This window comes from Algoriphagus algorifonticola (assembly GCF_007655305.1).
GTDB classification, from domain to species: Bacteria; Bacteroidota; Bacteroidia; order Cytophagales; family Cyclobacteriaceae; genus Algoriphagus; species Algoriphagus algorifonticola.
In genome coordinates this window covers 5,432-63,102 of sequence record NZ_VLOG01000018.1, presented here as the reverse complement: position 1 = coordinate 63,102, position 57,671 = coordinate 5,432, and the positions used below count along the sequence as shown (strand labels likewise).

The 57,671-nt window shown below is 40.2% G+C and carries 56 protein-coding genes (1 of these 56 cut by a window edge); 19 read left to right on the top strand and 37 right to left on the bottom strand.

What is annotated here, in order from left to right; all coding sequences use genetic code 11:
* Both FL972_RS03675 and yjjX read left to right on the top strand, forming a co-directional pair.
* Positions 1-141, top strand: partial view of a YebC/PmpR family DNA-binding transcriptional regulator gene (locus tag FL972_RS03675; RefSeq protein WP_144603721.1) — the 3' portion only. The gene continues 567 nt to the left of window position 1, outside the view; 141 of the gene's 708 nt are visible here — the last part of the coding sequence; the start codon falls outside the window, past its left edge; the stop codon is at positions 139-141.
* A gap of 24 nt (positions 142-165) precedes the next feature.
* Positions 166-732, top strand: coding sequence for an inosine/xanthosine triphosphatase (gene yjjX / locus FL972_RS03670; protein ID WP_144603719.1), 567 nt, complete (start codon positions 166-168; stop codon positions 730-732).
* 206 nt (positions 733-938) lie between these two features.
* Here the strand turns inward: yjjX and FL972_RS03665 are convergent, their stop codons facing one another.
* Positions 939-1,925 carry an NTPase gene (locus FL972_RS03665; protein ID WP_144603717.1) on the bottom strand — a complete coding sequence of 329 codons (987 nt, stop codon included), beginning with the start codon at positions 1,923-1,925 and terminating at the stop codon, positions 939-941.
* Between the two features lie 66 nt (positions 1,926-1,991).
* Between FL972_RS03665 and FL972_RS03660 the strand changes: the two genes are divergently transcribed.
* Positions 1,992-2,918, top strand: a complete 927-nt coding sequence (locus FL972_RS03660; protein ID WP_144603715.1) for a M28 family peptidase — start codon at positions 1,992-1,994, stop codon at positions 2,916-2,918.
* A 113-nt stretch (positions 2,919-3,031) separates the two neighbouring features.
* Positions 3,032-4,759, top strand: coding sequence for a chloride channel protein (locus FL972_RS03655; protein WP_250161277.1), 1,728 nt, complete (start codon positions 3,032-3,034; stop codon positions 4,757-4,759).
* A gap of 542 nt (positions 4,760-5,301) precedes the next feature.
* Here the strand turns inward: FL972_RS03655 and mtgA are convergent.
* The 5 genes from mtgA to FL972_RS03630 form a co-directional block, all read right to left on the bottom strand.
* On the bottom strand, positions 5,302-5,997 hold the full coding sequence (gene mtgA, locus FL972_RS03650; RefSeq protein WP_144603710.1) for a monofunctional biosynthetic peptidoglycan transglycosylase: 696 nt from the start codon (positions 5,995-5,997) through the stop codon (positions 5,302-5,304).
* Positions 5,994-6,797 carry a class I SAM-dependent methyltransferase gene (locus tag FL972_RS03645; RefSeq protein ID WP_144603708.1) on the bottom strand — a complete coding sequence of 268 codons (804 nt, stop codon included), beginning with the start codon at positions 6,795-6,797 and terminating at the stop codon, positions 5,994-5,996. The genes mtgA and FL972_RS03645 overlap by 4 nt, the downstream gene beginning before the upstream one ends.
* Before the next feature lie 47 nt (positions 6,798-6,844).
* The gene (locus FL972_RS03640; protein WP_144603706.1) at positions 6,845-8,749 is read right to left on the bottom strand and encodes a DUF3857 domain-containing protein; all 1,905 of its coding nucleotides are present in this window, start codon (positions 8,747-8,749) and stop codon (positions 6,845-6,847) included.
* Positions 8,746-10,668 (bottom strand): DUF3857 domain-containing protein, encoded by a 1,923-nt coding sequence (locus FL972_RS03635; RefSeq protein ID WP_144603703.1) that lies wholly within the window; start codon positions 10,666-10,668, stop codon positions 8,746-8,748. The genes FL972_RS03640 and FL972_RS03635 overlap by 4 nt, the downstream gene beginning before the upstream one ends.
* A gap of 88 nt (positions 10,669-10,756) precedes the next feature.
* Positions 10,757-12,604, bottom strand: coding sequence for a DUF3857 domain-containing protein (locus FL972_RS03630; protein ID WP_144603700.1), 1,848 nt, complete (start codon positions 12,602-12,604; stop codon positions 10,757-10,759).
* Positions 12,605-12,804: 200 nt separating this feature from the next.
* On the opposite strand from FL972_RS03630, the gene FL972_RS03625 reads away from it, so the two are divergent.
* Positions 12,805-13,269 (top strand): MaoC family dehydratase, encoded by a 465-nt coding sequence (locus tag FL972_RS03625; RefSeq protein WP_144603698.1) that lies wholly within the window; start codon positions 12,805-12,807, stop codon positions 13,267-13,269.
* Here the strand turns inward: FL972_RS03625 and FL972_RS03620 are convergent.
* From FL972_RS03620 to FL972_RS03590, 7 genes are all read right to left on the bottom strand, one after another.
* Positions 13,266-13,991 carry a tRNA threonylcarbamoyladenosine dehydratase gene (locus tag FL972_RS03620; RefSeq protein ID WP_144603696.1) on the bottom strand — a complete coding sequence of 242 codons (726 nt, stop codon included), beginning with the start codon at positions 13,989-13,991 and terminating at the stop codon, positions 13,266-13,268. The genes FL972_RS03625 and FL972_RS03620 overlap by 4 nt on opposite strands.
* Complete coding sequence (locus FL972_RS03615; RefSeq protein ID WP_250161276.1) at positions 13,988-14,635, bottom strand: TatD family hydrolase; 648 nt, start codon at positions 14,633-14,635, stop codon at positions 13,988-13,990. Before FL972_RS03615 ends, FL972_RS03620 begins: the two co-directional genes overlap by 4 nt.
* Positions 14,636-14,677: 42 nt before the next feature.
* Positions 14,678-16,000 (bottom strand): serine hydrolase domain-containing protein, encoded by a 1,323-nt coding sequence (locus FL972_RS03610; RefSeq protein WP_250161275.1) that lies wholly within the window; start codon positions 15,998-16,000, stop codon positions 14,678-14,680.
* 168 nt (positions 16,001-16,168) lie between these two features.
* Positions 16,169-18,601 carry an outer membrane beta-barrel protein gene (locus FL972_RS03605; protein ID WP_144603691.1) on the bottom strand — a complete coding sequence of 811 codons (2,433 nt, stop codon included), beginning with the start codon at positions 18,599-18,601 and terminating at the stop codon, positions 16,169-16,171.
* A 204-nt stretch (positions 18,602-18,805) separates the two neighbouring features.
* On the bottom strand, positions 18,806-19,414 hold the full coding sequence (locus tag FL972_RS03600) for a superoxide dismutase (RefSeq protein WP_144603689.1): 609 nt from the start codon (positions 19,412-19,414) through the stop codon (positions 18,806-18,808).
* A 104-nt stretch (positions 19,415-19,518) separates the two neighbouring features.
* Entirely contained in the window at positions 19,519-19,962 is a 444-nt protein-coding gene (locus FL972_RS03595; RefSeq protein ID WP_144603686.1) for a nucleoside deaminase, read from the bottom strand.
* Positions 19,962-21,095, bottom strand: a complete 1,134-nt coding sequence (locus tag FL972_RS03590) for a hypothetical protein (protein ID WP_144603684.1) — start codon at positions 21,093-21,095, stop codon at positions 19,962-19,964. The genes FL972_RS03595 and FL972_RS03590 overlap by 1 nt, the downstream gene beginning before the upstream one ends.
* 239 nt (positions 21,096-21,334) lie before the next feature.
* Here FL972_RS03590 and FL972_RS03585 point away from each other — a divergent pair, with 239 nt between their 5' ends.
* The gene (locus FL972_RS03585; RefSeq protein ID WP_144603682.1) at positions 21,335-22,444 is read left to right on the top strand and encodes a Na/Pi symporter; all 1,110 of its coding nucleotides are present in this window, start codon (positions 21,335-21,337) and stop codon (positions 22,442-22,444) included.
* Here the strand turns inward: FL972_RS03585 and deoC are convergent, their stop codons facing one another.
* The gene (gene deoC / locus FL972_RS03580; RefSeq protein WP_144603680.1) at positions 22,445-23,110 is read right to left on the bottom strand and encodes a deoxyribose-phosphate aldolase; all 666 of its coding nucleotides are present in this window, start codon (positions 23,108-23,110) and stop codon (positions 22,445-22,447) included.
* Positions 23,103-24,311, bottom strand: a complete 1,209-nt coding sequence (locus FL972_RS03575) for an NAD(P)-dependent oxidoreductase (protein WP_144603678.1) — start codon at positions 24,309-24,311, stop codon at positions 23,103-23,105. Before FL972_RS03575 ends, deoC begins: the two co-directional genes overlap by 8 nt.
* Positions 24,312-24,343: 32 nt before the next feature.
* Between FL972_RS03575 and FL972_RS03570 the strand changes: the two genes are divergently transcribed.
* The gene (locus FL972_RS03570; RefSeq protein WP_144603676.1) at positions 24,344-24,922 is read left to right on the top strand and encodes a methyltransferase family protein; all 579 of its coding nucleotides are present in this window, start codon (positions 24,344-24,346) and stop codon (positions 24,920-24,922) included.
* Between the two features lie 21 nt (positions 24,923-24,943).
* Here FL972_RS03570 and FL972_RS03565 read toward each other — a convergent pair whose 3' ends face one another.
* The 4 genes from FL972_RS03565 to FL972_RS03550 are packed head-to-tail and all read right to left on the bottom strand — an operon-like array spanning position 24,944 to position 28,084.
* Positions 24,944-25,501, bottom strand: a complete 558-nt coding sequence (locus tag FL972_RS03565) for an FKBP-type peptidyl-prolyl cis-trans isomerase (protein ID WP_144603673.1) — start codon at positions 25,499-25,501, stop codon at positions 24,944-24,946.
* Positions 25,501-26,052, bottom strand: coding sequence for an FKBP-type peptidyl-prolyl cis-trans isomerase (locus FL972_RS03560; RefSeq protein ID WP_144603671.1), 552 nt, complete (start codon positions 26,050-26,052; stop codon positions 25,501-25,503). Before FL972_RS03560 ends, FL972_RS03565 begins: the two co-directional genes overlap by 1 nt.
* Positions 26,053-26,083: 31 nt before the next feature.
* Positions 26,084-27,010, bottom strand: coding sequence for an FKBP-type peptidyl-prolyl cis-trans isomerase (locus FL972_RS03555; protein ID WP_144603668.1), 927 nt, complete (start codon positions 27,008-27,010; stop codon positions 26,084-26,086).
* Between the two features lie 39 nt (positions 27,011-27,049).
* Complete coding sequence (locus FL972_RS03550) at positions 27,050-28,084, bottom strand: DHH family phosphoesterase (protein ID WP_144603665.1); 1,035 nt, start codon at positions 28,082-28,084, stop codon at positions 27,050-27,052.
* Positions 28,085-28,270: 186 nt separating this feature from the next.
* Here FL972_RS03550 and FL972_RS03545 point away from each other — a divergent pair, with 186 nt between their 5' ends.
* Positions 28,271-28,693, top strand: coding sequence for a nucleoside-diphosphate kinase (locus FL972_RS03545; protein WP_091651899.1), 423 nt, complete (start codon positions 28,271-28,273; stop codon positions 28,691-28,693).
* A 75-nt stretch (positions 28,694-28,768) separates the two neighbouring features.
* Here FL972_RS03545 and FL972_RS03540 read toward each other — a convergent pair whose 3' ends face one another.
* The 4 genes from FL972_RS03540 to FL972_RS03525 form a co-directional block, all read right to left on the bottom strand.
* The gene (locus tag FL972_RS03540; protein WP_144603662.1) at positions 28,769-29,584 is read right to left on the bottom strand and encodes a TPM domain-containing protein; all 816 of its coding nucleotides are present in this window, start codon (positions 29,582-29,584) and stop codon (positions 28,769-28,771) included.
* Entirely contained in the window at positions 29,562-29,999 is a 438-nt protein-coding gene (locus FL972_RS03535) for a TPM domain-containing protein (protein WP_144603659.1), read from the bottom strand. The genes FL972_RS03540 and FL972_RS03535 overlap by 23 nt, the downstream gene beginning before the upstream one ends.
* Positions 30,000-30,002: 3 nt before the next feature.
* Positions 30,003-30,593, bottom strand: coding sequence for a LemA family protein (locus FL972_RS03530; RefSeq protein WP_144603657.1), 591 nt, complete (start codon positions 30,591-30,593; stop codon positions 30,003-30,005).
* Between the two features lie 112 nt (positions 30,594-30,705).
* Positions 30,706-31,959: an aspartyl protease family protein gene (locus FL972_RS03525; protein WP_144603730.1), complete on the bottom strand. Its 1,254-nt coding sequence runs from the start codon at positions 31,957-31,959 to the stop codon at positions 30,706-30,708.
* A 203-nt stretch (positions 31,960-32,162) separates the two neighbouring features.
* Between FL972_RS03525 and FL972_RS03520 the strand changes: the two genes are divergently transcribed.
* Positions 32,163-32,633 (top strand): Fur family transcriptional regulator, encoded by a 471-nt coding sequence (locus FL972_RS03520; RefSeq protein WP_144603655.1) that lies wholly within the window; start codon positions 32,163-32,165, stop codon positions 32,631-32,633.
* Here the strand turns inward: FL972_RS03520 and FL972_RS03515 are convergent.
* Together FL972_RS03515 and FL972_RS03510 are read right to left on the bottom strand one after the other, a co-directional pair.
* Positions 32,630-33,070, bottom strand: a complete 441-nt coding sequence (locus FL972_RS03515) for an SRPBCC family protein (RefSeq protein ID WP_144603652.1) — start codon at positions 33,068-33,070, stop codon at positions 32,630-32,632. The genes FL972_RS03520 and FL972_RS03515 overlap by 4 nt on opposite strands.
* Before the next feature lie 10 nt (positions 33,071-33,080).
* Positions 33,081-33,695 carry a cytochrome c oxidase subunit 3 gene (locus FL972_RS03510; RefSeq protein WP_250161274.1) on the bottom strand — a complete coding sequence of 205 codons (615 nt, stop codon included), beginning with the start codon at positions 33,693-33,695 and terminating at the stop codon, positions 33,081-33,083.
* Between the two features lie 117 nt (positions 33,696-33,812).
* Here FL972_RS03510 and mfd point away from each other — a divergent pair, with 117 nt between their 5' ends.
* On the top strand, positions 33,813-37,166 hold the full coding sequence (gene mfd / locus FL972_RS03505) for a transcription-repair coupling factor (RefSeq protein ID WP_144603649.1): 3,354 nt from the start codon (positions 33,813-33,815) through the stop codon (positions 37,164-37,166).
* A gap of 179 nt (positions 37,167-37,345) precedes the next feature.
* Complete coding sequence (gene gldJ / locus FL972_RS03500) at positions 37,346-38,569, top strand: gliding motility lipoprotein GldJ (RefSeq protein ID WP_091651916.1); 1,224 nt, start codon at positions 37,346-37,348, stop codon at positions 38,567-38,569.
* A gap of 269 nt (positions 38,570-38,838) precedes the next feature.
* On the opposite strand, the gene FL972_RS03495 is transcribed toward gldJ, so the two are convergent.
* Positions 38,839-39,411: an outer membrane beta-barrel protein gene (locus FL972_RS03495; protein ID WP_144603647.1), complete on the bottom strand. Its 573-nt coding sequence runs from the start codon at positions 39,409-39,411 to the stop codon at positions 38,839-38,841.
* Between the two features lie 189 nt (positions 39,412-39,600).
* Here FL972_RS03495 and FL972_RS03490 point away from each other — a divergent pair, with 189 nt between their 5' ends.
* Positions 39,601-42,036, top strand: coding sequence for a prolyl oligopeptidase family serine peptidase (locus FL972_RS03490; RefSeq protein WP_144603644.1), 2,436 nt, complete (start codon positions 39,601-39,603; stop codon positions 42,034-42,036).
* A gap of 57 nt (positions 42,037-42,093) precedes the next feature.
* On the opposite strand, the gene FL972_RS03485 is transcribed toward FL972_RS03490, so the two are convergent.
* The 5 genes from FL972_RS03485 to FL972_RS03465 all read right to left on the bottom strand — a co-directional run bounded on the left by FL972_RS03485 (position 42,094) and on the right by FL972_RS03465 (position 47,589).
* On the bottom strand, positions 42,094-42,465 hold the full coding sequence (locus FL972_RS03485) for a hypothetical protein (protein WP_144603642.1): 372 nt from the start codon (positions 42,463-42,465) through the stop codon (positions 42,094-42,096).
* Positions 42,440-42,934, bottom strand: a complete 495-nt coding sequence (locus tag FL972_RS03480) for a hypothetical protein (protein ID WP_144603640.1) — start codon at positions 42,932-42,934, stop codon at positions 42,440-42,442. Before FL972_RS03480 ends, FL972_RS03485 begins: the two co-directional genes overlap by 26 nt.
* Positions 42,927-43,268 carry a hypothetical protein gene (locus FL972_RS03475; RefSeq protein WP_144603637.1) on the bottom strand — a complete coding sequence of 114 codons (342 nt, stop codon included), beginning with the start codon at positions 43,266-43,268 and terminating at the stop codon, positions 42,927-42,929. Before FL972_RS03475 ends, FL972_RS03480 begins: the two co-directional genes overlap by 8 nt.
* A 95-nt stretch (positions 43,269-43,363) precedes the next feature.
* Complete coding sequence (locus tag FL972_RS03470) at positions 43,364-46,006, bottom strand: DEAD/DEAH box helicase (RefSeq protein ID WP_144603635.1); 2,643 nt, start codon at positions 46,004-46,006, stop codon at positions 43,364-43,366.
* 2 nt (positions 46,007-46,008) lie between these two features.
* Positions 46,009-47,589, bottom strand: coding sequence for a site-specific DNA-methyltransferase (locus FL972_RS03465; RefSeq protein ID WP_144603633.1), 1,581 nt, complete (start codon positions 47,587-47,589; stop codon positions 46,009-46,011).
* A gap of 79 nt (positions 47,590-47,668) precedes the next feature.
* On the opposite strand from FL972_RS03465, the gene FL972_RS03460 reads away from it, so the two are divergent.
* Positions 47,669-48,142, top strand: a complete 474-nt coding sequence (locus tag FL972_RS03460; RefSeq protein ID WP_144603630.1) for a hypothetical protein — start codon at positions 47,669-47,671, stop codon at positions 48,140-48,142.
* 3 nt (positions 48,143-48,145) lie between these two features.
* On the opposite strand, the gene FL972_RS03455 is transcribed toward FL972_RS03460, so the two are convergent.
* Together FL972_RS03455 and FL972_RS03450 are read right to left on the bottom strand one after the other, a co-directional pair.
* The gene (locus FL972_RS03455) at positions 48,146-48,367 is read right to left on the bottom strand and encodes a hypothetical protein (protein ID WP_144603628.1); all 222 of its coding nucleotides are present in this window, start codon (positions 48,365-48,367) and stop codon (positions 48,146-48,148) included.
* A 318-nt stretch (positions 48,368-48,685) separates the two neighbouring features.
* Complete coding sequence (locus FL972_RS03450) at positions 48,686-49,468, bottom strand: undecaprenyl-diphosphate phosphatase (RefSeq protein WP_144603626.1); 783 nt, start codon at positions 49,466-49,468, stop codon at positions 48,686-48,688.
* A gap of 119 nt (positions 49,469-49,587) precedes the next feature.
* Between FL972_RS03450 and FL972_RS03445 the strand changes: the two genes are divergently transcribed.
* Both FL972_RS03445 and FL972_RS03440 read left to right on the top strand, forming a co-directional pair.
* A complete protein-coding gene (locus FL972_RS03445) occupies positions 49,588-51,474 on the top strand; it encodes a mucoidy inhibitor MuiA family protein (protein WP_144603624.1) in 1,887 nt (628 codons plus the stop codon).
* Between the two features lie 4 nt (positions 51,475-51,478).
* Positions 51,479-52,183: a DUF4328 domain-containing protein gene (locus tag FL972_RS03440; RefSeq protein ID WP_144603621.1), complete on the top strand. Its 705-nt coding sequence runs from the start codon at positions 51,479-51,481 to the stop codon at positions 52,181-52,183.
* Between the two features lie 151 nt (positions 52,184-52,334).
* Here FL972_RS03440 and FL972_RS03435 read toward each other — a convergent pair whose 3' ends face one another.
* The 3 genes from FL972_RS03435 to FL972_RS03425 are packed head-to-tail and all read right to left on the bottom strand — an operon-like array spanning position 52,335 to position 53,748.
* Positions 52,335-52,856, bottom strand: coding sequence for a hypothetical protein (locus FL972_RS03435; protein WP_144603619.1), 522 nt, complete (start codon positions 52,854-52,856; stop codon positions 52,335-52,337).
* A 42-nt stretch (positions 52,857-52,898) separates the two neighbouring features.
* Complete coding sequence (locus FL972_RS03430) at positions 52,899-53,186, bottom strand: winged helix-turn-helix domain-containing protein (protein WP_219957496.1); 288 nt, start codon at positions 53,184-53,186, stop codon at positions 52,899-52,901.
* On the bottom strand, positions 53,173-53,748 hold the full coding sequence (locus FL972_RS03425; RefSeq protein ID WP_144603617.1) for a hypothetical protein: 576 nt from the start codon (positions 53,746-53,748) through the stop codon (positions 53,173-53,175). Before FL972_RS03425 ends, FL972_RS03430 begins: the two co-directional genes overlap by 14 nt.
* Before the next feature lie 250 nt (positions 53,749-53,998).
* On the opposite strand from FL972_RS03425, the gene FL972_RS03420 reads away from it, so the two are divergent.
* The 4 genes from FL972_RS03420 (at position 53,999) to FL972_RS03405 (ending at position 56,597) form a co-directional block, all read left to right on the top strand.
* On the top strand, positions 53,999-54,451 hold the full coding sequence (locus tag FL972_RS03420; protein WP_144603614.1) for a DUF1569 domain-containing protein: 453 nt from the start codon (positions 53,999-54,001) through the stop codon (positions 54,449-54,451).
* 138 nt (positions 54,452-54,589) lie between these two features.
* Positions 54,590-55,225, top strand: a complete 636-nt coding sequence (locus FL972_RS03415; protein WP_144603611.1) for an energy transducer TonB — start codon at positions 54,590-54,592, stop codon at positions 55,223-55,225.
* Between the two features lie 175 nt (positions 55,226-55,400).
* Positions 55,401-56,006, top strand: coding sequence for a hypothetical protein (locus FL972_RS03410; RefSeq protein ID WP_144603609.1), 606 nt, complete (start codon positions 55,401-55,403; stop codon positions 56,004-56,006).
* A gap of 102 nt (positions 56,007-56,108) precedes the next feature.
* A complete protein-coding gene (locus tag FL972_RS03405; RefSeq protein WP_144603607.1) occupies positions 56,109-56,597 on the top strand; it encodes a copper resistance protein NlpE in 489 nt (162 codons plus the stop codon).
* Here FL972_RS03405 and FL972_RS03400 read toward each other — a convergent pair whose 3' ends face one another.
* Positions 56,598-57,530, bottom strand: a complete 933-nt coding sequence (locus FL972_RS03400; protein WP_144603605.1) for a hydrogen peroxide-inducible genes activator — start codon at positions 57,528-57,530, stop codon at positions 56,598-56,600.
* Between the last annotated feature and the right edge of the window lie 141 nt (positions 57,531-57,671).

The following is a 57,671-nucleotide window of genomic DNA, read 5'->3' as shown; positions in this document are numbered from 1 at the left end:
GAAGTGATTTCCGCAGATTTCCAATGGTTCCCTACCACCCTGACTGAATTAACTGAAGAGCAGGAAGAGGTCATCAATAAGATGATCGAAAAGATGGAGGAGGACGATGATGTAAACAACGTATACACTAATATGGCCTAAGCGAAAGCTTGGGCTCTTTTTTTTATGAATTTTCCAAGAAGACAGAATTTACAACAGCAAGAGAAACCACTTATTATCGTAGGAAGCAAAAATCCGGTGAAAATTAACAGTGCGGAAGACGCATTTTCACTGGCTTTTTCCAAGGGATTTCACATCAATGGAATCACTACATCTTCAGGCGTACCTGATCAGCCCTATGGCGATGAAGAAACTTGGCTGGGAGCAAAAAACAGAGCTTTGAATTCTAAAAAGAATTTTCCGGAAGGAAATTATTGGGTAGGTATTGAAGGTGGATTGGACCAAGATAAACATGGCATGTTTGCTTTTGCCTGGATCTATATTTTAGATGATAATGGGCAAGTGGGTCAAGCCAAAACCGGCACCTTTTATCTACCCGAGGGTATAGTCAGTTTGATCAAAAGCGGAATGGAACTGGGTGATGCAGATGATCAGTTTTTTTCAAGAACAAATTCCAAGCAAGAAGGCGGGTCAGTTGGTATTTTAACAGATGGAAAGCTTACTAGGAGAGATTACTATTCTCAGGCAATTTTACTTGCTTTGATCCCTTTTTTGAACAAAAATTACTATTAGATGCGATTTTTCGAATAAAATTTTAAATAAAAGTCAGTTTTTTTTAAAAAATCTTTGAAAGTATTGGATAATAAAAAAAAAAGTAACTTCTTTAGTTTTATACTATTTCATAGTATCATATTTGTAACACATATATAAAGAAAAGTAAAAGTTGCTGTAATCACCCCTAAGTTTATTAGCGACAAAACCTCCCCTCTTGGGGAGGTTTATTTTTTTAGATTCCTGATGAAATTTCTAAGAGCAACTCTCCAATCTGAATCAGCATCCCATTCAGGTCCTATATATAATTCATCTCTTACCAATAGCTTGATATAGTATTTTACCACGGTTTGATTTTCTATTTCAGGATCGGAATTTAGCCCCATACTTTTTTTAAGGTCCGCTTCTCTCCCTTCAACTTTCACCAATAGAAACTGAATTCTGTCCCTGATCAATTCCTGATTGGTTTTCGCCTCAGTTAGCCAAGCAACTTCGTAAGGATATTCTGCTTTGAGAATTCCTTCTATCTCTGCTTTTTGGGCTGCTTGTTCTGCCAATATCCTTTCGGCTGACTTACCATATAGATCATATCTGAAATATGTCAAAGAACCAGTCTCAGCACTTGATCCTTCCAATGGAACACCCAGTTTAAATACTTCCAGGTTTAGAGGATTTCTTGCAAAAAATTTACTGGAGGAAGCTTGCTGGGCAGCTTCGCCTTGAGTAATACCGGGAAACTCAGGAATATCGATCACCAAGAGGTTTTTGGTTCTGACATTTTCTCCCAAAGCTCCAAACTGATCCGCTACTTCTTCAATTTTGGGGGCGCTCAGACCAAATAGAGCAGTTGATGTGATGACTTTCCCATCTCCACTGAACTTTCCTACATGGATACTCGCATTGTTTCTCTGACGGGTGACTAATATGATATTTTTAATCAGGCGCTGCTCAAAGGCTTTGGCGTAGCTACTTTGTACTTCCTCCGATAAGGAAACCTGCTCAAGCTCGTAATAAGCGACTGGGTCACCTCCAGCTTTTACTAAAGCAGAATGAACCGAATCGGCAACAGCCTTCCAATCCATTACCGGTCTGGCAGCTGGATCAGCAGAGATCAAAACCACAGACTTTCCATCAAAAAAAGTCTCCGGTAAATTCCCTTGACTCCTGACTGGATGGGACAAGATGAGTATTGCCAGAAAAATTAAATATTTCATAGAGAAATGGAAGGAAAGAAACTTAAATTAAATTCGGACTTTAAATAACGAAATTTTAACCATCTCATGTACCAAAGACCAAAACTTCTCCTCTTTTTCATCATCTGCTTGGCTCATTTTTCTGTTTCTGCACAATCCTTACGGGAAAAAACTCTTATCAAACACATGGTTTACCTTTCTTCCGATGAGTTGAAAGGGAGAAAAACAGGAACCCCTGAAAACCTCAAAGCGAGAGAGTACATAGTATCCGAATTCGAAAAATCAGGATTAAATTCTCAATACCCAGATTATTTACAGGAATTTCAGTTTTACAATCGAAGAGAAGGAAAAACCCTCACTGGAAAAAATGTAGTAGGATTTGTAGCGGGGACAGAGAGCAAAAAAATAATTGTGATCACAGCTCATTACGATCATGTGGGAGTAGGGAAAAAGAACGCTGAAGGCGACTCTATATATAATGGAGCTGACGACAATGCCTCTGGCACGGCTGCTTTGATTGAAATGGCAGATTATTTTGCGAAAAACCCGGCCAAGCATAGCCTGATGTTTGCAGCTTTGGATGGAGAAGAAATGGGACTTCAAGGTGCAAAAGCACTGGTGGCTGATTTTCCCTTCGAATTGGAAGTGATCGCACTGAATGTCAATATGGACATGATATCCAGAAATGAAAAAGGGGAGTTATATGTTTCTGGAACTCACTACCATCCACAATTCAAACCGGCATTGGAGTCTGCCGCTACTGATTCCGACATTCAATTAATGTTTGGCCATGATATCCCAGGTACAGGGGCTGATGACTGGACTAAATCATCAGATCACGGTGCTTTTTTCGAAAAAAAGGTTCCTCATTTATACTTTGGAGTTGAAGACCATCAAGATTATCATCAGGTTACCGATGAATTTAAAAATATTGATCCAGAATTTTATGTGAAGGCCAGCCGACTCATTTTGAACTGCATTTTGGCTTTAGACGAAGATTTGGCAAAAGAATAGGAGATATTTTTCCTTTGTTCCATAGGTTACTTACTTTGTATGGAATTGATTAAAAGTAGATTTTGGCAAAAAATGATTTCATAACCAGACTCCTGATTTGGAGATTAAGGCATATGAGTAATCAAAATTTTATTTTGATTCTCAGTGGCATCATTGGTGTGATTTCTGGTCTGGCCGCAGTGATTCTCAAGCAAGGAGTACATGCTATCCAAAACTTTCTGACTGAAGGTTTTTATGTAGAATATGCCAATTTCATGTACATCATCTATCCAATTATAGGTATCGCTGCTGCCTTTCTTATTGGAAAGTTTCTTTTCAAAGATGTTGGTGGTCACGGAATTCCGGATGTACTGTTTACAATTTCCAAAAAGCAGAGTTTAATACCCAGGGTAAAGACCTACAGCAGAGTTATTACTTCAGCCTTGACTGTCGGTTTTGGAGGCTCCGTCGGATTAGAAGCACCCATGCTGGTAACAGGATCAGCCATTGGTTCCAATATTGGAGTTTTGGTACATCTCAACTCCAAAAAGAGAACACTTTTAATAGGTTGTGGTGCAGCTGGAGCGATTTCGGCCATATTTGGAGCACCGATTGGTGCAGTGATATTTGCGATAGAGGTAATCTTGATGGAAATCAGCACTGCAAGTTTTATCCCTCTTTTGATTGCCTCTGTGATGGGATCCCTGACCTCTATGCTACTGATTGGAGAGGACTCCGTATTCAATTTTAACCTTCAGGAAGAATTTAGAGCTGCACACATGCCCTACTATCTCCTCTTAGGGATTTTTTGCGGGATAGTCTCTTTGTATTTTAGTAAGGCGGTAGTACGCACAGAAAAAATCATGGAGGGACTAGAGAGCCAAACCATTAGAATTCTGTACGGTGGCGCTATGTTAGGTTTCATGCTGTTTTTCTTTCCTCCTATTTATGGCGAGGGATACGATACGCTGAACCTGCTTATTGATGGCAACTCGAACCAGTTATTGGAAAAAAGTCCATTTTTCTCAGCCATTGATAACCCTTACATGATTTTGATTTTTTTGGCTTTAATTATTTTAATCAAACCTATTGCCTCTGCTTTGACATTGAGTGCAGGAGGATCTGGCGGAATATTTGCCCCTTCCCTATATGTTGGGGGACTGGTAGGTTTCCTATTCGCTTTCGGGAAGAACATGCTCGGAATCCATATCCCATTGCCCCTTGCTCACTTTACTTTAGTTGCCATGTGCGGGGTCATGGCTGGAGTTCAGCACGCTCCACTGTCGGCTATTTTCCTCATAGCTGAAATCACAGGAGGATACGAACTCTTTGTACCGCTCATGTTTGTCTCAGCCATCTCCTACATCACTACCACTTACTATCAAAAGGACAGCCTCTATATTCAACAACTCAAGGAAAAAGGCAGACAATTACCTGAGACAAAAGATCAGGAATTACTGGACATGATTGATATTTCTCATGTCATAGAACGGGACTTATTACCTATACACCCGGAATCTAAGCTGAAAGATTTAATTGATTTGGTAAAAATTTCCAAGAGAAATATTTTCCCTGTTGTGGACGAAAATAAAATACTCCGTGGAATCATCACCCTGGATGACATCAGGGATATCATGTTTGACTTAGAGAAGCAAGAAAACACTCAAATCAGGAGTTTAATGCATAGTCCTCCAGAAATCCTATTAGCTACTGAAAATATGCAAAAAGCCATGGATAAATTTGAAAAGTCAGGAGCATGGAACTTGCCTGTGGTAGAGGATGGACGCTATTTGGGCTTTGTTTCCAAGTCCAGAATCTTCAATTCTTACCGAAAAAGATTGATCCGACAGAGGCAAGATTAAGGCCGATTTAAAAGAATATTTGGATTTTGAGATTATCCACTTTTTAACATTCATTTTAACAGCCCTTTTTTCAGTTAGCTTCGATTATCCACAAATTTAGCCATTATTGACAGGCCTTAAAATACTGATTATCAGTGTATTATTATCCATTTGTTGAAAAGTGTGGATAAATAATTGAAAATGTGGATAAAAATTTCTTGCATTTTTTAATCCTCAAAATTAGCCTGTATGAAGCATTTTTTAACTTGGAATTAATATTCCCTTAATGCAAAAAATTAAGCATTGAATTTTTTTTAAAACAAATTTTATTTGGATTCGTTGTCGTACAATACACTTTTTGAATCCTGAAAAACAATTTTATTGTACTGAAAAAAAATTCAAGCTTTGAATATTACAATTTTGGTTCAGAAAGATCAATTTTAAGTCTTTAGCTATTAGCCTTGAGATCAAAGCGCCTAACTATTGAACAGCAATAAATTTCAATATTGGGTGAGAGTCTCGTAAAGGCTTTTTTGAAAAATAAAAGTCCCGATTTCAAAGCCCTAGTTTCCCCAGCCTAGGGGCTCCAGATTATTCATTTGCCTCAATATCCAACCTTGTCTTCCGGAGATGTAATTGGTGGGTCTCCTAGGACTCCATCTTATTGGGTTCGGTAAAACTGCCGCAATCATGGCTGCTTCTCCACGGGTGAGCTTTTTTGCAGATTTACCATAAAAAGTTTGTGCTGCCGCCTCTATCCCATAGATTCCGGGGCCCATTTCTATGACATTTAAGTAAACCTCCATAATCCTTTCTTTGGGCCAAAGTAGCTCCACCAATACGGTAAAATAAGCCTCCAGCCCCTTTCTCACATAATTTCTACCCGGCCAGAGAAATACATTTTTGACTGTCTGCTGGGTAATGGTACTGGCACCCTTTATTCTTTTGCCTTTCTTATTCCCTTCCCAAGCCTTTTTCATGGCTTCCATATCAAAACCTGAATGCTGCAAAAACTTTTGATCTTCTGAGGCATATACCGCCTGAGAAGCATGCCTGGAGATCTCCTCCATTGGCACCCAATCTTTATATAGCCTTAGTTCTTTTTTTTCATCTATTGACTGCTCTACCAAACGAATCACCATTAATGGAGTAAGGGGAACTGGCACAAAGCGATAAATGATTACCAAACCAATGGACACAATGAAAAACCAAATAATGATTTTAAGGATAAATCTGCTAAACCAACGGATTATTTTCATGCTTTGCGCTTTGCTTTTGCCTGTACAAATTGATAAAAAAATACGGAATCTGAAGCTTTAGCAATTACTTCCAGGTCTGACTCCATCTCCCAGATATCCTGCTTACTGATTATACCAGAGTCCAACATAAGTTTAGCAGCACTTTTCATCAGTTCTCTCCAATAAGCCAACATACGCTTTAATTCTTCCGGCCTAGATTGGTCCAAATGGAAGCCTCCCCTTTGTAATTCTATTTCCTCGAAACCTACTTCATGCAGCAAACTCCCCATCTTGACCCCAATATCAGGATCTCCTCCACTTTGAATCTGATGGGCGTTGTAAGCATTATAATATCGCTCCAATCCTGGCAATTTGGGCAAAAAATAAAAACTTGAATTGAAGACCTCTGTTAAATAGATAACCCCCTCAGGGTGCAAGTGCTCATAAACCGACCTCAAAAGCTTCTTAGGTTCTTCTACATGCTCCAGAACCCAACAGATAAAACCAGCGTCAAACCTTTCCTCTAAATTTAGTTCCGCTGCATCTTGATTGACAAAATTGATTTTTCTGTCTGAAAATCCGGATAAATTGATTTGGGCTTTTTCAATTTGAGACTTCTCAATTTCCACACAGGTCAAGTCCAAGTCAGGATAAAGGCTCAATATTACCTGTGATTGTGCCCCAACCCCAGAACCTATTTCCAATACATTCTTTCGATTTTTTAAATCAATGAAAGGATAAATTAAAGGAGTCAGAATACCCGCCTGGGTCATCAGCCGCTCCTGCTCCTCTGTCAGATATCCATGAATGTATTTTCCCATAATCTTCCGAAAATTACCGAAAATTCGCAGTTTTTATACTCCAGAAGCTAGTTAGCTTTCTTTTTTAATATTACCGGAAACTGTACACTTTCGGATACTTTTTCTGCGAAGGATTTCAACTCAGGGTAAGCGCGAGGTGAGTAATTTTTAACATGAATATCCAATTTGCTGACTATACGAATATGACCTTCTTCAATTTTTGACTCCAACAAATAGGTTAATTCCTTGTTTGGAGTGAAATGAGACACAGATGGAGGGATTTCATCTACTTCATACCCTTCCGGAATTTCCATGTCGAGCTCAAAATTCTGATAAAAGGGATAATCAAAATCAATTGGATAAGTTCTCCTAACTTCCAAAAATGGATTTTCATAGAAAATGGATTCTTTAAAAGGGCTTAAAATCACAATTTCTTCACCATCATTAAAGGCCGGCTTCTTGGCCTTTGAGAATAGATATCCTTCTTCTTGAAACTTATCATCAACTGTAATGTCATAGTAGGAATCGTCGAGGTCTTCAGGTTCAGGATTTGGACCTAATAGCTGATCTCTCAATGAAAGCACATTCAGTCCTTCTAGTTTGAAATTGATAGAATAAGCCCAATTTCCTATAGAGTCTTTTTCAAGAGTAATCATCTGGTTGGATCCGGACTTGTGCTTTAAGTCAATGGGAATCAGTTTTGATTCATCACCCCGAATTAAAAATCCTTGAGGCACCAATTTTTTGGGAGGAATTAATCCAAAAGATAGATAAGGATCCGTAGCGTCCAACCAAAAAACTGAATCTCTGATCTCTAGTCTCACCAAAGAATTTGAAAACTGATTAAGAAAAGGACTGGGGATTAAATCTGTCCTGTTCTCGCCTTTTTGATTAATCAACACTAAATCCGCAGTTATTCCATGGTCTTGAAGCAGGTTAAGCAGAGTCAGGTGAATATCTAAATGGTTCCCTTCTCCTTTTTTGAGCAAAGACCTTGCGACTTGGGTAGGTAACGGATAAATACTTGGCTGTACTTTAAACCTGTCTTTGACAAAGCGGTAAATTTTTTCTGCCGTTTCAAGATCATTAGTACCATATAGTACATCTTTTATACCCAACTTTTTCACTGAGTTCCCCTTGAAATAAGATTCAAATGCTGGAATTGACTGGATACGTGTTCCCAACTCCTCCCAAGTAGAATAGACTATTGGCTGAAACTGGGTTCCATCCTGAAATAAAAAGCCCTCGACCCGAAACACATAATCCATTGGATTACTCAGGTAAGGCTCAAGACGAAATGAAGGTATATTTTCAAGATTCCAGTAAAACCTATCTCTTGAAGGAGAAACTTGAAGCATTTCCCGGACGGGAATACCCTGGGTGACGAGTTGGTATCGAAGATAGTCCGGTACTTGAAAAGTGTATTCAGATCTGAGCTTTGGGTAAGTGCCCTGAAACTCCCATCCTTCCAATAAATAGTACTCACGATCAACCTTCACGTACTTCCACTCCAGAATGGAGCCTTTTTTTACTTGAGGGAAAACAATCCTATAATCGGACCAACCATTTTCATTATCTGACCTAAAAATGTGTTCATCTCCCAGTCTAATACTTTTTCTTTCATCTCCATCCAAATAGCTTACAGTGGCCCTTAATTCGATAATTTGCTCAATCTTTAAATCACCTGCGGTGAAAAAAGGGATGGTGATATTGCCAAAATTATCCGGGTTGTCTCCAAGAATTTTGTATCTAAAATGGTATTCTGTGACAAGGCCTATCACCCAGCCTTCCCCCTCTTTGATTAAGGGATAAGTGACTCCTCCCTCGTAAAGAGAGACAACCTTTGCCTCTTTTTCGAAGAAAACTGAATCCAGCTCTTTTTCAAATTGGCTGTAAATCCCAAAGCTAACCTGCCCAAAACTTGGCCAAGAAAGGATAATAAATACCCATATTAGCCCAATTCGTGAACTCAAGGATTACTTACTTTTTTTAAGACCAAAGGAGCATTCATTTTAGTAGCCACAGTTTCCATAAAATATTTCAAATTGGCATACTGCCTGACATCAATCGTTGGTTTTTTGACTTCGAGCTTTGCTACAATCTGAACTTTATCTCCCATTAGCACTGGATTATAAGAAAATAACACCTCCCCGTTTTTCATACTGATTGCTTCCTTGAGAGGATAATCGTCCAACTCATAACCTTCGGGAATTTCCAGCAGGGTAGAATAAGTCTCTGAAAATGCAAAACCGAAATCGACAGGGAAAATCCTGAAATCCTGGGTAAAAGGATTCTTGCTGAAGGTAGCGATCTTAAAAGGAGTAAGCATCATCAAGGCTGCACCTTGAGAATCCTGTCCTTGAATTTTGATCGTGTAATTGGTGGTAGTGTAATTGTCCTCCTTAAGATTATCCTGCATATCCATATTGACTACTTCCCAGGTTGGATCTAAAGTAAATAGTTTATGAAGCGGTTCATTGTTTTTTTGGAGATTTTGGGATCGATGTGACATCTGCAAACCCTCGTAAAAGTATCTGCGAAGCGATCCTTCTACAATCAAATTCTTTTCCTCATCAAATTTCAACACTGAAGTAAATACTGAATTCGAATTATGAGGAATATTGATAGGAACTAATTGGCTATTTTCTTTAGTCAGAAACAACCCTGCTTTTACATGTTTATCCAAGTCCACATATCCAAAAGGGGCCAATGGATCTTCCAGATCCAAGAGATATTCTTTGCCGTCCAGCTTCGCATGAAGTAATACACTATTAAACTGGTTGATAAATGGAAAAGGTACTAAATCACTTCTTCCACTACCTTTTGAACCTACCAAAATTGGGTGGCACTCTATCCCCATAGATCTCAATATACCCATTAATGCCAAGTCCAGTTCTACTGCCGAACCCACTTTGGTTTTGACCAACTGAGATATTTGCTGGTCTGGAAAGAAACCACTTTCAGTGTTAAGTTGAAAATTCTGCTGAAGGTAATAATAGGCCTTTTGAGCCTTCTCCAGCTCAGTGCTTCCTTCGAAGTCTACGCCATCCATCACTTTTTCCAAAGGAGAGCTTCGGAAATACCCCTTATCCGTATAACCTCTCAAAACCTCATCTCCCAGCACGATCCAATTTTTCAGTACATCTTCCCACTCGTACAAGGTTTTTTGGTAACGTGAAAGCTGGAACTCAACTCTTTCTCTATAATCCGCAAAATTATTCATGTAAGGCTCCGCCTTCAGGGAATTCAGCTTCCTCAACGTCCAAGTGTAGGTCCCGTTATTTACAGTTTTTTCTGAGGTAGTATTATACTTTGTTCCTTGACCAATCATCTTGTATTCCAATTGCGGAATCATTGTGATACTGTAAGAAGACATGATGGTTGGAATATCATTTTGGAATGTCCATCCATCTAAAAGGGTGATATTCTTATCCGTTTTCTTATACGTATACTCCAGAATAGAGCCCACCTTCACATTGGGAAATGTAATCCGGTATTCCTTCCATCCATTTCCTACCTCAACTTCAAAAATCTGATTTTTATCCACCTTAATGGACTGTGGCTCATCTCCCTCAAAGTTGGTGATCAAAGCCTTTAAACCACTGATTTCTTCCGTTCTATTATCACCTGAATAGAATGGAATCTTTACATCTCCCCGAGCTATTCCTGACTCCTTTAGAATTTTGATCCTGAAATGGTAGGTTGTTTCAAAAACTTCCCCGAAGAATTTGGAAACCCCTTCCTCGAAAAGTACTACAGCATCCGCATCTGGTTCAAAATCAACTTCCGAATAAGAAATTTCATTGGAATTATATTTTCCAAATTTCTCCTTTTGGGCATATCCTGAAAGATGCAATAAAAAGAGAAGGCATAATAAAAGTTGCTTTTTCATCTGTTTATAATTTGTTTTTTAGGGGTCAGATGGAATGCCCAGGATAATCATCCCCTTGTGTGAGATTTTTTCTCATGGGCATTTCATATTATTTTTGATTTAGGCTGGGCTTGGTAAAATGGTAGGTTCCATATCCTACCGAGTTGATTTTACTAATCAGGACTTTCTTGGAATCTTCATCCTTAGGGTCTTTGATGGAAACCTTAATTTTTCTGGTAACCAGAAGCTGATTGTCTTTCAACTGATTTTCTATGTGAATGCTATATTCCTCCTCTTTGATTTCCAGGGGCTCAAGATTGAATTCTGATACTACTCCTTTTGGGAGATCTATGGCATAGGTTTCTTCCAAATCAAAATTTTTGAAACCTATTTCATCTAATTTTATTTTGGTAAAAAATGGCTTCAGTAAAAGGCGTTTGGCTGTAGTCTGAGCAAATTTTTGGACAATTCCTTTGACTGTTCTATCAGCTATAGGTAAGGAATCTAACTGCTCGGATTCAAATTGATAATCTTGAATTACCAATCCGGAAATAGCTGAGTTTTTATTGAAATAATCTCGCTGCTGTCTGGAATCAAGCTGTCTGGAAATACTAACAGCTTTGTAAGCTGGATTTCCTTCCAAGTGCTGCTTCATAGTCATCGTGGCATCACCTTTTTCATCCAGTTGGAGAAAATACTCATTCTCCACCCGATTCCAGCTGCTTTCTTCATAGCTTGGGGTCTTAGCCAAATATCCCCCGGTTGGAGTCACTACTAAAACATGCCGGTCATTGGTAAATGAGCCCAAGTAGCCTGCCGGCAAACTATTGGAAGTACACTCAAGCCATACGGGTTGTTCATCAATTTCCGCTCTTAGAATCACATGGTTGAATTGATTGGAAGGGAGATCTGTGCGAATATCTGACTCACCCTCTCCTGCATAGACCAAGGTATAAAAAGCAGGTATTCCAGCTGCTTCCAGCATGGCTTTCATAAGATTGGTCAAGCCTTTACAATCCCCGTAGGAATATTTGACCGCGTCTGTAGCAGTCATTGTTTGCCACCCACCTATGCCTAATTGTATACTGACGTAGCGAAAGTTTTTCTGTAGATAGGCATATAGGACTGAAATCCTTTCATAGGGATCGTCTATCCTTTCTACCAGCTTCAGGATTTTTTCTCTAAACTCTTGAGGCAACTGATCTCTTCCCTCATTGAGTTTGTATTTCCACAAGCCCAATTCTGACCAATCATTCATAGATCCTTGAAAACTCTCTAATTTGAATTCCTTAGGAGCGATATATAAACGATGGTCATCCTCTTCTCGAATGCTGAGATCCTGTACAGGTAAATTGGCTTCTTTCCATACTAGCTTTTTTCTACCGTCAGCCAAGGATTCCTCAGTCTTGTTTCCAGAAAGGTGCTGTTCCTGATAGCGAATCCCAATGGATTCAGGGTAAATAATAGCTAATTCAGCTTCATCCAATTTCTGAAATGTGCTCTCTACAGGAATCCATGGTTGAAAACTGAAATTGGATTGGAAATAAACCTCAGTTTGAATATGAACCTCAATCGGAAATTTGGCTGAGTTCACGACATAATATTTCTGCCGGTTATCTGCAAAAACGGAGAAACCATCATATAACTCGGCGTCTTGCAGATCTTTCATTTTGGCTTTTTGGATAGTTTTGCCTGTAGCAGGATCTATCACCTCCAGACTAAAGCCTTTAATTTGGACTAGCTTATCATAAAAAATCCTGACAGAAGCATGACCTAATCCTTCTGCGCTCAGGACAGTTATTTTCTTGTTAGTCTTAAGCGTATAGCCAAAATTCTGATCAATTACCAGCTCTTTGGAATGTGAAATGGAGGAATAAACGGGAGGTTCTTGAGAAAATTTAGAAACCAGGGAATCGGTTAAAAAGCTAGCCCACAGGGCTAACAAGACAAATATCATATTCAGAATACTATAAAATTCGCAAGAAAATTAATAATTAAATTTTCAAAGTCAAGAGAGATTTAAAATTTTCAAACGAATTATTTTTCAGACTATAAAACTTGCATTTCATCCACTTTTGAGTGCATCCCGAGATATATTTTTACTTGGATTTCATAAAATATCTAAGCTATTTGAACCTTAAAATAGAAACCACCAGTATGAACCCTGTAATTATTAGAAGCTTTGAAGATTTCGAACAGTACAACGGAAAGGAAATCGGAACTTCGGACTATTTCAAAATCACTCAAAAACAAATCAATCTTTTTGCGGACGCAACCCATGACCATCAGTGGATTCACACTGATCCAGAAAGAGCAAAAGTAGAGGGGGCTTTTGGAAATACCATTGCCCATGGCTATCTGACGCTGAGCATAGTTCCTTATCTATGGGAGCAAATTGTCAAGGTGGAAAATCTCAAAATGATGATCAATTACGGCATCGAGTCCCTGAGATTTGCACAAGCTGTGACTGTAGACAGCGAAGTACGTTTGATTGCCAACTTGAAAAACGTAGCCAATCTCCGCGGAACTGTCAAAGCAGAAGTGGAAGTAAAACTGGAAATTAAAGATCAGAAAAAACCGGCATTCACCGGCGTGTTGATTTTCTTATATCACTTTAATTAAGTAGCCAATAAATCATTGACCACCGTTGCCGCACAAGAGCAACCAAATGCTGCTGGCAAGAATGACATGGTACCGTAGGCAGATTTTTTAAAATTAGATCCATCTGTCATCATCAAACTTTCTTTTCTGACAGTTTCTGAAGAAAACACTGCTTTGAATCCGGTATAGATTTTTTTACTCTTGAGCCTCTTTCTCACCATTCTTGCCAGCTTGCATTCATAAGTGTCCGCAATATCGACTACTCTGATTTGAGTAGGATCCACTTTTCCGCCTGCACCCATAGAGCTGACTAAGGGAAATCCTCTTCTAAATGAACCCTCTATCAAATGCAATTTGGGAGAAAGACTGTCAATACAATCCACCACATAATCAAATTCATTGGCTTGTAGCAATTCGTTCATGGCACCTGGATCCAAGAATTTTTTCATTGTATGAATTTTTAGATTGGGGTTGATAGACAAAAGTCTTTCTTCCATCCATTCGGCTTTGGATTGCCCTACGTTCTTTTGGGTCGCGGGCAATTGTCTGTTGCAATTGGAAATATCCACGCTATCACCATCGATAATGGTCATCTCTCCCACTCCTGAACGACAGATAAACTCAGCTGCAAAAGAGCCCACTCCTCCTAATCCTACCACCAAAACATGCTTTTGGGCCAATTTTTCCAGACCTTCTCTTCCAGTAATTAATTCGGTCCGGCTCAGCCAGGCAAAATCACTCATTTTAAATTTTTTCTTGCTATTCGATTCCAGTTTTCTTCCGTCAAGTCCATCGAGTCCTCCACAGAAAGGCCCAAAATTAAAGAAGCGGACTCATATATGGAATTTATCTCAAGCTCTGAATCGTCCGTTTCCAGAAAAATTTTGTGTTTGGGACAGGCTTTAAGCCAATTTTGTGCGTTGGAGTCTTCTTCTAAAATCGCTTTTCCAAAAGAAAAGGAAACAGGAAAATCTTCGAGCTGTTGGGCCAATCTTGGCTTCAAATTCCATCCATGCCAAATGATCTGTGGAGATTTTGAATTGTTTTTTAAAAATTCTACCAATAAATCATGCCCTTTCACGCAATGTAAAATTAAAGGAATACCCCATTCATAGGCTAAATTGGCCTGGGCTTCAAAAGCTTCTTTTTGTATGATGATTTCGGGTCCCTGAATTCTATCAAAGCCCGCTTCACCAATTGCCAATAAGCGAGGTTCGGATTCCAATTCAAGAATTGACTGAAAAGCTTCCTGCCAATTCTGTTTTAAATACCAGGGATGGAAACCCAAAGAAAAATATCCTGTTTCAGGAATCCTTTGACCGAGGATTACATTTTGAATGCAATTCGCCTCCTTTTTCTGATGTGTATGAAAATCAAAAGCACGCACACCCAAATATGAAAAAAAGCCGGATTACTCCGGCCTTTGATGTTATTTCTTTTTATAGCTAAAGGTTCCTCCTCCTTGTTTGAAGGTAAGTTCCCCCTTTTCGGGATCAAAGATAAATACCGCTCCTACAGCTGAAAATTCGAATTGATGCTTGCCGATGGGTTCCAATCTGGTATCAGGCTGACCGCTTGGCTTTGCGACTAGGGTGTCGCCATCTTTGACAAAAGTAAAATTGATAGGAATTTGAGTAGTCACGTATACACCTACATATAAGTCCAAGTCAGAAGGATTAAGAGCGTAAGTCTGAAAAGATGGAATTTTTACCTCATTTCCATAGTTCGCATTCAGTAAGGTAAGGGTAACCTCATTTGCATTCCAGTTTAATCCATTGGAAAGGGTCACAATTGCTACCTGATCGTCCGGAAAATAACCCAACAAGGAGCGGAAACCGTCTATTCCGCCAGTATGGCCATAAGCTTTTCTATCGTAATACGGGAAGGTAAACATTCCTCTACCATACCCTTCTTTGATTTCCATCATTTTAGCCAAGCTACTTTCTGAAATCAATTTTCCATCAAATAGCCCTTGGATGAAAACGATCAAGTCACTCACAGTGGAGGAAATAGCGCCTGCTCCCAAAGGAATGCTCGGATGAGTCTCATTTTCAACTTTCCAAGTTCCGTTATAAGCATAGGATTTCGCTTCATTTTGACTGACATCAACGGATTCAAATACCTCCGTATTCTCTAAACCTAGAGGTTGACTTACCTTTTTTGCCAACAATTCGCCATAGCTACTTTCATATGTTTTTTCCAAAATAAAGGTCAACAAGATATAGTTTGAGTTGCTATATGATGCTTTGGAATTGGGTTCAAAATCACTTCCTCCTTTTTGGATAATAGCAATCATTTCCTCTTCAGATTTTGGCTCGGTACTGTAGCTCAAATAGTTTTCATCATCAGTAAAATTATGAATGCCACTTCTATGATTCAGAAGCATGTCCACAGTAATTTTATCTGCATTGGGAATCTGGGAATAGAAATCCGAAAGCTTTTGATCCAATTGAAGCTTACCTTCCTCTACTGCCTTCATGATCAAAACAGAAGTGAACATTTTGGATATTGAGCCAATCCTGAACTTGGTGTTTTCATTTAGCTTTTGTCCTTTTTCGAAATCAGCAAATCCTATGGATCGACTGTAAACCTTTTCCCCATTTTTCGCAATCATGACAGTTCCCATGTATTTGTCATGGAAATCCAAAGAATCAAAAACCTGATCAGCTTTAGAAAAATCCTGGGCCTTTGTTAATCCAGGGTAGAATAAAGTCAAGCCTGCAGCTAAGGCAAATAAGAATGTTCTTTTCACGTGTTTATAATTTGTTTTTCAGTTGTCAGATGGAATGCCCTACCCCGATTTATCGGGGCATCCCCCTCCCGAATCAAGTTCGGGACAAGTTGTGCGAGATTTTTCCTTACGGGCTTTTCATAATAAATATCAATAAAAATCCCTCCCCAATACGGGAAGGGATTGACATTAATTCAAACGGTTACGCTCTTCTGTACTACCTGTACTGGAATTCACCCGGAAACTTTCTCCTTGAGCAAATCTCCATCTCAGGGTAAATCTGACCCCCTGATTACTTCTGTATTGTCTGAAGCTGGTATCAATATCTGCAAAATTCACATTCGCGCGGATCACCTGAGTCCTAAACAAGTCAGTTCCATTCACAGCCAGCGTCAGTTTATCCTTCATCAAAGACTTGGTCACTCCTGCCTCAACCCAGCCAAATCCGTCTATGGTACCCTGTCCCCAGATTTGAGGTCCAATATACATACCGATCAATTCCAATTTGAATCCGGCTGGCAAGGTCATATTGTGCTGAGTTCTCATCATAAAGGAAGTCTGATCCTGATCCAAGAAGTCATCTCCTATCTGAGATTTGAAGCGGTTATAATTTACCTGAAGCATATTGGATGTGCTCCACCATTCCTTGATTTGAACCGGAACGATAGCTCTGAAGTTTGCGTTTCGCGTCTTGTCAAAGTTGTCAGTGAAAGTAGTGGTAGTTCGACTTTCCTGATCTTGCATAAATACCTGCATAAATGCATCCTCCGTCTCGCTATACCCCAAGGTAAATTGGTACGCTCCTTTTACCACGTGGTTCATTTCAAAATTGTTGGAATACTGAGGCTTCAAACCTGGATTTCCCTGCTCTGAAGTCAAAGGGTCTATGTAATAAATAAAGGGATTCAACAATCGGTAATTCGGACGGGTAATCCTTCTGTTTGCATTGTAAATGATCTGATAGTTGTCGCTTACTTTATGCTGTACAAATACACTAGGGAATAAATTGAAGTAGTTTTGCTCATTAATTTGACCTAGGGTAACTGAGTTTCCTCTGATATCAGAATATTCCCCTCTCAATCCAGCCTGATAGCTGACTTTTTCGGAAAACTTCCCTTTGTAAGAAGCATAAGCTGCCAACACGTTTTCATTGTAGATAAAACGGTTGCTACTTGGGTCAGGCTGGAATGGACCATCTTCGTTTGCTCTTTGCAAGTCCAAATCATTATCTGAATTTACCCAAGAACCTTTCAAGCCTGTTTCAAAGGTGTTTCCATTTTTCAAAGGCTTTACAAAATCCACTTTTGCCGTGAAAATATTGTAATACATTTCATTCAAAGTCAGAATTTGATTTCTCATACCTGATCCTTGATCTTCTCCAGACCAATAAGTGTTTCCTAATAAGGACTCACTGTTGGCATTCATTCTGGTAAAGTCTATATCAGAGCTGATTTTAGTACCCAAGGTATCCAACTTCGCATCATAGTGGAGATTGGCAAAGATTCTATCGCTATGTCCATTCGCATCATTTCTACTGTCCAAATAGTCAATGATATCCGTACCTGGATTAGTAATATTGGTCAGGGAGGTAGAGGTATTGACATCATTGGAAGTGGATGCCTGAATATTCAATCCCAAGTTTTGATTTTCATTGATCTCGTAGTTTGCGGCACCGTTGAAGAACCAGTTTTTATCACGCTGGGTAATTCTGGAAGTTTGATTGAAATTAGATATTCCTTCAGGCAGCGTAAAGTTTCTATTGATGTCCAAATCATTGAAAATGGCATATTGATTATGATTGAAATTGGCATTGGTTGTCCATTTCCCTTTTTTCACATTCAAAGCCACTCCTCCTATAGGAGCCCAAAGTCCATTGTATTGCCCGCCTAACTGCACATTTCCAAAAACTCCATCAACAGTATTACGCTTCAGTTTGATGTTGATCACTCCCGCAGCACCTTCCGCATCAAATCTTGCAGAAGGGTTATTAATTACCTCAAGGCTTTTGATATTATCTGCAGGCATAGATCTAAGGAAGTTAGCTAAATCCGTGGCAGACATATACGTTTGTCTATCATTGATCATGACTACCACACCAGAACGACCATTCAAATTGATGATTCCATCCTGATCTACATAGACTCCCGGGGATCTTCCTATGACATCTAATGCATTGGATCCTTCGGCCATGACAGTGCCTTCTACATTGACCACCGTCTTATCAGGTTCGATGATGATTTCAGGACGTGTGGATTTAACTGTTACCTCATCCAGGCCAGTCATTTCATCCTGAATGTTGACAGTTCCCATATCCTTTATAAGTCCCGGAGTCAATTCAAAAGGTTCAGAAGTGTAGGTATTGAAGCCTATGGAAGAGACCACTAGAGAAACTTTCGCAGATTTAACGGACTCGATGATAAATGATCCGTCTTCATCTGAAACTGCTCCGTCAATCAATCCATTGCCTTCCACAGCTATCAAGGCTACATTGGCATAGGCTACAGGAGCACCTTTTTGATCTAAAATTTTACCGGAGATCCGGCTCACCTCTTTTGCGGCGAGATTACTAAGCCCTAATAGGTAAACAAATAGGGTCAAAAATAAATAGTTGGCAGTTTTCATTTTCAAATAAGATTGAATGTTATTCCTGCCTCCTATTGAAAATGAAATGCCATAGATAGAAAACTAGCTTAAAATAGCTTTAAAGGGCATTTTATTGAAAATCAAAATATCTTCTGCGTTCACTAGCGTACAGTATTTCGTCAGCTAACGGACAAAAAAAGCCCTGAGATTTCCCTCAGGGCTTGTGTTTATTCTTCTAACAGCTTATTTCAAAGCAGCTAAATAACGCTTATTTACTTCTTCCCAGTTGATCACATTCCAGAACGCCGAAACGTAGTCAGGTCTTCTGTTTTGATAGTTAAGATAGTATGCATGCTCCCACACATCTAGCCCTAAAATAGGTGTTCCTTTAATTTCTGCTACATCCATCAAAGGGTTATCCTGATTAGGGGAGGAAGTAACTTCTAATTTTCCGGCTGCTGTCACTACTAACCAAGCCCAACCTGAGCCAAATCTTGTAGCCGCCGCTTTGTTGAATACTTCCTTGAAAGAATCAAAATTTCCAAACTTAGCATTGATTGCATTCCCTACTTCTCCACTTGCTTCACCGCCTCCGTTAGGGGAAAGAATTGACCAGAACAAGCTATGGTTAAAGTGACCACCGCCGTTGTTTCTTACAGCAACATTGGAGCCGGCTACTGCCATTAGCTCTTCCAAAGATTTTCCTTCTAAATCAGTACCAGCCACGGCATTGTTCAGATTTGTAACATAACCGTTGTGGTGTTTTCCATGGTGAATTTCCATGGTACGAGCATCGATATGTGGCTCGAGCGCATTAAAAGCATAAGGTAATGATGGGAGTTCAAAAGCCATTTTTTATAAAATTTTTTGGTTAAACTTTGATTTAAAATCCTTTAAAGAATCTGTGTTGAAAACCAAGTCAGGAAAGAAAAGGTTCTGAAAAGTATGATTTCCTTTTAATTTCTTAGCTTTTTGAAAAAATCAAGCAACAATTTTTCTGATTCTTGAGCTAATAAGCCTCCTTGAAGCTCTGTTTTTGGATGTAAAATCCCAGCATTAGTTTCCCGAAAACCTCTCTTAGGATCCTCAGCTCCATAAAAAACCTTCCCTATTTGGGACCAAAAAAGTGCCCCTCCACACATGGTGCAGGGTTCGAGGGTCACGTAAAGCTTGCACTCCGGAAGATACTTTGCCCCCAAGTAATTAGCTGCGGAGGTAATGGCTATCATCTCCGCATGGGCGGTGACATCATTGAGCTTTTCAGTTTGATTGTAAGCTCTAGCTATAATTCTGTTTTTGGATACGATGACAGCGCCAACAGGGATTTCTCCTTCTTCAAAAGCAATTTGTGCCTGCTTTAAGGCTTCATTCATATAGTATTCGTCAGAGAAGAGCTCCATTACCTAAAGTAATCCAGAATCTCATTTCTTACTCCTTCATTGATGATGACAGCTAATATCAAGGATACTAAAAGACCAATACTAGCTTTGAATACGTCATTTCTTGCCAGCTTGAATGCTCTGTACCTCCAAGCATCTTTTTTCTTTGCCTTTCCATGTTTTCCTATGGCGATAGCCAACTCTCTACCTCCCAAAAGCCCGATAAATACCCAAGTGGTACTCATTGGTACACTGCTGTAAATTTTGAAATAGAAAAGGATAATCGCGTAAACAAAATCAACAATAGTAGCTGCACGGACATCAGTCACATTGGACTTTTCATTGACAATCCCCTGGATTTTATCCCCTTTCAGATAGAAGAGGAATCCTAGTCCTACAAAAACAAAACCTGTGTAAACCAAAAACTCGGTTAAGCCAAGCTGCCTAGGTAAGAATACCGCAATATTGGCTGCATCCTGCATGATCCATACAGACCATAATGTACCAGAAGTGATCCACTGTAAGACCATCCAGTAAGGTTTAGCTTGGCCTTTCAGGTAATTTTTCACAAACCTTTCCAGCGCAAACCATACGACCATGGCTATGGCAAAAGCAAGGATATATCCTACAAAACTTTTGAACATTACGTCCAGGATTGTACCCGCTTTGTAGGTGAATACATTCAACAAAAGAAAAGTCGTAGACACAGGCATTCTCATCCTGGTCATAATTAAAAGCACAATCGGAGCCGCAAGTTGTAAAAACACAAAACTTTCAGGGGCCTTTTCCAGTCCCTTGGTCGTCAATCGCTGATAACTCACATCTCCGTCCAATGTCAACCAGCTATAGGTAACAGTACCCACGAATATCAAGCCCATAAATAACCACAGCCAATACCACTTCCTATTCTGATTGGAGGCGATGAAAGTACCGATGGTCTGTATACTGTCATTGGCTATGGCAGAATAAGCCGCCAAAGCAAATCCAAACCACATAGCTGCGTAGGTGTAAGGCGTGATAATTGCAGCAACTGAAACTAAAATACAAATCACAATCAGGAAAGGCTTTTCCTTTTTGGTGAAGTCAAAAAGAGAATATGCCGTTTTGGATAATTTCTCCTGATTGATGTTTTGGTCTATATTTTTCTTGGCCATGGTTGGAGGCGGGTAAGCAACGGGACAAAATTACAGAAGTTATTCAGCCTTACGTATTAAGAAATTGTTAACTCCTTCCAATATCTTCTCTTTAAGGCAGTTTATGACTTGTATTTCGTAAAAAAATACCAATTTTTGCTCAGAAATTGAATGAAAATTCGGAACCTCGGCGGAATTACCTTTCCAGCTAAATTTCATTTCGATTGCAAAATACTGAAATCTGACTTATTTCATTCCAAATGGAAAGCTGGGACCTAGAATCTTCTAAACCAAATAAAACCAAAAGCTATGTGCTCATGCTTTTGGCGCTTTTCCTGTTCATTTTTGCGATTGATCTGCTGACTGTATCCATGAGTCATCTCAATAATTCTGTCGCAGAGGATTTATTTTTAGCAACCCGCAACCCTTTCGTCAGTCTATTCATAGGCCTTTTAATGACCGCTTTGATTCAAAGTAGTTCCACTGTGACTGCCAGTATCGTGGCGGTAGTAGCTGCCGGAAATTTAGGCCTGGAACAAGCAGTCCCTATGGTCATGGGAGCTAACATAGGTACTACTCTTACCAGTACGTTGGTTTCTTTTTCCTATGTGATGAAAAAGAAAGAGTTCAAAAGAGCCTTATCTGCAGGTATTATCCACGATATCTTCAATATTTTCACGGTACTGGTCCTATTACCTCTAGAGTTATATTTTGGACTTTTGACTAACCTGGCTGTTTATTTTGCTAATTTTTTCGGATCTGACGAAAACTTCACTGGCCCTTTGATATACAATAAAGTCTTCACTCGACCCCTGACGCAATGGGTAAGTGATACGATTAATATTCCTTTCCTGACCACGATACTGGCGGTATTTCTGGTTTTTGCAGCCATAAAAGTTTTGGCGACCTCAGTTTATAAGGCCTTCGTCGTAGATAGCTTCCGGGACATCAGCAATATGATCTTCAAAAAAACTGGATTGGCTTTCACTTATGGACTTTTCTTTACTGCCGCAGTCCAGTCCAGTACAGTGACAACTTCCTTGATTGTTCCTCTGGTTGCCACTCGAAAAGTTTCTTTAAAAAAAGTGTTCCCTTTTGTAGTCGGGGCAAATATCGGAACTACCATCACCGCTGCTTTGGCGGCAATTTACAAAAGTGAAGCGGCCATTGCCCTAGCCATTGTGCATTTCTTATTCAATACATTTGGGGCAATTATTATCCTTTCCTTCCCTCAATTCCGAATTCTCCCTGTAAGATTGGCTTTGTATATGGGTAAAAAATCAGTCAAATCCAGGTTTCTGGGATTTGCTTATATCCTCTTGACCTTTTTTATTATTCCATTCTTACTGATTTACTTCAGCACTGAATAACTAGCTTTGGGAGGCTTTCCAGGCATCCATCAGGGCTTTTGCTGAGCTAGTTCCAATCCTGTCTGCACCAGCCGCTATCAATTCCCTTGCAAGCTCCAGCGTTTTGATTCCTCCACTGGCTTTAATTCCTGTTTGGGAAGAAAGGGTTTGGCGCATCAATTGAATATCCTCCACTTTGGCACCACTGGATGCATAGCCTGTTGATGTTTTGACAAAATCTGCTCCTGCATCCTGACAAATAAGACAAGCCTCCTGTATTTGATCCGCATTGAGATAAGCTGTTTCTATAATTACTTTCAGAATACGCTCCTCTTCATGGCAGATTTTAGCTATTTGGGCAATCTCAATCTTCGGCCAATTCATTCCTGAATGATAGGCTGTTTGAGACCAAACCAAGTCCAACTCATCAGCTCCCTGTTTGATTGCTTCTTGGGTCTCAGCAACTTTGCTGGCGGTATCCTGAAAACCGAAAGGAAAACCAATAACAGTGACAGTTTGAATATCCTCCTTCTCCAGTTCCCTACTGACCTTTTTTACCCAAAAAGGAGGGACACAAACGCCAACAAATTGCTCCTCGATAGCATCCTGAATAAGACGGTCAACCTCTTCACCAGTCATAGTAGGCTTGAGAAGAGTAGATTCTAAATAGCGATTTAATTTATTCATGGGGATAAACAAAGTCTCTTAAGTGCATAAACTCTAATGTGAGATCTCCATCTCTGGCAAGGGTGGCTTTTTCCAAAATAGGAGCAGGCTCGTCCAATAATTCAGGAATGACCCACTTGATTAATTGATTGCCAAAATCCTGACTGGCCTCCCTGGGAATTTCGCAGGGAAGATTATCAATGGCCATCACAGAAATGCTTCTCTGCTTCCCAAAGGCGTCAATCTCCTGACCAGTCTCCCTGTCTATGTCATAAACAGGAGAAAGAATGGTAGAAGCCCTCCGAGTAGTAGGCACAGAGCCATCTATATCGCAAGTGACATCAGCTATCACCGAAATTGCAAAATCATCAGAATTGATGTCTTCTAGTTTAAAAAGCCTTGGTGCTTCGGGATCCCAATAAGCTGCTGCAATCAGAATTTCACCTTCTTCAGCATATTTGAGAAAATGGCTTTCGTAGCGCTCAGGATTGGAATAGAATTCTTCCCTTTCATATCCTCCATCCGTTTTTCGCCTGTTGTAATCTTCGGATCGTAACTGAACAAACACAGCCTCATCAAAATATTGATGTAAAAAGTCCTCTTTGTTCACCTCTTTGATTCCCATTGCTTCCAAGATCTCTTTTGCTCCTTTCCCGACTCTACCTGCTCCCGTTAAAATGATTTTAACAGGTGGAAGCTGAACTTTCTTCAATTCGGCTTTCATATCTGCCATGTCAAAACATTCATAGGCACGTTTTAGGTCAAATAGAGCGGTCTTTTTCCCATAGGTCCAAAAAGCATTATAAGCTCCTACCACGCCTGCCCATCGTCCAAAAGCAACTACCCTATTTCCTTGCTGATCTTTTAAAACCTCATAATCAATCAAGCGGATATTTTTCTCCAAGACTGCCTGTAGCAAGCCACGGTTATAACTTTGTCTTTTGATTGTATGAGAAAAGAAAAAATAGGTTTTATCCGGGATTAATTTATCCACAGGAACCTCCTTGACTCCAAAGAGCACATCACAGGCAGATAAATCCTCCACTACACTGATTCCTTTTTGCTCAAACTCCTCGTCCGAAAAACATCGAACAGGGCTGGATTCTACATAAAAGGAAAGTTGGTCTGAATATTTTTCACTCAGACCCTGGATTTGCTCTGGCGTAAAAGGACTTCTTTTGTCAGGGGGATTTTTTCCTTCGCGGATTATTCCGATTTTCATAAAAATTCTTCTTCTACCGGGTAATACTTAGAATGGACTATTGGATACTGGCTTTGAGTTGGGCTATATTTTATACAACTCACAGCGTTTTCGCTGCCTCCAAGTTAAAAAGAATTCTGAAGGAGAAATTAGGTTCAGCCTATAAATGGTACCGCCTTTTTTATTCTTTATTCTCATTACTGCTTTTAATTGGAATAGGCTATGTTTCCATGCAAGTTCCTACTCAAAAAATTCTGCCAGGCTCGGATATTTCAAGCTACTTTGGGTACATGGCCGCCACTTTTGGGACTATTATTCTGGTAAAAAGTAGCAAAGCATGGTCTTGGAAAGAATTTATAGGCATTAAAGAAGAATCTAACACGAAAGAACTCATCCAATCAGGATGGTATGCTCGAGTGAGGCATCCTCTTTATCTGGGCATAATTTTGATATTTCTGGGTTACTTTTTGGTGGCAAGCTCCATGAGCTCCCTCATTCACCTGATCTGCTTACTCATTTACCTTCCCTTTGGGATTTATTTTGAAGAGAAAAAACTGCTACAAAACTTCGGTAAACCTTATGAGACGTATCAAAAAAATGTTCCGGCTCTATTCCCTAAACTCAAAAAATAAAAGGGCCGAAGCCCTTTTCATTTAATCTATTCCTCTGAAATCTATATCAAATCGTAAGATGGAATTCTCGGGTATTCTTTCATTGATCTTTTGGTTTCGGTAAGCATAAGGTGAAGGAATTATTAACACTGCCTTAGACCCCGGTCTCAGCCTCCTAAAGCCAATATCCCAACCTTGTATAACCTGACCAGAACCCAATGTGAATCTAAGAATTTCATAAGTCGCTGTTTCAACATAAATGTCATTGTCTCTAGCTACCTGCTCACTGGTGGTATCAAATACCGAACCGTCACTGATTAATGATCCCGTATAGTCTGTATATACTACTGTTCCTCCGGTAGGCCTAGAACCAACCCCTTCTTCTTGAACGATAATAATAACGCCACTTGGATCATGAATCCTTCTGACACTATCGATTTCAGCAGTTTTCAGATATTCATCTATTTTCACTCTATCAATTGCCAGATTGGCCTCCGAATCATAAATAGGGCCAGTTGCAAATGGATTGGTTGGTTCACAACCAAACATAAGCATCATGGCAAAGAGAAGAGAAAAAAGAATTGAATTACGCTTTATCATTAGTTCTGGGGTCCTTTCTTTAATTCAACAAACTCAATTTCAAAAATCAGGGGAGTATTCGGAGCAATATTATCTCTTCCCGCAGGTCCATAAGCAAAGGCAGATGGCATTAAGACAGTAGCCTTATCTCCAACTTCCATGATAGCTACTGCCGTCTCGAAGCCTTCAATAAGTTGCCTTCTTCCCTGTACGTACCTGATGGGTCCGTATTGCCTGTTTTCGGTATAAATATTATTTGCTCTTGCTATTGTTTCAATCGTGGTATCAAACACTTTATTAGTCAAGAATTTTCCTGTATAATTGACTCTAACGGTATCGCCTGGAGCGACCATTCTACCACTATTGGAAAGTTCTTGCCAAATCACTCTATAACCAGTCAACTCATCTACAAAATCCTTGGGACCTGTCAGCGGATTAGCTGCCAGATATTCCTCAATTGCCTTTTTGTCTTTTTCTAAAACACCTTGAAAAGTGGAGTCTTGATCAATACAAGCCATCATAGCAAAACCACTAGCAAGAATTAGCAATAAGGAAGTTAATCTGAGTTTCATAGTTTTTGAAATGATTTGGAATCTAGGTTACTTATTTTTGAACGTCTGTCACTTCAACGTCGAAAACCAAAATTGAGTTTGGACCTATCAATGCTCCCGCTCCGTTTTCTCCATAAGCTAGAGGAGAAGGAATCAAGAATTTAGCCTTAGATCCATTTTTCAACAACATCAAACCTTCATCCCAGCCTGGAATTACCTGACCCATTCCAACATTTACCGGAAGTGGCTCATATGGACGCTGTGGGTTATACATGTTGTTGTCTTTCGCAAGCTGCTCATAGGAAGTATCGAAAAGAGTTCCGTCGATTAGGTAACCTGCATAGTTCACATACATGGTAGTTCCTGGAGTGATAGCTTCGCCGGTTCCCTCTTCTTGAATCACATAATACAAACCGTTTTCAGTCTTCTGCACATCCAAACCGTTCTCTTTAGCGTACTCTTCAATTGTTTTTCCTTCCTCCACGATCAATACTTTTGCCCGCTCAGCTCTTTTGGCAGCTTCTGCCTCATTCGCTTTTGTAAAGAAATCCATCAAAGCCTGCTCTGACATAATATCAAAAGCTCCCAATCTGATTTTCACAGTTTCATTTTCTTCCAAGAATGGAGGATAGTTATCTCCGAAAATGGTTTTAGCGGTAGATTCAAAGTGAATGCTATCTCCTTTTCTCAAAGACATAAAAATTTCATCCATCCCATTATTGGTAGGCATGGAATCATTTGCCATCAAGTAGCCAGGTACAGGTTGATCATTGGTAGTGTAGATCACAGAATCTTTGGAATTCATAATTTCCAAATGGTACATCAGGAAGTCACCGTTTGCTGGCTTCTCACTTCCTTCTTTGATATAGGTATATTCGATTCCATCCTTCTCGGTTACTTTGGTTTTTTTACAAGAAGAAAGAACAAGTGATCCTGTCAAAAGGACCAAAACTGCCAAAAGGCTAGATTTATTTTTCATAAAGATTAGGTGGTTATTCTATTTTTAAGGTTGCTGAAATCAATTGCTGGAGACAGGCTCTTGATCAAAAAGCTCATCCTGATGTTCCTCCACTAGATTTTCAAATTTCTCTATGGTCTCCTTCAGGTTTCTTTCGGATTTACCTCCTGCTGCATTTTTATGTCCACCTCCGTTGAAGTAAGACGCAGCAAATTTATTAACCGCTACTTCACTTGAGGATCTGAATGAAATTTTTATTCCGTCTTCTCTCTCTGAAAACAATGCGGCTAACTTGATTCCGTCCAAAGATAAGGCATAATTGACCAATCCTTCTGTATCTCCGGTCCGGCTTTGATATTTTTTAAGATCTTTTTTGCTGATCGCAAAGTAAGCAGTATGGATATCTTCTCTCACTACCAGTCTTCGGCTAATCGCAAAACCGATAAACTTCAGACGATTGACGGAATTAGAATCATAAATCCAATTGGCAATCTGAGAAGGGTTGGCCCCTAAATCAATCAATTCGGCAACGACCAAGTGAACATTTTTAGTAGTATTGGGATGGCGAAAACCACCCGTATCCGTCATGATGCCAGCATAAAGGGATGCTGCAATATCCTTGTCAATCAGCTCCTTATCGCCTAATTCTACGATCAGCTCATAAACCAACTCGCAGGTCGCAGCAGCTTCAGTACTCCAATATTTGAAGTCAGCGAAGTCCTCCGGATCCTGATGGTGATCAATATTGACAATAAATGCATCCGACTGACGGATCATTTCACCCAATTCATTGACTCTGTTGAGCACAGAAAAATCCAGACAGAAAACGACATCCGCTTCATTCAAAGCTTTGGTTGCTGACTTCTGATGATCTTCCCTACTAAAGTCCAAGACTAAATCGTTCCCTTCCATCCAATTCAGGAAAGAGGGATAATCTGTCGGAGTCACCACAGTTACCTCATGTCCTTTCTTCAGCAGATAGTTGGCTAATCCCAAGGAGGAACCCAGCGCATCCGCATCCGGTTTGACGTGAGTGGTGATGAATATTTTTTTGGGTGAAGATATTTCTTTTTTAAACGAGGCTAATGCTTCCATTTATATAGGTTCAACGGCACTTAGGCACTAGTAGTCCGCAAAGGTCAGGATTTTTTTGACAATTCCCAACTTAGTCATTTTATTGAAAATGAACGAAATAGAGGATTATTCCTTGGAATTTCTCGGATTCTGAATTCTATTCCCCTATTTTTGCGGCCGAATTAAACCAATGTAAACTCAAAACACATGGCAGGAAACAGAACATTCACCATGATCAAGCCTGATGCATTCGAGGCTGGTAACTCTGGAGCAATCCTAAAGATGATCGAAGAAGCAGGTTTTAAAATCGTGGCAATGAAAGCTACCCGATTGACTCCTGAATTGGCAGGTAAATTTTATGAGGTTCACAAAGAAAGACCTTTCTACAAGGATCTTTGCGCATATATGTCTTCTGGACCTATTATCGCTGCTATCTTGGAAAAAGACAATGCAGTAGAAGATTTCAGAAATTTGATCGGTGCTACCAACCCAGCAAATGCGGCTGAAGGTACTATCCGTAAAATCTTCGCTAAGTCTATCGAAGCCAATGCAGTTCACGGATCTGACTCTGATGAAAACGCTGCAATTGAAGGTAACTTCTACTTCTCTCAATTGGAAAGAGTACTTTAATCCGAGAGCAAGAATCATAAAAAAAGCGCCATCTGGCGCTTTTTTTTGTATTAAATTTTTTTTCTAAGAAGGGCTTTACCAGCTTCCACCGGCTCCACCGCCTCCGAAGCTTCCGCCTCCGAAACCGCCGAAGCCGCCACCTCCTCCACCAAATCCTCCGAAGCTTCCTCCTCCTTTGGAGAAGTCTCCGAACTTTCCGCCTCCGCCTTTCAGCAAGTTGGCTAGCATGATAGTGGTCAGGATATCAACTCCTCCTCCTTTGCCCCCCATGTGGTTGTCATTGTCATTCCGGTTTTTCAACAGAGGCAAAATCACAAAGAGGAAAATAAATAGCAAGAAGATAAATATGGCTCTACCATGATTGCCATTTGAGATCACCTCCTCGGCTTTATATTCACCTGAAGCAAGCTTGATAATCATATCCGTGGCCTGATCCAAGCCTTGATAATATGACTCCATCTTAAAGTTGGGGACGATCAAATTATCGACAATGCGGTTTGCCAAAGCATCAGGAACCACTCCTTCCATTCCGTATCCTGTGGCGATAAAGACTTTTCGGTCGTTCATCGCCGCCAAAATCAGAACTCCATTGTCCTCTTTCCCTCCAATTCCCCATTGATCACCAAGTTGAAAGGCGTAATCAGATATATCATACTGCCCAATAGAGCGAATCATGACAATGGCTATCTGAGTGGATGTGCTATCGTTATAGGCTACAAGTTTGCGCTCCAGCCTTGCCACTTCGTCCTGAGATAATGTCTGGGTAAAATCATTCACCAGTCTGGGAGGATTCGGAACAGGAGGGAAATCCTGAGCAAATCCCACAAGACTTACCAAAGAAAAAAGAAATAAAAACAGCGTTATGGATTTAAGATCCAAATGAAATCTCATCGGGTAGTTCGTTTTCGTCTGAATCCCCTTGGTATGGGAAATGCTCGGCAAGAGCTTCGCCAGCTTGATGAATTCCATCAATCAGACCTTGAGTGAATTGACCTTTTTTAAACAAATCGGCCATGTGGTTTTTGATGTCTTCCCAGAAATTTTTGGGCACAACTGCATTGATTCCTGCGTCTCCCAAAATGGCAAACTTATGATCTTTGACAGCCAAGTAAAATAAAACTCCGTTTCTATCTTTGGTTTGATACATTTTCAGGGTTTCAAATACCTCAGCCGCTCGGTCCAACACATCTATCCTACAGTGATTTTCGATATGAACCTGAATCTCTCCGGAAGTGGTAACTTCGGCAGTTTGGATTGCTGACACGATCTGCTTCTTCTCTGCCGAAGTGAATAATTTTTCAGCCATAATTTAGAATTCTACAGTAGGTGCATTTTCTGCTCCGGCTACTGCTTCAAACTTCCCTTTGGTTTCAAATCCATACCAACCTGCAAAAAGGTTATTCGGGAATGTTCTTAAAGTAGTGTTGTAGGTAACTACCTCCTGATTGAAGTTTCTTCTAGCCACAGCTATCCGATTTTCTGTTCCTTCCAACTGAGCCTGCAAATCCAAGAAGTTTTGGTTGGCCTTCAGGTCAGGATAACGCTCCACTGTAACCAAAAGTCTGCTTAAAGCACCGGAAAGCTGCTCTTGGGCTTGCTGGAATTGCTGGAGATTTTCAGGAGAAAGATTGTTAGCATCCACATTGATAGAAGTAGCCTTAGATCTTGCTTCGATGACGCCAGTTAGGGTTTCCTGCTCAAAATCAGCATAACCTTTTACTGTGTTGACCAAGTTTGGGATCAAGTCTGCTCTCCTCTGGTATTGAGTCTCCACCTCAGCCCATTGACCGCTGACTTGCTCCTCGGCCTGAACAAAAGTATTGTAAGTGCCAACAGCTTTGGTATAAATAAAAATACCAACAACTGCCAGAATCAAAATTGGAATTAATAGCTTTTTCATTTTTTGCATTAGGGTTATAAAACTGAACTATTGACGAAATTACCTTAAAATAAGTTTCCCAGAGGATGTTTTTCCCAAAAATAGCCAAATTTCAAAAGGAGAGAGTAATAGGCTAGATCTGCTTTTCCAGCCTGATTTTATAAGTAAAGTCTTCATATCGGGTCAATTCTTCATCGAAAAACCTTCTCACTTCGATTTCTATGACTTTCCCTTCCTCAGAGCGAAACAATTTGATCACATCCGAAAGCTCCCAAATCAAGGTTGGAATTTTATTAATACTCAAAATTTCATCAAAAGCCTCAATTCCGGCCACATCTGCCGGAGAACCTTCACGAACCTGACCAATGTAAAATCGCTTATCGTCTGTAGGAATCTTTTTAACATTGAGGCCACTCATATCGTATTCATAAGGTGCATAGAAGTTATCTCCTTTTTTCATCATGGCACGCTTCCTTGGATAGTCCAAAATCAACCTTGTTCTACCCAAAACCTCTGATCCAAGACTTCCCATTCTTCCGGATTCCTTGATGATATAGCTGAAGGCTGTCTCATCCGGGTAGGAAGTCAAGACCTCCTTTTGCTTCAAGCTTTGGATTTTCAACCAATCCACTCGTCCTATGTATCCATAAAGCAAGCCTCCCAAGCTTTGGCCCAATTCTGCTTCCAGGTTATCTTCAGGCAATTTTATTTTCTCGGATGTTTCCCGATTGAGAAGCAGCCCATGATTGGCTCCGGTATCTATCAATAATTTTGATTCCAATACTTTCCCGTTTTTCTGCTTTATTTTAGCACGGATATAGGGCTTGTTTTGATCTATTTCCAATGGCATTTTTTTATAGAAAGGGGGTCTCCATTTCATAGCATCGGTCCTAAAAAACTCTATTCTTTCATCATCATAATTGATCTTGACAGGATTAAATTTGAAAAACTCATAGCCAATGATACCATAAATTGGTATTCCTACCACCGACTCCAATTCCAAAAAATCCTCTTCCAAAACCAATAAGCTTTGAGCTAAACCTTCTATCGGGCCTAAATCAATATGATTGACAGGAGATACCGATGCCATTATTTCTTCCGAACCGTCAGCCCCCATCAAGTTGAGCCTGCGAGTATATTCCAGACCCATCGCATCCCCCAAATCTTTGCTGAATAAAATATTAGACCTTACCCCAGTGTCAATCAGAAAATTGACCGGATAGGCACCATTGATTGACACAGGAACTATGATAAGAGAGTTGGAAGCATAAAATGGTAGAATGACCCTTCTCTTGTCCTCCTTCATAAAGAAACCAGGCACTTGAGCTTGGGCATTAACTAGGTTTAGGCCAAGAAAGAATAAGATCAGCAGGGTCTTTTTTATCATTCGAGCCACAATCGGGTGATTGGTTTAAGTTAAGGTTTTTTCAACAACCTTACTCTTATTTTACTAACCATTTTATGCGGGATGTTTGTTCAATCAATGGAAATAATTCTTAATTAGACTGATCCCAAATTAGCACCCACAAATCCTGTATTGTTGCCAAAAATTGGATAATACTCCATCTTTAATTTTACAAAATATTGGAAATGGCAGACAAGGCACTGATCGAGAAAGCGAAAAAAATCTTTGAAAACTTCCTGATTAAACAAAGGAGCAGGAAAACTCCGGAGCGTTTTTCAGTGATAGATGAATTATACTCTCTTCCAGAAGACGAACATATGGACGTGGAAGGCTTATTTCTAAGTATGAGAAATAAAGGATATACAATCAGCCGTGCAACAATTTACAATACCCTAGACTTGCTGGTAGAAAGTGGCTTGGCAGTGAAGCATCAGTTCAAAGATAAAGTTGCGCTATACGAACAGGCCTTAACTTACAAGCATCACGATCATCACGTATGCAATCAGTGCAGAAAAATCCGAGAGTTCTCCGATCCAAAAATTAATGAGATTAAAGAATTAATCGGAAATGAGTTTGGCTCCTCAATCACTTCTCATTCCTTGGTTCTTTATGGGGACTGCAGGATTGAAAACTGTGAAAATCTCCCAAAGATTTAACTTCTGCTAAACACCTTTTTATAAATGGGTTTTCTGTAAAAAAACTGACCCAACATCGCAGGGTATAGCAAGAATGTAAGGAGCTTGTTGGGCCCTTCATATTCTATTTCATCCCGGATAATACTGCCTTCGCCCTTTTTGATGATTCGGTGCTTGTGAGTCCATTTTTTGAGAAAAAAGGGCAATACAACTCCTCGGTCAATGAAATAGAATTCCTCTTCATTGGTTTGATCCTCGGTAATTTCACTGGTCCACTTTTGCTTAAAAAAGATAAAATTCAACTCTAAAGAAACCATATCTCCCTTTTTGGAACCGTCAAATCTTATGAGTTTGACCGGAGGAAAAGGAGGACTCAGTCGCTTAAAAAGGGCTTCATTGAAACCTTCTTTGACTGATAAATAATCCTGCTGTACAGGAGACTCTATGGTAAGTTTCATGATTTTCTTTTTAAAAGCTCAGAACAAATAGCATGAATAAGATAAGCCAAATTGCATCCATAAACTGCCAATAGACAGTAAAAAGTCGAATTCGCATTTTTTCATAAGGATTAGTCAACAAAATCAGATGCTTGATACTATCCTCCTGATTCTTTTGAAGCTGAACCCAAAGTATCACGGCAAAAATCATAGCTACTAAAAGGTGGAAAATATGAATACCAGAAAGCACGTAAAGAAAACTTCCGCTGGGAATTCCTTTGAAGTTGATTCCCATGGCTTGTAGCTCCAGCCATCCGGTAAATTGTAAACCCGTAAAAACCAAACCCAAAAAGAGTGTATTCCTCAAAGACTGAAGGACCTTTTCGGTTCTTTCTTCTTGGTAAAATATTCTCATCCGGGTAGCCGTGTATCCACTAATTACCAGCAAAAAGGTAGAAATCATGAATGAAATAGGTATTCTCTGATTCATTCCTTCCAGCTGATCCAAGCCCGAGAATAAAAAAGCTGCCACCATAAATAGGAAAATTAGCCCACTCCCAATCATCCCCAAATACAGTAAAGTTTCATAGGGGTGAAGGCTCTCCAGTTTTTGAAACCAGGTTTTCGGTTCGTTTACATTGCTCACGTTGGCAAAACAATTTATCAGGCCTTAGGTTCACAATTTTATCGAATCTCTCTTCGATAAGATTCAAAAACGCGAAAAGCCCTAAATTGCGCTCCCAAACTTAAACCAGCTTACCTCTTGGACCGACAGGCATTCCTATCCATCTATCAATCGGACCCTTTTTTTCAGACCTTTTCCGAAAAAATCCTTCAGGAAGGAAAGACCGATTTCCAAATCAAAGGTCTTTCGGGAAGTCTTGATATGGTCTTGTTTGCCACCTTTTTCCAAAAAAACGGTGGCTTTCATCTGATTATTGCTCAGGATAAGGAGGAAGCAGCTTACCTTAATTCTGATCTTCAGAGCTTATTGGCTACTGAAGAGCATATGATTTTTCCCTCCAGCTTCAAAAAGCCTTATCAGTACGAGGAAGTGGACAATGCCAATGTATTGCTTCGCTCTGAAATTCTAAACCAGGTTCTGGATGCCAAAGAGGGTTCAAAAATAATCATCTCCTACCCCGAGGCCCTCTACGAAAGGGTGATCAATAAAAGGTCCCTCCAAGAAAACACTTTCACTGCCAAGGTTGGAGAGCAAGTGGATATGGAATTTGTGTCAGAATTGCTTGCGAGCTATGATTTTGAGCGCACAGATTTCGTTTACGAGCCCGGTCAATTCGCGATTAGAGGGGGAATTTTAGATGTTTTTTCTTTCTCAAATGAGCATCCCTACCGTTTGGAATTATTTGGGAAGGAAATAGAAAGTATCCGGACCTTTGACGCAGAATCTCAGCTATCCATCGCTGAGGTGGAGCAAATTTCTCTCATCCCCAATACCCAAACCAAGCTATTACAGGAAGTCAGACAGTCATTCCTGGGCTTTTTACCAGAACAAACCAAGCTATGGATCAAGGATTATCAACTGACCATAGATGTGATGACGGAGTGTTTTCATAAAGCAGAGCATGCCTTTGATTCCATTCTTGCCAAAACCAATCAAACCAAAACCCTTTTAAAGCCAGAAGATTTATTTGAAACCGGAAAGGATTTCAAAGAACAATCCACCCAGTTTAGCAGAGTTGAATTTGGAAGGCAGTTTTATTTGAAAGGAAGTGAATCCATTACATGGGATTCTCAGCCCCAACCCTCTTTCAATAAAAACTTTGACCTGCTGGTGGCCAGTTTGGCTGAAAATGAGAAAAAGGGTTTCTCAAATATCATTACTGCTGAAAATGAGAAGCAGATTGACCGCTTAATCGGAATTTTCAAAGAGCTTGATCCTACGCTCCATGTGCAAAGCATGCTTTTGGGTTTGAGAGAGGGGTTTGAGGATAGGCAAAGCAAATTGGTCTGTTATACTGATCATCAGCTTTTTGAAAGATTCCACCGTTACAAGTCCCGAAAAAAGGCGAGCAAATCCAAAGCCCTGACAATTAAAGAACTTAAGGCCCTACACCCTGGTGACTATATAGTGCACGTGGATTATGGCGTGGGAAGATTTGCCGGATTGGAAAAAGTAGAAGTAGGCGGCAAAATGCAGGAAGCCGTTCGATTGGTGTTTAGGGACGATGACTTGCTTTATGTCAACATCCACTCCCTTCATAAAATCTCCAAATATTCCGGACAGGAAGGACAAGCTCCTTCCATGTCCAAGTTGGGTTCACCGGAATGGGAAAATAAGAAGACCCGAGCCAAAAAACAGGTCAAGGACATTGCCAAGGATTTGATTGAGCTCTATGCTAAAAGACGTGGCGCTCCGGGTTTTGCCTTTTCGAGAGATTCTGTTTTGCAGGTGGAATTGGAGAGTTCGTTTATTTATGAAGACACTCCAGATCAGGCATTGGCGACCTCTGATGTCAAGTCAGATATGGAAAAATCCTATCCAATGGATAGATTGGTTTGTGGAGATGTGGGCTTCGGGAAAACTGAAGTAGCTATTCGAGCAGCTTTCAAGGCTGTAAATGACCGAAAGCAGGTAGCTGTACTAGTTCCAACCACCATATTGGCTATGCAGCATTATCAAACCTTCAAGGAGCGTCTGGAAAATTTCCCTGTCAAAGTTGATTTTATTAATAGGTTCCGCACCACCAAGCAAGTCAAAGAAATTGTAGAAAAAGTAAAAAGTGGGGAAATAGACATCCTGGTAGGTACCCATAAGATTGTCAATAAGGATATCCAATTTAAAGACCTGGGACTTCTGATCATCGATGAGGAGCAAAAATTCGGTGTTAAGGTAAAGGATCAGCTCAAAAACTTACGGGTCAATGTGGATGTGCTGACGCTTACTGCAACCCCGATTCCCCGAACTTTACACTTTTCATTAATGGGAGCAAGGGATCTTTCAGTTATTGCTACACCTCCGCCTAACAGGCAGCCTGTTACTACCGAAGTACAAACCTTTCAGGAAGAAGTTATCCGTGATGCGGTAGCCTATGAATTAAGAAGAGGTGGACAGGTGTTTTTTGTGCACAATAGAGTGGGTGAGATAGATAGCATTGCAAATTTGATCATGAAACTAGTTCCAGAAGCCCGTGTGGTTGGGGCACATGGTCAAATGGATGGCAAAAAACTGGAACAAGTCATGGTGGATTTCATCAATCATGAATACGATGTGCTGGTTTCAACCAATATCATTGAGTCCGGTTTGGATATAGCCAATGCAAATACCATCATCATCAATCGGGCCCATATGTTTGGATTGAGTGATCTGCATCAGATGCGGGGAAGAGTGGGCCGAAGCAATAAAAAAGCTTTCTGTTATCTCTTGACTCCACCTATGTCTGGTTTGACTCCAGAATCCAGAAAAAGACTTCAAACTTTGGAAGAGTTTTCTGATCTGGGAGATGGTTTCAAGGTTGCCATGAAGGATTTGGATATTCGCGGCGCTGGAAATTTACTTGGCGCGGAACAAAGCGGATTTATTACAGATTTGGGCTTTGAGATGTATCATAAAATCCTGGATGAGGCGGTACAGGAATTGAAAGAAAATGAATTTGCTGCCCTTTTCGAAACCGATCTGAAAGAAAAGGTCAAGGTATTGGTGCAGGATTGTACTATAGAAACCGATTTGGAGCTGTTGATTCCGGAAGAATATGTCAGCAATATTTCTGAAAGATTAGGGCTTTATTCCAAGTTGGACTCAATCAAAAATGAGGAGGAGCTGAACAAATTTGCGACCATGCTGGAGGATAGATTTGGCCCTGTTCCTGAAGCTGTGGTGGACTTGATGGAAACCGTGCGCTTAAGATGGAAAGCAGAGAAACTGGGCATAGAAAAGTTGGTCTTGAAAAACAAGCAGATGAAGTGCTACTTGTTGCCGGCTTCCAGAGATGATTTCTACTCATCACCTGTTTTTCAACAAATTATGCAATTTGCGCAATTGAATTCACGTTACTTTAAAATAAAGGAGCACAAGAATCGTTTGATTCTTACTGTATCGGATGTTTCCGACATTTCTATGGCACAAAAATGGCTAAAAGAGATGCTAGCAAGCTGATTTTCAAAAAATTTAACTGGCATAAATATTGCAGTTTTGCACAAGAAATTTGCAGGATTCTCCCGATTTCGGGCTTTTTTGGCTCAAACTGAGAGAATAACAAATTTTCAAATCATTGGAAGTACTTAGGATTGACTATATATTAGCACTCTTAAACTAGATTTAAACTCCTAGAATATATGCGTTTCAGTAACAAATCATGGGGAATGTGGGCTGCAGCACTGATGATCGTCGGTGGTTCTGTGCTTTCTTCCTGTAACAAAACTCCCGGCTACGGTAGAAGAACTGCCAATAAGCCCGGAAAGAAAAGTGCTACAACCGGTGCGGAATTTTCATTTAATGAACAAGATTCGACCAACTTTTTCGTAGCCAGAAATGCCGAACAAATCCCTGGCCCCAACTTGAAATTCATTCAAGGAGGTAGAGCCGTATTAGGTTCTCAAGAAGAGGATGTGATGGCTTTCAGAGACAACTTGGAAAGAACTGTCACGGTTGCCAACTTCTACATGGACGAAACCGAAATCACAAACAATGATTATCGTGAGTTCCTTTTCGACATGAAGAAAAAAGTAAGCGCTGACTCATTGAAGAAGTTAGAACCTAAAGATGATGTATGGGGTGGAGCTTTGTCTTTCAATGACATGTACCAATCCTACTATTTCAGATTCCCTGGTTTCAATTTTTACCCGGTTGCGGGAGTTTCTTGGTCTCAGGCTAACATCTACGCTAAATGGAGAACAGACTACGTGCAGGAGTTAGTTAGAAAAGAAAGAGGCTTGGACTCTACTTTTACCAAAACTCAATTAATCGAAAGAGGAGTTGCTTTGGCTGATTATCGTCTGCCAAGTGAGGCTGAGTGGGAATATGCTGCAAAAGCCATGATTGGAACGCAATATTTGGACGAAAATCAAGAATACGGTAGAATTTATCCTTGGGACGGAAGAGGGGTAAGAAACCCATACAATGTAAAGCGTAAGGGTAAGCAAGGTGATTTCTTGGCAAACTTCAAAAGAGGTCGTGGTGACTATGGAGGTATATCTGGTAACCAAAGAAATGACGGTGAGATCCTTCCAACGAACGTGTATGATATGGCTCCAAATGATTTTGGCTTGTATCACATGGCTGGAAACATGAACGAGTGGGTATATGATGTTTACCGTCCATTGACTTACCAAGATGCAGATGATTTGAACCCATTGAGAAAAGATGGATACGGCGATGACGTATCTAATTATGAGGTATCAATGATTACTGACGAAATGAGAGTTTATAAAGGAGGAAGCTGGAGAGATGTTACTTATTGGCTAGCTCCAGGAACAAGAAGATTTATGCATCAGGACTCTGCCACTAACCACATTGGCTTTAGATGTGCAATGATTTCCATCGGTGAGCGAGGTAAATAAACCTTATTCCAAATAAAAATTTAAGCCCTGAATCAAAAGATTCAGGGCTTTTTTTATGCATTTAATTTGATGATCCGTAGTCGGGGCTTTACCGTATTTTCTTTGCTTAACCGATGGGATACTTTTGCTTCGTTCAGTACAGGCGCCCGAAGATCTAGGCCGATCCTTTGGGCTGATACTAATTCATGTTTTCTTCCTACTGGCAGGAAATAGAATAGTCATGCTATTTTAATAAGGCATTTTTTGATATGGCTTCTATCGGCTAGCTTTTAAAGCTCAATCCTCAAACCAGCCTGTGCGAAAAACCCGTTGGTTCTTCCAAAGTCTATGGTGGCAAATTGGGTAGAGATATCATTCACGGACCATTCATAAGTTAAGTCTATAAAGACAATCGAAAGGTTGAGCCCTGTGCCCGCAAAAACTCCCCAATTAGTGGATTGAATGTCTTCTGCATACGCTTCATTTTTTTCGGAGAGAAAAAACACAGAAGGTCCTCCAAATGCTCTCCAAGCAAGTTTAGATTCTGAATTTCCAGCAAGATAAATCCCCAAATTAACGGGAATTCTCAAGCCTTTCAAATCCGGGAATGTAGCATCCAGATTGGGTGAAGATGAACCTGAAAGATCCAGTTTTTTTACAGCGTAGAAAAGACCAGGTTCCACATACATTTTTCCTTCTCCAAATTCTACTCCCAAGCCTGCTTGCCAACCGGCATTTCCACGCAGTACATCCTCAGAGGAACTGACATCAGAATAATTAAGTCCTCCACTGATTTTAATTTTTTGGGCAAACAAGCAACCGGAAATTAGAATAAGACATAGGGTAAATAGGGATTTTTTCATAGTCAGGAATGAGTTAAGTAAGTGTTTCAAAGATAATTAGACCAAACTCAATTAGGAATGCGGGAAATTGCTTCTTATGTACAATTATCTCCATATGGATCACTTAAAACACCAAATTTACCTTTGGTTGAGAATTTGATAGATCCTATATCCTCTAGGTGTAACTTCAAAAAAACAAGTTGCAAGAATATGAACCTTAAAAGAAAACTACCCCTGTTGGTTTTGGGAATATACATGGGATTGAATTTCCCTGCTTTTTCCCAAACTACCTATCAAACACCTCCACAGGCAATCGCGGACTTGGTCAATGCACCCAGTACTCCTTCGGTTTCATTCTCAAAGAATGGAGATTGGATGATGCTTTTGGAGCGAGCTGATAATCCTAGCATAGAAGAATTGGCTCAGCCGGAACTACGAATCGCTGGAATGCGAATCAATCCTGCTACTTCAGGACCAAGCCGAAGCCGAGGAGTGGAAAATATCAAAATAAAAATGACCCGAAGCGGTGAGGAAATCCAGATCAAGGGACTTCCCGAAAAAGCCTCTATAGGAGGATTGGCCCTTTCCAGAGATGAAAAATATCTTGCATTCACTAATACGGAGGCAAACGGAATTAGCCTTTGGGTGGTAGACATGAGTAATTTCGAAGCAAAGAAATTAACAGATGCCATTCTGAATGATGTCTATGGGAACGTAATGACATGGACACCTGATAATCAGATTTTGATCAAAGCAGTGAATCCTGGTAGAGGATCCATCCCCAAAGCACCGGCTGCACCGGCTGGTCCAGTCGTACAAGAAACAAGCGGAAATGCCGCACCATCCCGAACCTACCAAGATTTGTTGAGCAACCCTTATGATGAGGCTTTGTTTGCCTACTTCATGGATTCGCAGATGATGTTGGTCGGATTGGACGGCAGCAAAAAAGCAGTAGGAGCCAGCGGAATGATTAAATCATTTGACCTTTCTCCGGATGGATCTTACATCTTGGTTGATGTCATTAGAAAGCCATTTTCTTATTTAGTTCCTGCTTCCAGGTTCCCTTATGATGTAGAAATCTGGTCCAAGGAAGGAAAAAAAGTAAAAACACTGGCTGAAATTCCTTTGGATGAAGAAAGACCTACCGGATTTGATGCTACTGTTACCGGACCAAGAAGCATCAACTGGAGAGCGGATAAACCTGCGATTCTGTATTGGGTAGAAGCTCAAGACGGTGGAGATGGTAAAGTAAAAATGGAGGAGCGTGAAATAGTCTATACCCTATCGGCTCCTTTTACTGGTCAAAAGCAAAAGCTAGCCACTACTTCCCTTCGATTTGGAGGTATAGCTTGGTCTACAGATGATTTTGCGATTTTGAATGAAAGATGGTTTGGCGCCAGGAGAGAAATCAGATCGGTGATCAATCCCTCAAACCCTTCTCAGGCGAAAAGAACCATCATTGACCGCTCTTATGATGACATCTACAATGATCCGGGAGACCCTATGTACACCGAAAACCAGTACGGTAGAAATGTATTATTAAGAAAAGGTGATTTGCTTTTCATGACTTCAGAAGGTGGAAGCCCGGAAGGAAGTATGCCTTTCTTATCCACTTTCAATGCTAAAACTAAAGAGCAAAATATCCTCTGGAGATCACAGGCACCTTACTATGAAAGAGTGGTGAAACTTTTGGATGAAGAGGGTTCTGAATTTATTACTGTCAAAGAAAGTACTGACATCCAGCCCAACTATTGGTTAGTAAACACCAAAAAGCGAATTGCTCCACTACAGGTCACCAATTTTGAGCATCCTTTCGAATCCATCAAAGGAATCAACAAGCAATTGGTGAAATACAAGAGAAAGGACGGACTGGATCTTTCAGCTGTCATTTATACTCCAGAAGGATTTACCCCTGGAAAAGATGCTCCATTACCAGTCTTGATGTGGGCTTATCCGAGAGAATATAAATCTGCTGAAATTGCTTCTCAGGTAAGAGGATCCAAATACAGATTTACTAGACTTAGCTGGGGCTCTCCAATCTACTGGGTGACTCAGGGATATGCCATCATGGATCAGACGGAGATGCCTATCGTAGGTGAAGGAGATAAAGAACCTAATGATTACTTCATAGAGCAGTTGGTAGCCAATGCAGAAGCAGCAATAGATCATATCGTGGAACTGGGAATCGGAGACCGAAATAGAGTTGGAGTTGGAGGACATTCCTACGGTGCTTTCATGACGGCAAATTTGCTATCTCATACAGATCTATTCGCAGCAGGTATTGCCAGAAGTGGTGCTTATAATCGTACGCTTACTCCTTTTGGATTCCAGTATGAGCAACGTACTTACTGGCAAGCACCGGAGGTATATTTCAATATGTCTCCCTTCTCATTTGCACATAAAGTAAAAACTCCGATTCTATTGATTCATGGAGAGGCTGACAACAATTCCGGAACATTTCCGATTCAGTCTGAGCGCTACTACAATGCTTTGAAAGGTCATGGAGCTACTGCCCGACTGGTTTTCTTACCTCATGAAAGCCATGGCTATGCAGCAAAGGAATCCATCTTGCATACACTTTATGAAATGAATACCTGGTTGGAAAAATATGTGAAAAACAAGAATAAGATTGATTCTTCGAGATAAGTTGGCTCAACTTCCAAATAGTAAAAACCCTCCTCAGCTATTTCTGGGGAGGGTTTATTATTCACTGAAGACTATCTTACAATTTTTTGCAAGACTTCTAGCTTGAGAACTTGTTAATTCAATAATTGTATCAGATCGATGTATTTCTGCGTGCTCTGGAATTTTCGGGATTGGCTTAGGCATTGGTTTAGCACCAATCTTTCTACAAAACAAAGTTTCTATTTTTACTACTGCCTTAACTTCAAATCTTTTTTTGAGACCTCTGACAATATCAGATTCTTCTTTTCCAAAATCTCTATCAACTGATACTCCTCTTGAATCTTTGAATGCAGCAGAACTTGGTCTATTTTCCTTTTCTTTCCACCAATTTGAATACGACTTTACCGCCCTATAAAGTATTTCTTCATCTTTGATAAAATCCTTCTCCATAAAATTCATTTACCTTATAAAAAATATTAGAACAATCTATTTTGTTCGAAGATTCTATTTCATTAATTACCTGAAGAAACTTAGCAGAATCCTCAAAAATTTCGAATTCCAAATAATCACCATTTTCTTTCTCGTATTCGAATTGAATACTTTTTCTCGCAGTTGGAAATACCTCTGGCTGTACATTTAAAGTAAATAGAACTGATTTAGCTTTTTCAATCAAGTCTTCAGAAAAAGGTTCCGCCTTATTTCCATTCCAATCGAATCCTAAATTTTTGAATCCTTCTAATTTTTGAATATTTGATCTTAAATCATGACTAACATGAGAAGAATCATTGGAATGTATCACAAGAAGAAACCCGGAATCTAATCTAGGTTGAGCCAAAGATGTCATAGACCAAATATTTTGACCTGGAATTCTCTTTGTCTTTTGACTTGTTGCGTAGTAAGAATCGAGTACTTCAGACATTTTTCTTCTGATTAGATTTTAAATTTTTAATGTGTTCCCCTAGCCATCTATGGATATCTTCTGCATGAGCAAGGTTTAACACTATTCCGTTTTCGACAAATCTTACAACACTAGTATCATGGTCACCGGGTTCCCGTTCTTCAGTGAGTTCACTCAAAACCATCCCTTCTTTGAATGTATAAGTTTGAGAACGAGGTAAGGCCACCCTTTCCAAATAAAAATTGATCACAATCTCACCTTGGGGACTAATTCCCCCAAATGCTCCATTTACATACTTTGGATTATAATCATCCTCGAATATGTATTTGAATTTGATTTTATTTTGCTTTCCCATAAATTAAAAATTGATCTTAAGTTAAAGAATATTTTTATAATCTATACATTAAAAACTATTCCAAATTCTAAAAGGTTTCTAACTTTAACAATCTCTTACATCTCCCTAATCAATCCCTTAGCTTGATCAAAAGAGTACGCCCCAGCCACTTCCCGTTGATCAAAAACCATCATGTAGAGATATTGCTTTCCTGCCAATTCTGCCCATTTTTTACCCAATCTACATTTAGCTTCACTATCGCTATTGTCCCGATCATCTCCTTTAGTCTCCAAGACAATAACCTTCCCCGATTCCGTGTAAATAATGAAATCTGGATAATGATTTGACTTAAATCCATTGATCGAAAAGCCTCGACCTTTGACTTGGTTGCGGTGCCAAAATCGCACGTTAGGCATCCCGGCAATTTCTGAAATTACTTTAATCTCAAATCCATTCATTGCGCCTTCGGTATCGTAAAGGGATTTGGCTATAGAAGGGCCGGGCTTGCCTGGAATAAGTCTTTCAGGAAATTTCCAAGATGGGATTGTTTCTATTTTTCCTACAGTTACCTGTTTTTCAAACTGCTCCTCGGCGTATTTATCAGCATGCAACTTAATCTTTGCTTTGATCCGATCCGAATAGGACAGTCTCCTCACTAAAATATCCCGCAGCTGTTCTTGGGTCATCCCCTCCAAGATTCGCTGGAGATACAGCTTGATCTCCTGTTCGGGAATCGGATATAAATTCCCTATAGTGCACATCAATTGATACGCGATCTCTTGGATTTGCTTCTCCTTTGGTCTGGCTAAAATGTAATCGACTAATGGATCCTTGATTTGAAGATCCTCTATTTTCATGAAGCTAGGGGTATATTCATTTTTCTTCGCCTCCTGAATATCAACCTTATAAAGATCTGATTGAATTTGCTCAAAATCAATCAGCGTGTCGTATTTGCTCAGCTTGAAATCCTTCAATAAGGATTCCTGATTGAGTAATACCTGTTCTCCAATTCCAAAAAGTGCATTCGCTGTCACTTTTAAATGAAATTGAGGAAGCTGAAGCGTGGATACATTTTCTAAAAATGCTTCTCTTATCTGGGCGGTTTTGATTTTTTCTCCCATATCTGCCAATAAAGGAAGGTCTGAATAGTCCCCCTTAAGTTTTTGAATTTCTTGATCTAAAAGTGCCGTTTCTTCTGTCGCCATTTTTTCAATCTCGCGAACCGAATGAAAAGCAGGCTGGGCACTGTCTTGAACCTCTCCTGAAATAAATTGAATTCGGTTGACATCAATAGATTCCTCTTCTGTTGATGCTGAATCTTCAGGAAACAGAAAGTTTTCCAAGGGTTTTTGGATCACCTGTGTTTTCACTAACTCAGGCATCACATCCTGCTTGCGATAGTCCTTGTCACTGAAGCCCGAGGCTTGCAGCCCTTTGACGATATTTTGAAGGGTATCGTGAAACTTGGCCGAAGCAGTCAACACATAGGATATGTTGAGCAAGGCATGGGCATGCTTCATCACGTAAGGCTGTCGAAGTACCCTACCCAATATCTGCTCCACATCCACCGCCGAAGACTTGTCTGCGAGTGAAGCCAAAATGTAGGCAAAGGGACAATCCCAGCCCTCCTTCAAAGCATTGATTGTGATGATGTACCGAACAGGACAAGTCTCAGACATCAGGTCTATCCCTTTCAATTCGTCCTTTTCAGCAGTTTTGATCTTTATTTCTTCATCTGCAATTCCCAAACTAACCAATTGCGCTTTCAACTTTTCAAAAGTGGTATTGTCCTCCGAAGTACGGGGTTGTGCTTGAAAGAGCACAATCGGTCGGATGTATTTTCCTCCAGCTTTTCGCTGTTCGATAGCTAAGCCTTCTAATTTCTGTCGAAGATGCAAGGCCGAACTGATCACCTCCGTCTTGTCAGGATGGTTATAGACAATGACCGGCAGCTTGACCATGTGTTCTTTTTTCAGGGAAATGGCAGGTACCAAACTAACAATATTGGAATTGTTCTTCGGCGTTGCTGTCAAGTCAAGGACAAAGCTGGGATTGAGATTTTTCAGCATGTCCACGCTGAGTTCGGACTCGGCATTGTGGCTTTCATCCACGACCACTACCGGATTTAGGCTGCGGATCACATTGATGAGGGCGGTCTCGTCAGTATCGGGCAGGAGATGGGAATCATCTTTATACTGTGCTGCAAACGTAGCCAACTGGCCGTTTTCCTGATAAACCTTTTTGTCTTCCTTTTTGCGTGCACGAAGCGAGGCAAAGCTCATTACCACGATGGTCAACTGCTCAGAAACTACTGTCGGATTAAAATTGGAGCCTTGAAGCAAGTCCTTTTTTTCATATACCTGCACCCGATGATTGAAAAGAGCATTGAGCTTTTGTCGGTAAGGATGGTCTGGATTGCTGAGATTGTTGACTGTCTGATCGAGAAGGTTACTCCAAGGAACGAGCCACACCACCGCTTTGGGATGCAAAGTATCGAATGCATCGAAAATCGTCCGAAGCGCATTGACCGCTATAAATGTCTTTCCTCCTGCCGTCGGTACCTTGATGCAGACGTTGGCGGCGTGGGGAATGGTATGCTTGTACGAGGGCATTCCTGTCCCGTCCAGCGGATTGTAGAGTCCCCATTTTTCTTCCGTATAGGTATCAAATGCCTTTCGGATATCCTTGTGGACTTGGATGGAATCCAAAAAAGACTGAAGATCGGCGATGACTTGCTGTTGGTAGGGCTTGAGTTCCATGCTTAAAAACGGGTAATGTCTCGTGGAATTTTCTTAAAAATGATGCGGTGCTTCTGCATCAGCGCCTCGGGTAGGAGGCAATTGTCCGCATAGCAGATGTACTGCTCGGCGGGCTGCGTGAACCAAGCTGATAGTGACTCAAAGTCCAGCGTAGTCAGCCTGTCCGGATCGTAGATGAAGTAGTAGGCCGTATTTTCCAAACTCCCGAGGTAGTAGCGATCTGCATGATCGACGGGTGGAGTCCACTTCGTCCGGGTCTCGGAGTACCAGATGTAGGATAATATTTCAGAAATCGGCACAGCTTCATTGAGATTTCCCTCGGTATCGAAGAGCGCTGGGCCTAGGGCATAAAAGCCAAAATCTCCTCCAGTACCTTCTACCGCCTTGCTGCCGCTGCCATAGCCTTGGATGACCCGCCGTACCCGCTCAGCGGTGATGGAGTCCGCATAGTCCTCCATCTCTATTAGAATAAACTTCCGATTGCCTCCGTCTTCTTTGTTCAGATTCAGAACGGCATGGGCAGTGGTTCCCGAACCGGCGAAGGAGTCGAGGATAATGGAGTTTTTTGATGTAGCTATTTCTAAAACTCGCCTGATAAGCCTTACTGGTTTTGGCGTGTCAAAGGCTCCATCCTTTTCAAAAAACAAATGCATTTCTTTTTTGGCTTCATCTGTATGGCCAACATCTTCATGTGGCCACCAAGTCCATGGAACTAATCCTTCTGCATCCTCTAAATACATTTTCAACCTGGGAACACCTTTTCCGTTTTGCCCAAAAGTAATTTTATTGGCTTTTCTTAGTTGGAAATAGTTTTCTTCAAGAATTCCCCAGCATCTTCCTTCAGGTGGGAAATGGAGTTTACCATCTGGACCTTCGATAGAATACATTTGGTTAGGTCTATATCCCTGAGCTGTTAATGAAACTGATTGCCAAGGTCCTTTAGGATCATTATCCGGATTCTTATAAAGTTTTTTTTGTTTTTCGTCAATAGGAACTTTGTTCCGGAGCATTTTGAATGCTTCAGGGTTTTTTGAATAAACTAAAATATATTCATGAGAATCACCTATTGATCCTCTATTCTCCCGTGAATATCTTTTTTGCCAAACATTAGTAGCAATAAACTTCGACGGCCCAAAAATTTCATCAAGGATTGTTCTTGCGAATACTACTGAATTATCATCAATTGATAGCCAAAATGAACCCTCCTTAGCCAGCAGCTTATGCAATAGCTTAAGTCGGGGATACATCATGCAGAGCCACTTATCATGTCGGCTGAGGTCTTCCCCCTCCTTGCCTACGGTCTCGCCCAGCCATTTTTTGATTTTGGGGTGGTTGACATTGTCGTTATAGACCCAATTTTCATTGCCGGTGTTGTAGGGCGGATCGATGTAGATGCAGTTGATGCGGCCTTCATACTCGGGCAGTAGACTTTTGAGTGCTTCGAGGTTGTCTCCTTGGATGATTTTGTTTTCGGAGGAGCCCGATTCCGTGTTGAACTCGTATTGCTTCTCGAGTACCCGATAAGGCACTTCCTGATGGTGATTGATGACTTTTTCCTTGCCTATCCAGTGCAGCGTGGGCATATATTTTGAAAAATGGGTTTGGGTAAAAATAGGAAAAAAATAAAATTTAGTACTACTTTTCTTTTTTGAAACAGCGGAAATGAAGTCAAGAGTTTTTATCAAAGTCGGCAAAATCGATTTGGCCATACAATGGGCAGAACAGTCGGTCTTGGCCGATTTTGCAGAAGAGGTTGATCAGCTAAAGGACCTGGAAAAGATTCAGTTTCGGATTTTGGAGGCTGACCCCTTTGAGTTGACTGTGCGAGTGACTCAAGGCAAGCTGCCAGATGGAGGCCAAAAATCAGGAAAAGAACTGTCAGATTTGGCTAAAACGCTTTTCAAAAAGTACTTTCCTTTTCATTCGATATACGCACGACCTATTCCCTACAGGGAAATCCCTGCTGAAGAAATGACGGGGCAGGTAGTAAGTTGGAAGTTGAGTGAGCAAAGGATTTCCCTAGACAAAATTGCTAAAGAGACAGGCATCTCAAAGAAACAGCTTCATGCTTGGGCCAGTGGTGCTGAACCCATGGACGCAGTTGTCCGGGCGATGTTTTATTACCTGCTGAGATAAGAGCTAGGAAGGCGGTTTTCTTTTTCCCTTGAAATTCGTATTAGCTTCGAATTCCCACTTTTTCATTTCATCTTCCTGCTTCTTCCAATCAAGTTTGTGATCCAAATGTGCTTTGAAGAATAGGTATGAGAGAAATCCTAGTGAAATAAGGAACGCAAGAAAAGGAGGCATGATCTGCCAAGGTGCACCTAACCCCAAGTATTTTAAATAATCCAGGATCTTCATGTCTTTCAAATTTGAATCCAACATAAACCAAGCGGCTCAGTAAAAATTGGACGTGTTTTTCTCAAGTCAGAGGACAATGAAAAACGGCCCAAATCGATCAGATTCGCGGTTTATATTTTGGATTCAAAAGAAGAAAAAGAGTCGGAATACGAAAGGACAAAAATGAAGCGGGCCATGTAGGGGCGGATCTAGACCTTTTTTAAAAAAAACAGAAATCAAATTAGACTTTGAAAAAAGGACAATAGTGTGCCCAAAAAACCAGACCTTCCAGGTTTTGAAAACCTGGAAGGTCTTTTCTTGTGAAAATCCGAAGGAAAATCACCCTAAATCCGTACCCCACATAAAGATCAGGAAAAGTACACCCAAGGCAATTCTGTACCATCCGAAGGCAGTGAAACCATGGCTGGAAACGTATTTCAAAAACAACTTCACCGCAATCCATGCAGCAATAAATGCTACTCCTGAGCCCACAGCCAACATTACAATTTGGGCTTGGGTAAATACCAATTCCGATTTGATCAAATCATAGCCTCCCGCAGCCATCATGGTTGGCACAGCTAGTAAAAAGGAAAATTCCGTTGCTTGCTTTTTATCCAAGCCATTGAAAACTCCACCAATGATCGTGGCAGCAGCCCGGGAAGTCCCCGGAACCATGGATAGGCACTGGAATAGGCCAATAAAGAAGGCGTTTTTGTAAGAAATATCCTCCACGTCCACGTGAGTGGCTTTTTGGCTTACTACTTTTTTATCAATGAAAATCAAAATAATCCCACCCAAGATCAGGGAAACAGAAACTACTACAGGATTGAAAAGGTAGCCTTTGATAAAATCATAAGCCAAAAGACCCACAATCGCGGTAGGAATAAATGCAGCCAGTAATTTATAATAAATCGTCAGCGATCGAAAAAAGCGTTTGATATACATTAAGGCAATGGCCAAAATTGCCCCTAGCTGTATGAAAACTTCGAAAGTCTTCACAAACTCATCGTCATGAATTCCCATGGCTGCAGAGGCTAAAATCATATGACCGGTGGAAGAAACAGGTAAAAATTCAGTCAAGCCTTCGACTATCGCGATAATAATGGATTGAAATAAAGTCATTCTTTATAATTAAAATTTGGGCAAAAATAAGAAACCCTGCTTCAGTCACCAGAATTTTTATCAATTGATCTTTTGGGGAGAACGATTTTTTTATTTCTTTTCATAAAATTTAAAAAGCTATGAAGTATTCATTTTTCACCCTTCTTTATTTCTCTCTGATCTTTCATTCCTTTTCCCAAGGTTTTCCCGAGAAAAAAATCGAATCTCGAATCCAGGAGGTCACGCTTTTCTTAAATGGAGCTCAGGTTTTTGAAAAGGCTCAGACCAGCATTCCCGCAGGAGAATCCCTCATTATTATCAAAGGGCTCTCCCCCTATTTGGAAGAGAAAAGCATTCAAGTCAAAGGTTTTGGCAACTTCACCATTCAAGCGGTAAATAAGCGAATGGATTTTTTGTCAGAGAAAGACCAAAGTGAGACTGTTCAAAAATTGCAGGCAGAAATCAACAAATTGGATATCTCCATGCAGCAGGATGCGCTCCGCCTGGAGGTTTTAAAGGAAAAAATCAGTCTGCTGGATGCCAATAAAAATCTACGCGGAAATCAGGGAGGCCCAACAGCTGCCGAATTCAGACAAGCACTAGAACTCTATGATACCGAATTGATGAAAATCAAAACAGAACAAATGAGTTTGGACCAGAAAAGGGCTGAGAAAAGAGTACAGATTAGGCAGTTAGAAAATCAAATTCGCTCCATTCAGGAAAGTAAGCAAGAATCCAAAAGCGAAATCCGGGTTCGTGTCAAGGCCCCATCTGCAGGTAATGCGCAGTTGGAGTTCAATTATTTGGTTGCCAATGCAGGATGGTATCCGAAATACGATGTGCGTGTCAAAAATGTGAATTCGCCAATGGCCATCAATTACAAAGCGGAGGTATATCAAAATACCGGGGTGGATTGGAATCAAGTAAAATTGCGTTTCTCCAACGGGAATCCCAATCAGAGCGGTGTGGCGCCACAGATCGATCGCTGGGACTTGAATTATGCCCGATTAACCGTATTCCAACCCAGAAATACACAGCCTTTTAATGGAACTATCAGCGGGATGGTAGTGAGTGCAAGCGACGGACAACCTATTCCGGGAGTGAGTGTATTGGTCAAAGGCAGCACTGTTGGTACCTCTACCGATTTGGACGGGCGATATAATTTAACCATTCCTCCTCGAGCCGGAAGCTTAATGTTTTCATTTGTTGGCTTTCAATCTCAAGAAGTTCCTATTACAAATCGGCCCACAGTAAATGTTTCTTTGATAGAAGAAGCAACGATGTTGGAAGAGGTAGTGGTAGGTGGAATAAATGAACAACTAAATGGAAGAACAGCTGGAGTCACAGTTAGAGGAGCTACTAGTTACAAGAAAAGCCTTGCATCTTCTATCAATCTTCAAACCACCTTCCAAGAAAATCAAACTACTGTAGAAATTACCGTAAACGAACCCTACACCATCAAAACCAATGGAGAGCGGACTTTAGTTGATTTGAAAAATTATGATATCCCGGCAACTTATCAGTATAAGGTCATTCCAAAGCTGGATAAGGATGTGTTCTTGATTGCTCAGCTGGCAGATTGGAGTCAGTATAGCTTCTTAGAAGGTGAAAGCAATTTATATTTTGAAGATGGCTTTGTCGGCAGATCTATCCTAAATGCCGGAGCTCTGGAAGATACATTGGCTATATCGATGGGAAGGGATAGAAGCATTGTTGTGCAGAGGGAGAAAGTGGAGAGCTTTACCAAGAAAAGAACCATTGGTTCCAATGTGACCGAGTCCAGGGGTTATGAAATTACCCTTAGAAATAATAAGTCCCAAGCTATCAGTATAGAAGTGAAGGATCAAATTCCTGTTTCGGTGAACTCCAACATATCTGTATCTGCCATTGAACTATCCGGCGGAAAATTAGACAGCGATACTGGAATCATTTCCTGGCAAATCACAGTTCCTCCTGGATCTCAACAAAAACTAGGATTTCAATATGAGGTGAAGTATCCTAAAAATGAAAAAGTGATTTTAGATTGATTTTATGAAAAAATTTAGATCAAACGCTAGTCGTGCAGATTGGGCGAAAAGGGTGTCGCTACTATATATTTTCTTTTCCGTAATTGGAATAGGCTTTAATGTTTTCAAATTAAACTTTCTGTTTAAAATTAAAAGAGGAGAGGATTTTTATCAAATGGATGCAGAGTTGATTGATCACTTTGATCAATTATTTGGGATTACTTTAATTGGACTATATATCGCTTTTATGATCCTATTTATCATGTGGTATAGAAGAGCCTATTTCAATCTCCACCAAAAGTTCAATTACCTCCAATTGTCTGAAGGTTGGGCTGCCGGTGCTTGGTTTGTTCCAATTTTAAACCTCTTTAGGCCTTATGTAATCATGAAAGAAATGATAGAGGAAAGCGCCAACTACTTAAAAAAGACAGGGGTGATTGTTCCTACTCAAGCCAATAAAATTCTTGCCCCGTGGTGGACATTTTTCTTGCTTGCTATGATTTTGGGAAGAATTTTGTGGAAAATGCAGGCTGAAGATATAGATGAATTAATCCATATGACTGAGCTACTTATTGTAAGCTTTGGGGTAGATATCCTTGCCTACTTTTTCACTTGGAGATTGATTAATTATTATGCTCAAAGGGAGAAATTAACGGAAATAGCTGAAAAGGAATTAGAGATTGTAAACCATACAAGTTCTTCTCCTGAAAATGAAATGCTTACTATTTAAAAAAGAGGCTGTCTCAAAAGTGCAATATGTCACATTGAGCGAAGTCGAAATGTAGGCCACAACGATATAAATGGCCTACGACTCCCTGCCTACCGTCAGGCAGGCGCTCAGGCTGACACTAGAGCTATTTATGAGACAGCCTCATATCTTTTTACTCAACCTTATCTAAGGTCATCTCAAAAAACTGAATCCAACGGTCTCCCATATTATATTCACCGATTTCAAACCACTGCCCTTTTTCATTGAGGGTAATAATGTATCTGACTTGCTCATTTGGAAACCAATAAAATTTCCCTTCTTTCATTTCAGCCTTGAAAGTTCCTTTTTGGCCACTCTGTAGGTAGGAGGAAAATTCGAATTTATTTTCTCCCGTTTTTGGGCTGATCATGGCAAGAGCATGGTGAATCACCTTCCCGTCCGAAACTCCTTTTCCTTCTATCTGAAGATGTGTCCCACTAAGTTGGAATTTTACTTCCTCTGTTTGTTCAAAGGTATATCGATTTTGATCCTGTGAGATCATCCATCCAGACCCCTCCCATTTTCCTTCCAAAAAGGAAAGCGCCTTCATCTTTTCCTGAATTTCCGGATTTAATTCATATTGCTGTCCAAATGCATGAATTGAAATCCCTAGACTAAGTAAAATCAAGCTGAGAATTTGAGTTAGATTTTTCATTTGTAAATTGGTTTATATTATAAACTGAATAAAGAAATTTTTTTAGCTGATATAATTTTTAAGATTTTCCACATACGCCTCAAAGGCCTTCACACCTTTCTGAGTAATCTTGCAGGTAGTCAAAGGTCTTTTGCCACGAAATGATTTTTCGATCGCCAGATAGCCTGCCTTTTCCAACTTATCCAACTGTACAGAAAGATTTCCCGCAGTGGATTCTGTCTTTTCCTTGATAAAGGTAAATTCCGCCTCTTCCACACTTAAAAGAAGGGACATGACTGCAAGCCGCAACTGTGAATGTAATAGAGGATCTAATGGCTTAAACTCGCTCACGATACTGTTTTTTGAGGTAATATCCGGGTGCAAGATAACCCAAAAGGATTGCAAAACCGGACAGTAAATACTGTTCTGAAACCGGCAACATAAAACTGATTACTGCCGCAACCAGCAATAATAGACCTCCGCCTTTGACGATTTTAGCTTTAATCAAAGCTCCTGTTACAAACATTCCAATACCCGCCAAAATCAAAATGATAGGGTTTTGATTGAAGGAAATAATAGGCATAAAAGCCAGGATGATGATAATCCCCACGAATACCGTAATCCAAAGCTGGTTGATCACATCAGAAATATGAGATTTAACCCTTGCTTTTCTTGATAGTTGCATACCCTTCCAGAAACTGATAAAGGCAGCAGGCACCACTAACAACCATACGATATAAGGATATTCATAGCCAAGATTAAATAGTATATAATGGCCAAAATTACACAAGGCTATCACCCAGCCCCATAAGAGCATTTGAAACCCACCGTCCCCGGCTGTTTCTCTTTTTGCATTTGAAATCATCTCCGTTATAATCCGGAGCGATTCAGAACCTGAAAGTTGTTTTTCCATAGTGTCAGATAATTGATCTTCGAGACAAATATAAATAGGTTTATTTTATAAACCATTCTATAATTATTTTTTTAGAGAGAAAATAATTGATTTACTTGCTTAAAATTCAGACCCTAACAGCACATGAAATGCCGGTAAGGAAAAATCTCACACAACTTGTCCCGTCCGCCGCGGCGGATAGGGAGGAGGATGCCCCGATAAATCGGGGTAGGGCATTCCATCTGATCTATAAAAAACAAGTTATAAACAGATGAAAAACATTTTCAAAGCGGAAATTACCGAAGAGCTAATCGACCGAATCAACCGATTAAATCCCGATACTCAACCAATATGGGGTAAAATGAAAGTTGATCAAATGCTGGCACATTGTGCGGTTGCATACGAAATGGCCTTCACAGATAAGCATCCCAAACCCAATGCTTTGATGCGCTTTTTGCTCAAAACTTTTGTGAAAAATGGGGTGGTCAATGAGAAACCTTATCCTAGAAATGCCCGAACAGCACCTGTTTTCATTATTTCAGATAGAAGAGATTTTGAAAGAGAAAAGAATCAATTGATTACTTATTTACGGAAAACTCAAAAATTCGGCGAAGATCATTTTGAAGGAAAAGAATCACCTTCTTTCGGGCCCATGACCGCTCAGGAATGGAATAATTTGTTTTACAAACATTTGGATCATCACCTTACTCAGTTTGGTGTTTAGCTAACCATAAAAGTATTAAATGATCATCATGGCCCCATGGTCTCCTGAGATCATTTGACCCTAATGAATTAATAGTTTTACACATTTTTTATTTTTAGTTGAACTTCTTATTATCGCGAATCAGTAAAATCTCTCGAAATGAAACAACTTTTAGGAATTCTTCTTTTTTTCTCTTTGACCTCGGCATTTGGACAGGACAACGCTCTTCTAAAATTGGAAGCCAAAAGAGCTTGGGAGAGAGGCTTCTATCAATCAATGCGATTCCCAAGGGAAGCATTAAGAAGTAAAACCGGGGGTTATGTGAGTTTGGCCTTGAAATTTGATTCTACAGGTGCAATCGATAGTTACCGCCTTGATCAGGAAGACAAAGCTTTTTTCAATAAGGAAGTTCTGAAAGGATTTGAGGCTGCTCAAAAAAATTGGAATCCGATCATTGTAGATGATAAAGATCTAAATCAGGAATATCTCCTAGTTTTTAGTTTTGAAATGTTGAGCGAGGAAAAGGAATCAAATAAAAATCGTGCAATCCGCTACGTGCAAAAAAATAAACCTGAGAAGGCATTTAAAATTGTCAATAGATTGGTTCAGGACTATCCATTCGACCAGGAATTTTTAAGGTTTCGCTCCCAAATACACCGGCAACTGGGACAAGAACAAGAGGCAACAGCAGATCTTTTAAAAGCTCAAAATCTGGAAAGCAGTATTATTTCTTCCCTGTCTTTTAAGGTTTTTGGAGTTACCAGCACCCGACAGATTTCCGGACAGACTTTTTAAGAGTTAAGTTCTTTTCAAGGCGCTAATAATCAGGAAGTGATGGAAAGTATCAAAATAATATTTGGCAAAAAGCTAAAAATCTTAATTTCCTAATTATTTTTTTGATACAGGTACTAACTTAATAGGTTTTGCTGCGTTAGATTATTAAATTCATACGCAACCAAATTCAATTAACATGAAAAAGCTACTTATTTTATCCATTTTTCTCTTGAATTTTTCATTAGGGAGCATGGCACAAAATTCAGAAGGAACCCAGGAGTTTAATAAATTCATGTCCAAAAATCTCCAATATGGTAGTGAACTGAGGTCGGAGCGCATTGAGGGGCCAGTAACATTTGTTATTCAATTTGATGAAAGTGGAAAATTGAAACAAAGCCCAATGCTAGTAGCAGGAAACAAAATGCTTGAAGAGGAGGTAACAAGAACCTTTGACAAATTAATTGCTCAAGGTGGCCCTGCTTTGGTAGGTCCTGAATACTTTGGGCAGGAATATTTACTGACGGTTCAATTTAAATTAGCGGGAACGGAAAAAACCGGCTTTTATATCCCAGAAAGATCAGAGTCTGCAGCCCGTGTTCTTGAAAGGCTGAACAGAAAAATTGCCGAAAACCCTTATTTCGTAAATTATTATAAAGAAAGAGCAGCATTCTATGAAAATATGGGTAACTCGATTCTTGCTGACTTGGACAAAAAACAAGCTGAGCTACTTGAAAGCAAGCAATTGACAACTATACTGGTTGTTGGGTATGGAAGCAGGAGCAAATCCCTCTCAGCGGAATAAATTTTAGCAATTAAAAAGCCATTCCAGGGAATAGCATCGGGTGCTTATTTAGAAAATTTGTAGAAATTTTCATATTACCCAATCACTTTCAACGATGAAACTATGTATAAAAAACTAGTCCTACCACTCATTTTTTTGGGTCTAATTTCCTGTGGAAAACAAGAAAAAAAGGAGTTCTCTGATTCTGAATCAGAAGATGAAACGGGGCAAGTAGCTATGGGAGATTTTCCAGATGCAATAGAAATACCTATTGAATCAGGAGATAACTCTCAAAACTCTTTAGATTGGGAAGGAACCTACAGGGGTATTTTACCCTGTGCAAACTGCGAAGGAATAGAAACCAAAATCACACTTTCTGCCAATGGGACTTATGAATACAAAGCGTCCTATTTGGGGAAAAATGATGCATTGGAAGAGTCTTACACAGGCCCATTTGTTTGGGATGAAAAAGGAAGCGAAATCACACTTGCAGGATTAGGGGAAGCTTCAAGAAGATACAAGGTAGGAGAAGGCAAAATTTGGCATTTGGACAATGAGGGAAATGTCATCAAGGGCGATCTTGCTCAAAGGTATATTCTGAAGAAAGAATAATTACTTAAAACGGACGATCTTGCCATGGGCCTTTGAGGTCATCTCTTGTGGGATGGCCTCTGTTATTTCATTGTACAGCAGTTCCACCAGTTTTTGTTTCAAAAAACTTCTATTTAGAATAATACTCACTTCCCTAGTCGGTGGGAGTCCCTCAAATGGTCTTAATCTTGACTTTTCCTCATCAGATAATTCAAACGTAGCCAACTCCGGAAGCAGAGTCATTCCCTGATAGCGATTGACCATATTTTTTAAGCCTTCCAAGGATCCACTCTCATAATGGAAATTTTGATGCCCGCTAGTGCTCTGATCACAAAAATTAATCACCTGATCCCTGAAACAATGCCCCTGCTGCATAATCCAGAGCTCCTCTGATTTAATTTGGTTGGCCTTTATTTCTTTTTGTGCTAATAGAGGGTGATTTTTGGATAGGTAAGCATAGAACTTTTCATAAAACATGGGTTTTTCCACAATCCCGGACTCCCCGAGTGGTGTCACAATAATACCCATGTCCAGTTCATCGTTTTTCAGTCTTTTAACCACCTCTTCGGTAACCATTTCCTGAACATCCAACTTGACATTGGGATACTTCTCCAGAAAACTCCTCACAAATCGGTACAAAAGATAAGGTGCTAGGGTTGGAATAATTCCCAATTTGATAGTACCAGAAATATCACCCTTCAGCTGAGCCACCAACTCCAAAACGCCTCTACTTTCAGATACCACCTTTTTCGCCTGAGCGATAATCTGCACTCCAATCTCAGTAGGAATAACAGGCATTTTACTTCTATCAAAAAGTATAACTCCAAGCTCGTTTTCCAATTTGGAAAGTTGAGCACTCAAAGTTGGCTGCGTTACAAAACAAGACTCAGCTGCCTGGCCAAAATGCCTGTGTTTATCCACAGCTATTAGGTATTCGAGTTGTTGAATGGTCATAGTCAAAAATACTTTCTTTACTAATATAGAAAAAGGCTCAAGAGTTCAGCCAACTCAAAAAATCATCTATCACTTATTTTTCATCTGTTTATATTTTGATTTTTAGAGGTCAGATGGAATGCCCTACCCCGATTTATCGGG

Coding starts and splice junctions, on each gene's coding strand:
- yjjX (WP_144603719.1), top strand. CDS start 166: ATGAATTTTCCAAGAAGACAGAATTTACAACAGCAAGAGAAACCACTT.
- FL972_RS03665 (WP_144603717.1), bottom strand. CDS start 1,925: ATGAAATATTTAATTTTTCTGGCAATACTCATCTTGTCCCATCCAGTC.
- FL972_RS03660 (WP_144603715.1), top strand. CDS start 1,992: ATGTACCAAAGACCAAAACTTCTCCTCTTTTTCATCATCTGCTTGGCT.
- FL972_RS03655 (WP_250161277.1), top strand. CDS start 3,032: ATGAGTAATCAAAATTTTATTTTGATTCTCAGTGGCATCATTGGTGTG.
- mtgA (WP_144603710.1), bottom strand. CDS start 5,997: ATGAAAATAATCCGTTGGTTTAGCAGATTTATCCTTAAAATCATTATT.
- FL972_RS03645 (WP_144603708.1), bottom strand. CDS start 6,797: ATGGGAAAATACATTCATGGATATCTGACAGAGGAGCAGGAGCGGCTG.
- FL972_RS03635 (WP_144603703.1), bottom strand. CDS start 10,668: ATGAAAAAGCAACTTTTATTATGCCTTCTCTTTTTATTGCATCTTTCA.
- FL972_RS03630 (WP_144603700.1), bottom strand. CDS start 12,604: ATGATATTTGTCTTGTTAGCCCTGTGGGCTAGCTTTTTAACCGATTCC.
- FL972_RS03625 (WP_144603698.1), top strand. CDS start 12,805: ATGAACCCTGTAATTATTAGAAGCTTTGAAGATTTCGAACAGTACAAC.
- FL972_RS03620 (WP_144603696.1), bottom strand. CDS start 13,991: ATGAGTGATTTTGCCTGGCTGAGCCGGACCGAATTAATTACTGGAAGA.
- FL972_RS03605 (WP_144603691.1), bottom strand. CDS start 18,601: ATGAAAACTGCCAACTATTTATTTTTGACCCTATTTGTTTACCTATTA.
- FL972_RS03600 (WP_144603689.1), bottom strand. CDS start 19,414: ATGGCTTTTGAACTCCCATCATTACCTTATGCTTTTAATGCGCTCGAG.
- FL972_RS03595 (WP_144603686.1), bottom strand. CDS start 19,962: ATGGAGCTCTTCTCTGACGAATACTATATGAATGAAGCCTTAAAGCAG.
- FL972_RS03590 (WP_144603684.1), bottom strand. CDS start 21,095: ATGGCCAAGAAAAATATAGACCAAAACATCAATCAGGAGAAATTATCC.
- FL972_RS03585 (WP_144603682.1), top strand. CDS start 21,335: ATGGAAAGCTGGGACCTAGAATCTTCTAAACCAAATAAAACCAAAAGC.
- deoC (WP_144603680.1), bottom strand. CDS start 23,110: ATGAATAAATTAAATCGCTATTTAGAATCTACTCTTCTCAAGCCTACT.
- FL972_RS03575 (WP_144603678.1), bottom strand. CDS start 24,311: ATGAAAATCGGAATAATCCGCGAAGGAAAAAATCCCCCTGACAAAAGA.
- FL972_RS03570 (WP_144603676.1), top strand. CDS start 24,344: ATGGACTATTGGATACTGGCTTTGAGTTGGGCTATATTTTATACAACT.
- FL972_RS03565 (WP_144603673.1), bottom strand. CDS start 25,501: ATGATAAAGCGTAATTCAATTCTTTTTTCTCTTCTCTTTGCCATGATG.
- FL972_RS03560 (WP_144603671.1), bottom strand. CDS start 26,052: ATGAAACTCAGATTAACTTCCTTATTGCTAATTCTTGCTAGTGGTTTT.
- FL972_RS03555 (WP_144603668.1), bottom strand. CDS start 27,010: ATGAAAAATAAATCTAGCCTTTTGGCAGTTTTGGTCCTTTTGACAGGA.
- FL972_RS03550 (WP_144603665.1), bottom strand. CDS start 28,084: ATGGAAGCATTAGCCTCGTTTAAAAAAGAAATATCTTCACCCAAAAAA.
- FL972_RS03545 (WP_091651899.1), top strand. CDS start 28,271: ATGGCAGGAAACAGAACATTCACCATGATCAAGCCTGATGCATTCGAG.
- FL972_RS03540 (WP_144603662.1), bottom strand. CDS start 29,584: ATGAGATTTCATTTGGATCTTAAATCCATAACGCTGTTTTTATTTCTT.
- FL972_RS03535 (WP_144603659.1), bottom strand. CDS start 29,999: ATGGCTGAAAAATTATTCACTTCGGCAGAGAAGAAGCAGATCGTGTCA.
- FL972_RS03530 (WP_144603657.1), bottom strand. CDS start 30,593: ATGAAAAAGCTATTAATTCCAATTTTGATTCTGGCAGTTGTTGGTATT.
- FL972_RS03525 (WP_144603730.1), bottom strand. CDS start 31,959: ATGATAAAAAAGACCCTGCTGATCTTATTCTTTCTTGGCCTAAACCTA.
- FL972_RS03520 (WP_144603655.1), top strand. CDS start 32,163: ATGGCAGACAAGGCACTGATCGAGAAAGCGAAAAAAATCTTTGAAAAC.
- FL972_RS03515 (WP_144603652.1), bottom strand. CDS start 33,070: ATGAAACTTACCATAGAGTCTCCTGTACAGCAGGATTATTTATCAGTC.
- gldJ (WP_091651916.1), top strand. CDS start 37,346: ATGCGTTTCAGTAACAAATCATGGGGAATGTGGGCTGCAGCACTGATG.
- FL972_RS03495 (WP_144603647.1), bottom strand. CDS start 39,411: ATGAAAAAATCCCTATTTACCCTATGTCTTATTCTAATTTCCGGTTGC.
- FL972_RS03490 (WP_144603644.1), top strand. CDS start 39,601: ATGAACCTTAAAAGAAAACTACCCCTGTTGGTTTTGGGAATATACATG.
- FL972_RS03485 (WP_144603642.1), bottom strand. CDS start 42,465: ATGGAGAAGGATTTTATCAAAGATGAAGAAATACTTTATAGGGCGGTA.
- FL972_RS03480 (WP_144603640.1), bottom strand. CDS start 42,934: ATGTCTGAAGTACTCGATTCTTACTACGCAACAAGTCAAAAGACAAAG.
- FL972_RS03475 (WP_144603637.1), bottom strand. CDS start 43,268: ATGGGAAAGCAAAATAAAATCAAATTCAAATACATATTCGAGGATGAT.
- FL972_RS03470 (WP_144603635.1), bottom strand. CDS start 46,006: ATGGAACTCAAGCCCTACCAACAGCAAGTCATCGCCGATCTTCAGTCT.
- FL972_RS03465 (WP_144603633.1), bottom strand. CDS start 47,589: ATGCCCACGCTGCACTGGATAGGCAAGGAAAAAGTCATCAATCACCAT.
- FL972_RS03460 (WP_144603630.1), top strand. CDS start 47,669: ATGAAGTCAAGAGTTTTTATCAAAGTCGGCAAAATCGATTTGGCCATA.
- FL972_RS03455 (WP_144603628.1), bottom strand. CDS start 48,367: ATGAAGATCCTGGATTATTTAAAATACTTGGGGTTAGGTGCACCTTGG.
- FL972_RS03450 (WP_144603626.1), bottom strand. CDS start 49,468: ATGACTTTATTTCAATCCATTATTATCGCGATAGTCGAAGGCTTGACT.
- FL972_RS03445 (WP_144603624.1), top strand. CDS start 49,588: ATGAAGTATTCATTTTTCACCCTTCTTTATTTCTCTCTGATCTTTCAT.
- FL972_RS03440 (WP_144603621.1), top strand. CDS start 51,479: ATGAAAAAATTTAGATCAAACGCTAGTCGTGCAGATTGGGCGAAAAGG.
- FL972_RS03435 (WP_144603619.1), bottom strand. CDS start 52,856: ATGAAAAATCTAACTCAAATTCTCAGCTTGATTTTACTTAGTCTAGGG.
- FL972_RS03425 (WP_144603617.1), bottom strand. CDS start 53,748: ATGGAAAAACAACTTTCAGGTTCTGAATCGCTCCGGATTATAACGGAG.
- FL972_RS03420 (WP_144603614.1), top strand. CDS start 53,999: ATGAAAAACATTTTCAAAGCGGAAATTACCGAAGAGCTAATCGACCGA.
- FL972_RS03415 (WP_144603611.1), top strand. CDS start 54,590: ATGAAACAACTTTTAGGAATTCTTCTTTTTTTCTCTTTGACCTCGGCA.
- FL972_RS03410 (WP_144603609.1), top strand. CDS start 55,401: ATGAAAAAGCTACTTATTTTATCCATTTTTCTCTTGAATTTTTCATTA.
- FL972_RS03405 (WP_144603607.1), top strand. CDS start 56,109: ATGTATAAAAAACTAGTCCTACCACTCATTTTTTTGGGTCTAATTTCC.
- FL972_RS03400 (WP_144603605.1), bottom strand. CDS start 57,530: ATGACCATTCAACAACTCGAATACCTAATAGCTGTGGATAAACACAGG.